52 protein-coding genes, 1 tRNA gene, 1 pseudogene and 1 riboswitch (1 of these 55 cut by a window edge) are annotated in these 55,713 nt (G+C 71.4%); of the genes and pseudogenes, 26 read left to right on the top strand and 28 right to left on the bottom strand.

Features of this window, described 5'->3' with window-relative positions; translation table 11 throughout:
- The 8 genes from ACFU3E_RS02935 to ACFU3E_RS02970 form a co-directional block, all read left to right on the top strand.
- Positions 1-20 carry the 3' portion of a hypothetical protein gene (locus tag ACFU3E_RS02935; protein WP_384151001.1) on the top strand. 2,098 nt of this gene lie to the left of the window's left edge, so only the last 20 of its 2,118 coding nucleotides appear in the window; its start codon lies off the left edge, out of view; the stop codon is at positions 18-20.
- A gap of 221 nt (positions 21-241) precedes the next feature.
- A complete protein-coding gene (locus ACFU3E_RS02940; protein WP_384151004.1) occupies positions 242-550 on the top strand; it encodes a hypothetical protein in 309 nt (102 codons plus the stop codon).
- Between the two features lie 87 nt (positions 551-637).
- Positions 638-1,330, top strand: coding sequence for an SAM-dependent methyltransferase (locus tag ACFU3E_RS02945; RefSeq protein WP_384151007.1), 693 nt, complete (start codon positions 638-640; stop codon positions 1,328-1,330).
- Positions 1,327-2,253: a bifunctional DNA primase/polymerase gene (locus tag ACFU3E_RS02950; RefSeq protein WP_384151010.1), complete on the top strand. Its 927-nt coding sequence runs from the start codon at positions 1,327-1,329 to the stop codon at positions 2,251-2,253. Before ACFU3E_RS02945 ends, ACFU3E_RS02950 begins: the two co-directional genes overlap by 4 nt.
- A gap of 86 nt (positions 2,254-2,339) precedes the next feature.
- Positions 2,340-2,672 (top strand): hypothetical protein, encoded by a 333-nt coding sequence (locus ACFU3E_RS02955; RefSeq protein ID WP_384151013.1) that lies wholly within the window; start codon positions 2,340-2,342, stop codon positions 2,670-2,672.
- Positions 2,669-3,904 (top strand): DUF3631 domain-containing protein, encoded by a 1,236-nt coding sequence (locus ACFU3E_RS02960; RefSeq protein WP_384151016.1) that lies wholly within the window; start codon positions 2,669-2,671, stop codon positions 3,902-3,904. Before ACFU3E_RS02955 ends, ACFU3E_RS02960 begins: the two co-directional genes overlap by 4 nt.
- 162 nt (positions 3,905-4,066) lie before the next feature.
- Entirely contained in the window at positions 4,067-4,255 is a 189-nt protein-coding gene (locus tag ACFU3E_RS02965) for an AlpA family transcriptional regulator (protein WP_234846103.1), read from the top strand.
- Between the two features lie 68 nt (positions 4,256-4,323).
- On the top strand, positions 4,324-5,691 hold the full coding sequence (locus tag ACFU3E_RS02970; protein ID WP_384151020.1) for a tyrosine-type recombinase/integrase: 1,368 nt from the start codon (positions 4,324-4,326) through the stop codon (positions 5,689-5,691).
- A 164-nt stretch (positions 5,692-5,855) separates the two neighbouring features.
- Here the strand turns inward: ACFU3E_RS02970 and ACFU3E_RS02975 are convergent.
- Positions 5,856-5,937: transfer RNA gene (locus ACFU3E_RS02975), tRNA-Tyr, on the bottom strand.
- A 220-nt stretch (positions 5,938-6,157) separates the two neighbouring features.
- Here ACFU3E_RS02975 and ACFU3E_RS02980 point away from each other — a divergent pair.
- Complete coding sequence (locus ACFU3E_RS02980; protein WP_102910742.1) at positions 6,158-6,646, top strand: YajQ family cyclic di-GMP-binding protein; 489 nt, start codon at positions 6,158-6,160, stop codon at positions 6,644-6,646.
- A 97-nt stretch (positions 6,647-6,743) separates the two neighbouring features.
- Here ACFU3E_RS02980 and ACFU3E_RS02985 read toward each other — a convergent pair whose 3' ends face one another.
- A complete protein-coding gene (locus tag ACFU3E_RS02985) occupies positions 6,744-7,010 on the bottom strand; it encodes a GlsB/YeaQ/YmgE family stress response membrane protein (RefSeq protein ID WP_384151024.1) in 267 nt (88 codons plus the stop codon).
- A gap of 194 nt (positions 7,011-7,204) precedes the next feature.
- On the opposite strand from ACFU3E_RS02985, the gene ACFU3E_RS02990 reads away from it, so the two are divergent.
- The gene (locus ACFU3E_RS02990) at positions 7,205-8,461 is read left to right on the top strand and encodes an APC family permease (RefSeq protein ID WP_384151028.1); all 1,257 of its coding nucleotides are present in this window, start codon (positions 7,205-7,207) and stop codon (positions 8,459-8,461) included.
- Between the two features lie 323 nt (positions 8,462-8,784).
- Here ACFU3E_RS02990 and ACFU3E_RS02995 read toward each other — a convergent pair whose 3' ends face one another.
- The 12 genes from ACFU3E_RS02995 to ACFU3E_RS03050 form a co-directional block, all read right to left on the bottom strand.
- Positions 8,785-9,177: a YccF domain-containing protein gene (locus ACFU3E_RS02995; RefSeq protein WP_142160641.1), complete on the bottom strand. Its 393-nt coding sequence runs from the start codon at positions 9,175-9,177 to the stop codon at positions 8,785-8,787.
- On the bottom strand, positions 9,174-10,037 hold the full coding sequence (gene htpX / locus ACFU3E_RS03000; protein ID WP_031141231.1) for a zinc metalloprotease HtpX: 864 nt from the start codon (positions 10,035-10,037) through the stop codon (positions 9,174-9,176). Before htpX ends, ACFU3E_RS02995 begins: the two co-directional genes overlap by 4 nt.
- 252 nt (positions 10,038-10,289) lie before the next feature.
- Positions 10,290-11,813 (bottom strand): NADH-quinone oxidoreductase subunit N, encoded by a 1,524-nt coding sequence (locus tag ACFU3E_RS03005; protein ID WP_384151032.1) that lies wholly within the window; start codon positions 11,811-11,813, stop codon positions 10,290-10,292.
- Positions 11,810-13,384, bottom strand: coding sequence for a NuoM family protein (locus tag ACFU3E_RS03010; protein ID WP_384151035.1), 1,575 nt, complete (start codon positions 13,382-13,384; stop codon positions 11,810-11,812). Before ACFU3E_RS03010 ends, ACFU3E_RS03005 begins: the two co-directional genes overlap by 4 nt.
- Before the next feature lie 6 nt (positions 13,385-13,390).
- The gene (locus tag ACFU3E_RS03015; protein ID WP_384151038.1) at positions 13,391-15,385 is read right to left on the bottom strand and encodes an NADH-quinone oxidoreductase subunit L; all 1,995 of its coding nucleotides are present in this window, start codon (positions 15,383-15,385) and stop codon (positions 13,391-13,393) included.
- On the bottom strand, positions 15,382-15,780 hold the full coding sequence (nuoK, locus tag ACFU3E_RS03020) for an NADH-quinone oxidoreductase subunit NuoK (protein ID WP_384151041.1): 399 nt from the start codon (positions 15,778-15,780) through the stop codon (positions 15,382-15,384). Before nuoK ends, ACFU3E_RS03015 begins: the two co-directional genes overlap by 4 nt.
- Positions 15,780-16,451, bottom strand: coding sequence for an NADH-quinone oxidoreductase subunit J (locus ACFU3E_RS03025; protein WP_384151044.1), 672 nt, complete (start codon positions 16,449-16,451; stop codon positions 15,780-15,782). Before ACFU3E_RS03025 ends, nuoK begins: the two co-directional genes overlap by 1 nt.
- Positions 16,448-17,173: a NuoI/complex I 23 kDa subunit family protein gene (locus tag ACFU3E_RS03030; RefSeq protein ID WP_384151047.1), complete on the bottom strand. Its 726-nt coding sequence runs from the start codon at positions 17,171-17,173 to the stop codon at positions 16,448-16,450. The genes ACFU3E_RS03025 and ACFU3E_RS03030 overlap by 4 nt, the downstream gene beginning before the upstream one ends.
- Positions 17,174-17,175: 2 nt before the next feature.
- Positions 17,176-18,144: an NADH-quinone oxidoreductase subunit H gene (locus ACFU3E_RS03035; RefSeq protein WP_384151050.1), complete on the bottom strand. Its 969-nt coding sequence runs from the start codon at positions 18,142-18,144 to the stop codon at positions 17,176-17,178.
- Positions 18,141-19,784, bottom strand: a complete 1,644-nt coding sequence (locus ACFU3E_RS03040; RefSeq protein ID WP_384151054.1) for an NADH-quinone oxidoreductase subunit C — start codon at positions 19,782-19,784, stop codon at positions 18,141-18,143. The genes ACFU3E_RS03035 and ACFU3E_RS03040 overlap by 4 nt, the downstream gene beginning before the upstream one ends.
- Positions 19,781-20,407 carry an NADH-quinone oxidoreductase subunit B gene (locus tag ACFU3E_RS03045; protein ID WP_384151057.1) on the bottom strand — a complete coding sequence of 209 codons (627 nt, stop codon included), beginning with the start codon at positions 20,405-20,407 and terminating at the stop codon, positions 19,781-19,783. The genes ACFU3E_RS03040 and ACFU3E_RS03045 overlap by 4 nt, the downstream gene beginning before the upstream one ends.
- On the bottom strand, positions 20,398-20,805 hold the full coding sequence (locus tag ACFU3E_RS03050) for an NADH-quinone oxidoreductase subunit A (RefSeq protein ID WP_010041427.1): 408 nt from the start codon (positions 20,803-20,805) through the stop codon (positions 20,398-20,400). The genes ACFU3E_RS03045 and ACFU3E_RS03050 overlap by 10 nt, the downstream gene beginning before the upstream one ends.
- A gap of 225 nt (positions 20,806-21,030) precedes the next feature.
- On the opposite strand from ACFU3E_RS03050, the gene ACFU3E_RS03055 reads away from it, so the two are divergent.
- From ACFU3E_RS03055 to ACFU3E_RS03075, 5 genes are all read left to right on the top strand, one after another.
- Complete coding sequence (locus ACFU3E_RS03055; RefSeq protein ID WP_384151062.1) at positions 21,031-22,245, top strand: sensor histidine kinase; 1,215 nt, start codon at positions 21,031-21,033, stop codon at positions 22,243-22,245.
- A gap of 110 nt (positions 22,246-22,355) precedes the next feature.
- Positions 22,356-23,717, top strand: coding sequence for a sensor histidine kinase (locus tag ACFU3E_RS03060; protein WP_384151065.1), 1,362 nt, complete (start codon positions 22,356-22,358; stop codon positions 23,715-23,717).
- 226 nt (positions 23,718-23,943) lie between these two features.
- The gene (locus ACFU3E_RS03065; protein ID WP_384151068.1) at positions 23,944-24,615 is read left to right on the top strand and encodes a LuxR C-terminal-related transcriptional regulator; all 672 of its coding nucleotides are present in this window, start codon (positions 23,944-23,946) and stop codon (positions 24,613-24,615) included.
- Positions 24,616-24,775: 160 nt separating this feature from the next.
- Positions 24,776-26,704 carry a 2-oxoacid:acceptor oxidoreductase subunit alpha gene (locus tag ACFU3E_RS03070; protein WP_384151071.1) on the top strand — a complete coding sequence of 643 codons (1,929 nt, stop codon included), beginning with the start codon at positions 24,776-24,778 and terminating at the stop codon, positions 26,702-26,704.
- A complete protein-coding gene (locus ACFU3E_RS03075; protein WP_384151074.1) occupies positions 26,697-27,776 on the top strand; it encodes a 2-oxoacid:ferredoxin oxidoreductase subunit beta in 1,080 nt (359 codons plus the stop codon). The genes ACFU3E_RS03070 and ACFU3E_RS03075 overlap by 8 nt, the downstream gene beginning before the upstream one ends.
- A gap of 37 nt (positions 27,777-27,813) precedes the next feature.
- Here the strand turns inward: ACFU3E_RS03075 and ACFU3E_RS03080 are convergent, their stop codons facing one another.
- Positions 27,814-28,194: a winged helix-turn-helix transcriptional regulator gene (locus tag ACFU3E_RS03080; protein WP_384151077.1), complete on the bottom strand. Its 381-nt coding sequence runs from the start codon at positions 28,192-28,194 to the stop codon at positions 27,814-27,816.
- Positions 28,195-28,284: 90 nt separating this feature from the next.
- On the opposite strand from ACFU3E_RS03080, the gene ACFU3E_RS03085 reads away from it, so the two are divergent.
- Both ACFU3E_RS03085 and rarD read left to right on the top strand, forming a co-directional pair.
- The gene (locus ACFU3E_RS03085; protein WP_384151080.1) at positions 28,285-29,139 is read left to right on the top strand and encodes an SDR family oxidoreductase; all 855 of its coding nucleotides are present in this window, start codon (positions 28,285-28,287) and stop codon (positions 29,137-29,139) included.
- Positions 29,140-29,272: 133 nt separating this feature from the next.
- Positions 29,273-30,286: an EamA family transporter RarD gene (gene rarD / locus ACFU3E_RS03090; RefSeq protein WP_384151083.1), complete on the top strand. Its 1,014-nt coding sequence runs from the start codon at positions 29,273-29,275 to the stop codon at positions 30,284-30,286.
- Positions 30,287-30,366: 80 nt separating this feature from the next.
- Here rarD and ACFU3E_RS03095 read toward each other — a convergent pair.
- Both ACFU3E_RS03095 and ACFU3E_RS03100 read right to left on the bottom strand, forming a co-directional pair.
- Positions 30,367-31,521 (bottom strand): annotated as a pseudogene (locus ACFU3E_RS03095) (MFS transporter); the annotation flags it as partial.
- 175 nt (positions 31,522-31,696) lie between these two features.
- Entirely contained in the window at positions 31,697-32,317 is a 621-nt protein-coding gene (locus tag ACFU3E_RS03100) for a CGNR zinc finger domain-containing protein (protein ID WP_384151085.1), read from the bottom strand.
- A gap of 21 nt (positions 32,318-32,338) precedes the next feature.
- Between ACFU3E_RS03100 and ACFU3E_RS03105 the strand changes: the two genes are divergently transcribed.
- Both ACFU3E_RS03105 and ACFU3E_RS03110 read left to right on the top strand, forming a co-directional pair.
- A complete protein-coding gene (locus tag ACFU3E_RS03105) occupies positions 32,339-32,812 on the top strand; it encodes a VOC family protein (protein ID WP_384151088.1) in 474 nt (157 codons plus the stop codon).
- Between the two features lie 152 nt (positions 32,813-32,964).
- Positions 32,965-33,915: a M28 family metallopeptidase gene (locus ACFU3E_RS03110; RefSeq protein ID WP_384151091.1), complete on the top strand. Its 951-nt coding sequence runs from the start codon at positions 32,965-32,967 to the stop codon at positions 33,913-33,915.
- A gap of 580 nt (positions 33,916-34,495) precedes the next feature.
- Here ACFU3E_RS03110 and ACFU3E_RS03115 read toward each other — a convergent pair.
- Complete coding sequence (locus ACFU3E_RS03115) at positions 34,496-35,911, bottom strand: tetratricopeptide repeat protein (RefSeq protein WP_384151094.1); 1,416 nt, start codon at positions 35,909-35,911, stop codon at positions 34,496-34,498.
- Between the two features lie 157 nt (positions 35,912-36,068).
- Here ACFU3E_RS03115 and ACFU3E_RS03120 point away from each other — a divergent pair, with 157 nt between their 5' ends.
- From ACFU3E_RS03120 to ACFU3E_RS03130, 3 genes are all read left to right on the top strand, one after another.
- Positions 36,069-36,572: a DUF6668 family protein gene (locus tag ACFU3E_RS03120; RefSeq protein ID WP_384151097.1), complete on the top strand. Its 504-nt coding sequence runs from the start codon at positions 36,069-36,071 to the stop codon at positions 36,570-36,572.
- Positions 36,573-36,655: 83 nt separating this feature from the next.
- The gene (locus tag ACFU3E_RS03125) at positions 36,656-37,732 is read left to right on the top strand and encodes an amidase (protein WP_384151100.1); all 1,077 of its coding nucleotides are present in this window, start codon (positions 36,656-36,658) and stop codon (positions 37,730-37,732) included.
- An 85-nt stretch (positions 37,733-37,817) separates the two neighbouring features.
- Positions 37,818-38,402, top strand: coding sequence for a flavodoxin family protein (locus tag ACFU3E_RS03130; protein ID WP_384151103.1), 585 nt, complete (start codon positions 37,818-37,820; stop codon positions 38,400-38,402).
- Here the strand turns inward: ACFU3E_RS03130 and ACFU3E_RS03135 are convergent.
- The 4 genes from ACFU3E_RS03135 to ACFU3E_RS03150 all read right to left on the bottom strand — a co-directional run bounded on the left by ACFU3E_RS03135 (position 38,399) and on the right by ACFU3E_RS03150 (position 42,780).
- On the bottom strand, positions 38,399-39,274 hold the full coding sequence (locus ACFU3E_RS03135; RefSeq protein ID WP_384151106.1) for an ABC transporter permease: 876 nt from the start codon (positions 39,272-39,274) through the stop codon (positions 38,399-38,401). The two genes, ACFU3E_RS03130 and ACFU3E_RS03135, sit on opposite strands and share 4 nt — an antisense overlap.
- Positions 39,261-40,247 carry an ATP-binding cassette domain-containing protein gene (locus tag ACFU3E_RS03140; protein ID WP_384151109.1) on the bottom strand — a complete coding sequence of 329 codons (987 nt, stop codon included), beginning with the start codon at positions 40,245-40,247 and terminating at the stop codon, positions 39,261-39,263. Before ACFU3E_RS03140 ends, ACFU3E_RS03135 begins: the two co-directional genes overlap by 14 nt.
- A gap of 41 nt (positions 40,248-40,288) precedes the next feature.
- Entirely contained in the window at positions 40,289-41,539 is a 1,251-nt protein-coding gene (locus ACFU3E_RS03145; RefSeq protein WP_384151112.1) for an outer membrane lipoprotein carrier protein LolA, read from the bottom strand.
- 230 nt (positions 41,540-41,769) lie between these two features.
- A complete protein-coding gene (locus tag ACFU3E_RS03150; RefSeq protein WP_384151115.1) occupies positions 41,770-42,780 on the bottom strand; it encodes a polyprenyl synthetase family protein in 1,011 nt (336 codons plus the stop codon).
- Positions 42,781-43,282: 502 nt separating this feature from the next.
- Positions 43,283-43,456: riboswitch (cyclic di-AMP (ydaO/yuaA leader) on the top strand.
- 5 nt (positions 43,457-43,461) lie between these two features.
- On the opposite strand from ACFU3E_RS03150, the gene ACFU3E_RS03155 reads away from it, so the two are divergent.
- Entirely contained in the window at positions 43,462-44,241 is a 780-nt protein-coding gene (locus ACFU3E_RS03155) for a transglycosylase SLT domain-containing protein (RefSeq protein ID WP_384151118.1), read from the top strand.
- On the opposite strand, the gene ACFU3E_RS03160 is transcribed toward ACFU3E_RS03155, so the two are convergent.
- Positions 44,205-45,053, bottom strand: coding sequence for an HAD family hydrolase (locus tag ACFU3E_RS03160; RefSeq protein ID WP_384151121.1), 849 nt, complete (start codon positions 45,051-45,053; stop codon positions 44,205-44,207). The genes ACFU3E_RS03155 and ACFU3E_RS03160 overlap by 37 nt on opposite strands.
- 186 nt (positions 45,054-45,239) lie before the next feature.
- Between ACFU3E_RS03160 and ACFU3E_RS03165 the strand changes: the two genes are divergently transcribed.
- The 3 genes from ACFU3E_RS03165 to ACFU3E_RS03175 all read left to right on the top strand — a co-directional run bounded on the left by ACFU3E_RS03165 (position 45,240) and on the right by ACFU3E_RS03175 (position 48,477).
- Positions 45,240-46,310, top strand: coding sequence for a GNAT family N-acetyltransferase (locus tag ACFU3E_RS03165; RefSeq protein ID WP_384151594.1), 1,071 nt, complete (start codon positions 45,240-45,242; stop codon positions 46,308-46,310).
- A 20-nt stretch (positions 46,311-46,330) separates the two neighbouring features.
- A complete protein-coding gene (locus ACFU3E_RS03170; protein ID WP_384151124.1) occupies positions 46,331-47,608 on the top strand; it encodes a glycosyltransferase in 1,278 nt (425 codons plus the stop codon).
- A 113-nt stretch (positions 47,609-47,721) separates the two neighbouring features.
- Positions 47,722-48,477: a polysaccharide deacetylase family protein gene (locus tag ACFU3E_RS03175; protein WP_384151127.1), complete on the top strand. Its 756-nt coding sequence runs from the start codon at positions 47,722-47,724 to the stop codon at positions 48,475-48,477.
- Positions 48,478-48,489: 12 nt separating this feature from the next.
- On the opposite strand, the gene ACFU3E_RS03180 is transcribed toward ACFU3E_RS03175, so the two are convergent.
- From ACFU3E_RS03180 to ACFU3E_RS03200, 5 genes are all read right to left on the bottom strand, one after another.
- Entirely contained in the window at positions 48,490-49,668 is a 1,179-nt protein-coding gene (locus ACFU3E_RS03180) for a glycosyl hydrolase (protein ID WP_384151130.1), read from the bottom strand.
- Positions 49,665-50,105 (bottom strand): hypothetical protein, encoded by a 441-nt coding sequence (locus tag ACFU3E_RS03185; protein ID WP_384151133.1) that lies wholly within the window; start codon positions 50,103-50,105, stop codon positions 49,665-49,667. The genes ACFU3E_RS03180 and ACFU3E_RS03185 overlap by 4 nt, the downstream gene beginning before the upstream one ends.
- Positions 50,102-51,919, bottom strand: coding sequence for a glycosyltransferase (locus tag ACFU3E_RS03190; protein ID WP_384151135.1), 1,818 nt, complete (start codon positions 51,917-51,919; stop codon positions 50,102-50,104). Before ACFU3E_RS03190 ends, ACFU3E_RS03185 begins: the two co-directional genes overlap by 4 nt.
- 234 nt (positions 51,920-52,153) lie before the next feature.
- Positions 52,154-54,421: a lipopolysaccharide biosynthesis protein gene (locus tag ACFU3E_RS03195; protein ID WP_384151138.1), complete on the bottom strand. Its 2,268-nt coding sequence runs from the start codon at positions 54,419-54,421 to the stop codon at positions 52,154-52,156.
- The gene (locus ACFU3E_RS03200) at positions 54,414-55,673 is read right to left on the bottom strand and encodes a DegT/DnrJ/EryC1/StrS family aminotransferase (protein WP_384151141.1); all 1,260 of its coding nucleotides are present in this window, start codon (positions 55,671-55,673) and stop codon (positions 54,414-54,416) included. Before ACFU3E_RS03200 ends, ACFU3E_RS03195 begins: the two co-directional genes overlap by 8 nt.
- Positions 55,674-55,713: the final 40 nt, after the last annotated feature.

Consider the following 55,713-nt stretch of genomic DNA (forward strand, 5'->3'; position numbering starts at 1 on the left):
AACAGCCCCCCGAGAGCTGATCACTCGTCGCTTGTCGCCCCGCCGGAGCATGAGCCGCTTACCGCCCCCCAGAGACCCGGAAACGGCTTGTGACCTGCAAGGCGACAAGCGACAAGACAAGACAAGCGACAAGCCACACGACAAGGGAGACGACAAGCAACGCGACAAGCACAGCCAGCCATACGAGCGGGCCTGCACCACCTGTTGGTGCGGGCCCGCGACTCACCCAAGGAGCCCCGAAATGGACCACCACACCCCGCCGGGGAATATCGCCCCGCACATACCCGCCGACGACTGGCAACGCGCACAAGCCACCGGACAGCCCGTCGTCATCGTCGTCCACGACACTCATCCGACCGGCATCCCGTGGCGCCGAGTCCTGATCCCGTTCGCCATTGCCGGTGCCACCGTCGCCGGCGGCTGGGGGCTGGTCGCCGCCTTGTGCCTCCTGCTCGACGCCGCGGCCCACACCGCCACCGTCATCGCCAGCGTGGCCGGACCCATCGGCATCGGCGGCATCACCCTCAAGCTCGCCCGCAGCAAGACCTAGCTACGCCAAGGGCGGCCCCCTCTCGCCAAAGAACCGGGGCCGCCCTTGCCCAACCGTCCTCAACAGACCTGTTGGAGGTCTCCCAGCATGACGCAACCCGCCACCTTCCGGCGAGTGCACGGCCACCGGCCGCGCTTACTGGACCTGTACTGCTGCCAGGGCGGCGCCGGCAAGGGCTATGACGATGCCGGGTTCGACGTGACCGGCGTCGACAAGGACCCGCAGCCGCGCTACCCGTTCCGGTTCGTGCAGGCGGACGCGATCGCGTTCGTGCGCGAGCACGGGGCCGCGTTCGACTTCATCCACGCCTCGTGCCCGTGCCAGCACGACAGCGAGTGCCAGCGCATCCAGGCAAACGACCACCCTGACCTGATCGCTCCCACCCGTGCGGCGCTGGAGGCGACCGGACGTCCGTGGGTGATCGAGAACGTGCGGGGCGCGGTGCCCAAGCTCCGCACCCCGGTGATGCTGTGCGGGCAGATGTTCCGGCTGGCCAACTACCGGCACCGGTACTTCGAGACCGGCGGCGGATTCACCCTCGCCCAACCGGACCACCCCCCGCACCTTGTCCCGCAGGCCAAGATGGGCCGCCCCGTCCCGCCCGGCCACTACGGACAGTTCGTCGGCAACTTCTCCGGCGTCGACCTCGCCCGCCGCGTGCTCGGGGTGCCGTGGATGAACCGCGACGGCATCCGCGAGTGCATCCCCCCGGCCTACGCCGAGCACATCGGCCGCCACGCACTCTCCCAGCTCGCCCCCGTGCTGGGGGTGGCGGCATGAGCAGCATCATGACCGTCGATCTGGCCTGCCTGCCCCTGCTCGCCTCCGCGCTCACCGCGGCGGAACGTGGCTGGCCCGTCATCCCGCTGATCCCGCGGGCCAAGCGCCCGGCAGGGCATGCCGAACGGGACTGCCCCGGCACCGGCCGCTGCGCCAGCGGACACCACACCCCTGAGCAGCGCGCCACCACCAACCCTGAGCTGATCCACCTCACGTGGGCTACGCGCCCGTACAACGTGGGGATTGCGACCGGTCCGGCCGGTCTGCTCGTGGTCGATCTGGACGTGTGCAAGCCCGAAGAGCCGAAAGGAGCGCCTGACGGCGCAGCTTCCCTTGGGGCGCTCTGCGAGCGCACCGGCCAGACCGTCCCCACCACCTACCGGGTGCGGACCGCGCGCGGTGGGGAGCACCTGTACTTCACCGCACCCGCCGGGGTGCGGCTTAAGTGCAGCGCGAACCGGCTCGGGCCGCACATCGACACCCGCGCCTGGGGCGGCTACGTCGTCGCCCCAGGCAGCACCACCCCCGACGGGGACTACGAGGTGACCGACGATGCGCCGGTCGCGCCGCTCCCGGAGTGGCTGGGCGCATTGCTCACCGAGCCCCGCAAGCCCACCGTGGTGGACCTGGCCCCGCTACGGGACGGCACCAAGGCCGCCCGGGCCGCCCTGGAACGGGAGTGCGCGGTTATCGCCGGGACGAGCGAGGGCGGGCCGAACGGCCGCAACAACACCCTCCACAAGAGCGCCTGCAAGGTGGCCCGGTTCGTCGCGTGGGGCGACCTCCCCCGGGATGCGGCGGAGCAGGCAATCCAGGGGGCGGGGGAGGCCAGCGGACTGCCGCCGACGGAGTGCCGCACCACCATCCGCAGTGCCATGGACTGGGTCATCGCCCACGCCACCCCGCGGCAGGCAACCTCATGACCGCCCCCGACTCCCCCCGCCTGGATTGCCCTACATCCCGCCCCACCGGGCCGCGCGTCGCTCCACAAGCTTTGGACGTGGCGTGCGTGGGCGAGCCGAAAGGCGCCGCCCGTCAGGGCGTCGTCACTGCTCTTGGTCGCTCGAACCGCTCCCCGGCCTGGCCGGGAGCCAACCCGGCGCCGGACCAGCCTGGCATCCGCATCTTCGCCCCACCGGTCTACCGCCACCACTACGACGGCGCCCGCTGGTCCACCCGGCCCGGAGTACTGCCCACCGCCGCATACGCCTGCACCTGCGGACTGACCGGCACCGCCACAGGCCCGGAAGCCGTGGCCGCGCTGGTGGCCGAGTACGAGACCCACAAGTCCGCCTGCACCGGGGCGCCCGCCGCGCCCGCCGAAGGGAGGAACGCCGCATGACCCCCATCAACGCCATCAACGGTGCCGCGCTGCTCGACGAGGTGGAAGCTTTCCACCGGCGCTTCAACGTGTTCCCCACCGAACACGCCTACGTCGCCGTCACGTTGTGGGACGCGCACGCGCACCTGCTCGACTGCTTCGACTCCACCCCCCGACTCGCCTTCCTGAGCCCCGAGCCGGGGTCGGGCAAGTCGCGGGCGCTGGAGATCGTGGAGACCCTCACCCCACGAGCCGAGGCCACCGTGAACGCGTCTCCCAATGCCCTGTTCCGGCTGGTGGACGCGGCAGAGGGACGACCGACGCTGCTGTTCGACGAGATCGACACGGTCTTCGGTCCCAAGGCCGGTGACAACGAACCCGTCCGGGGCTTCCTCAACTCCGGATACCGGCGCATCGGCACCATGCTGCGCTGCGTCGGAGACGGCGCCAACCAGAGCGTGCAGCGCTTCTCCTCGTTCTGCGCCGTCGCCATGGCCGGGCTCGGCTCCCTGCCCGACACGATCCTGACCCGCTCCGTCATCATCCGCATGCGCAAGCGCGCCCCCAACGAGAGGATCGAGCCCTACCGCCAGCGGCTCAACGAACACCAGGGCCATGCCCTCCGTGACCAGCTCGCGAAGTGGGCCGACAGCGTCCGCGAGCAGGTCTCCGGGGCCTGGCCCGACCTGCCCGAGGGCGTCACCGACCGACCGGCCGACGTATGGGAGCCCCTCCTCGCCGTCGCGGACGCAGCCGGCGGCGACTGGCCCACACGGGCACGGGCCGCCTGCCTGGAACTCGTCAACGCCGCCCACGACAACGACGAAGCGTCCCTCGGCGTGCGGCTGTTGACCGATCTGCGCGACAAGGTGTTCTGCGGCGCCGACCGCGTACCCACCGCCGTCATCCTGGAAATGCTGCTCGCCCTGGACGACGCCCCTTGGGCCGACGTGGACGACAAGCCGCTCAACTCCCGGATGCTGTCCAAGCTACTCGGCCAGTACGTAACCCCTGCCAACAAGCCCATCAAGCCCCGCGGAATCCGCACCCCCTCGGGCTTCCCCAAGGGCTACTACGCGGAAGACCTCACGGACGCCTGGACGCGGTACTGCCCCCCACCCCCCGAAAAGTCCGCCACGTCCGCCACGTCCGCCACGCCGCAGGTCAGCAGGGGGGAATCCGCGGCGGATACCACCACAGCCATCCGCCACGCGGCCGCGGAAACCGCCACACAGCCCACGCTCGCCAGCTAACTCGCTCGGCAACCGTCAACGCAGCCACACCCGCCGGGTGTGGCTGCACCTATCCGCCACAAAACCGCTATCCGCCACACGACCAAGGTCCTGACCTGCGATGTGGCGGCGTGGCGGACGTGGCGGATTCCCCAGAAGAGAGACCGAGACAAGGAGTGCACCTTGGCCCGCCCCCAGATGCTCAAGCTCCCCGAAGTCCTCACTGAGATCGGCATGAGCCGCGCCGCCTTCTACCGCATGCGTGCCCGTGGGCAGGCGCCGCGACTCGTGAAGCTGCCCAACGGTCACCTGCGCGTCCGCCGCAACGACCTGGACGACTGGCTCAACAACCTCGACTCCCCCGCCTATTGATCGCTCGACTGACCAACCCACCCACGGGGCCCGGCTCATACCGGGCCCCGTTCGCAGGAAGGCCCCCGATGGGGAAGACGTACGACGTTCGAATCTGGTCCGTCCGGCAACGGAAGGACCGAGGGCAGACCTCCGCGGAACTGCGCTGGAAGACGGGGGAGACTCCGCACTCGCAGACGTTCCGCACCAAGACGCTGGCCGAGGGCCGACGTGCTGAGCTGCTGCGGGCGGCACACGCCGGCGAGCCGTTCGACGAGTCCACCGGGGTACCGCTCTCTGAGTTGCGACAGCGCAACGACGTGAGCTGGTACCAGCACGCCCGCGAGTACATCGAAATGAAGTGGCAGCACTCCCCCGGCTCGACTCGCCGGACGCTCGCGGAAGCCATGGCCACCGTGACGCCAGCTCTCGTCAAGGACACCAAGGGCATGGCCGACGCCATGATGGTTCGGACAGCTCTCTATAGCTGGGCATTCAACGTGAGCCGCCGCGACCAGGACCCACCCGACGAGGTGGCCGCCGTACTGGCGTGGTTCGAGCGGAAGTCCCTGCCCACTTCCGCGCTGGCCGACCGCATGAAGGTACGCGCCGCTCTGGACGCCCTGACCAGGAAGCTAGACGGCACCACGGCGGCGGCCTCGACCATCCGCCGGAAGCGGGCCATCTTCCACAACTCACTCGGCTACGCCGTTGAGGCCGGACGCTTGACGGACAACCCCCTGCCACAGGTGCAGTGGAAGGCTCCGGAGCAGGTAGCTGAGGAACTGGACCCCGCTTCAGTGCCAGAGCCCCGGCAGGCTCTCGCCCTGCTCAATGCCGTGCGTACGCAGAGCCCCCGCGGGCGGCGCTTGGTCGCGTTCTTCGGCTGCATGTACTACGCGGCAGCACGGCCGGCGGAAGTCATCGGTCTCCGTCTCCAAGACTGCGACCTGCCCCGCCGGGGATGGGGCACTCTGCGACTGCGGGAGACCCGTCCCCGCTCGGGGTCAGCCTGGACGGACAGCGGCGAAGCGCACGACCGGCGAGGGCTCAAGCACCGGCCCCGGAAAGCAGTCCGCACCGTGCCGATCCCGCCCGACCTCGTGAACCTGCTGCGGTGGCACGTCACGGCGTACGGCGTCGCCCCCGACGGGCGGCTGTTCCGGACGCAACGAGGTGGACTCATCCAGGACACCGGATATGGCGAGGTATGGGCGGAAGCCCGCGCGCGTGCTCTCACACCCGCTCAGTGCGCGTCACTGCTCGCGAAGCGTCCATATGATCTTCGCCACGCGGCTGTATCCACGTGGCTTAGCTCTGGAGTGGAACCGCAGGAGGTAGCCGCGCGCGCCGGCCACAGCGTGGCCGTGCTATTCCGGGTGTACGCGAAGTGCCTAGACGGCGGCGCCGCCACGGCGAACGCCCGGATCGAGCGGGCGTTGAAGAATGGCAGCTAGGAGGGCTGGAAGCTGCCCCACGCCTGCCCCACACGGGCTGGTCAGCACCCGAATCAGGGTGAGACACACTGGGAAAAAGCACACATAGCGACCGATGCGTGTCCGTGAACGCCGAAAGGGTCTGTGACCAGCATTGCTGCTGGTCACAGACCCTTTCGGTCTTGTGGCGGCGCCAGGATTCGAACCTGGGAAGGCTGAGCCGGCAGATTTACAGTCTGCTCCCTTTGGCCGCTCGGGCACACCGCCTGGGTAGCTGCCCGTCGAGCCGCTCTTCCGCGGCGCTCCGTGGCAACGACGTAAACAATACCTGATGTGGAGGGGTGCTCCGCCACCCGATTGATCGGCGCTCGGAGGGCCGGGGGTGGCTAGGCTTGTCCGGATGCGGCCCGGGACCTGAACGGGCCCTGCGACCGCCCCCATACGCCGGTTCGCACGATACGCACCCCGATACAAGGAGCCACAGGACATGGCCGACTCCAGTTTCGACATCGTCTCGAAGGTCGAGCGGCAGGAGGTCGACAACGCACTCAACCAGGCCGCCAAGGAGATCTCGCAGCGCTACGACTTCAAGGGCGTGGGTGCCTCGATCTCGTGGTCCGGTGAGCAGATCCTCATGGAGGCGAACTCCGAGGACCGGGTGAAGGCCATCCTCGACGTCTTCCAGTCCAAGCTGATCAAGCGGGGCATCTCGCTGAAGGCTCTGGACGCGGGCGAGCCCCAGCTCTCCGGCAAGGAGTACAAGATCTTCTCGTCGATCAAGGAGGGCATCTCCCAGGAGAACGCCAAGAAGGTGGCGAAGACCATCCGCGACGAGGGCCCCAAGGGCGTGAAGGCTCAGGTGCAGGGCGAGGAACTGCGTGTCAGCTCCAAGAGCCGTGACGATCTGCAGGCCGTCATCACCCTGCTGAAGGGCAAGGACTTCGACTTCGCGATTCAGTTCGTGAACTACCGGTAGGTCCGGTCTCGCGGGCTCTCTCCCGCACGGATACGAGAAGGGTGGGCACTTCCGGTGCCCACCCTTCTCGTCTGCCGGCTGCCATCGGCGGGCGCGCTCAGTCGCGCGAGTTGCCGAACAGGAGGCGGTAGGCGATCAGAAGGACGAGCGATCCGCCGATCGCCGCTGCCCAGGTCGCACCGTCGTAGAAGTCCTTGGTGATCGGGTGGTCCATCCAGCGGGACGATATCCAGCCGCCGGTGAACGCGCCCGCGATGCCGATCAGGGTCGTGCCGATGAGGCCGCCCGGGTCCCTCCCCGGCAGCAGGAACTTCGCGATGGCTCCGGCCAGCAGTCCCAGGATGATCCAGCTGATGATCGTCATGCGGTGAACCTGCCCTTTCACGCTGTGCCCGCACTGTCCCGGCCATGTGATCTTGCTTTCGTTGAGGCCGAACCCGTGCGTCGTACGTCGGGCGTCCCGCGCACAACCTCCGTGCCACGCATGTTCACGCCCTCTTGGTGGGGAGGACGTCCCGGCCGCATCCGCCGGTTGCACTGATCAGTAGGGTGCGACGCATGACAGCCTCTGGTCCTGGTCTGCGCCGCACCCTCGGCGTGGGCGACGCCGTGGTCATCGGGCTCGGCTCGATGGTGGGAGCCGGGATCTTCGCCGCTCTCGCGCCGGCCGCGCACGCGGCCGGCTCCGGTCTGCTCATCGGGCTGGCCGTCGCCGCTGTGGTCGCGTACTGCAACGCCATGTCTTCGGCTCGCCTCGCCGCCCTCTATCCGGCCTCGGGCGGCACGTATGTGTACGGGCGGGAGCGGCTCGGGGAGTTCTGGGGATACCTCGCGGGCTGGTCGTTCGTGGTCGGGAAGACGGCCTCCTGTGCGGCGATGGCGCTCACCGTGGGCATGTACGTCTGGCCGGGGCAGGCGCACGCGGTGGCGGTCACGGCCGTGGTGGCGCTGACCGCGGTGAACTACGGCGGTGTCCAGAAGTCCGCGTGGCTGACGCGGGTGATCGTGGCGCTGGTCCTGGCTGTCCTCGCTTTCGTGGTGGTCGTGTGTCTGGTGTCCGGTGAGGCCGATGCCGGGCGGCTGGACGTCGGGGCCTCGGGCGGGACGGACGGGGTGCTGCAGGCGGCCGGTCTGCTGTTCTTCGCCTTCGCCGGGTACGCCCGGATCGCCACACTCGGCGAGGAGGTGCGGGATCCGGCGCGCACCATCCCGCGCGCGATCCCGCTGGCGCTGGGTATCACGCTGGTGGTGTACGCGTGTGTGGCGGTGGCTGTCCTTTCGGTACTCGGGTCGGGCGGTCTCGGGAACGCGACGGCGCCGCTGGCCGACGCGGTGCGGGCGGCCGGAGCGCCCTGGCTCGTGCCGGTGGTGCGGATCGGTGCGGCCATGGCCGCGATGGGCTCACTGCTCGCGCTGATCCTGGGGGTGTCGCGGACGGCACTGGCCATGGCCCGGGACCGGCATCTGCCGGGCGCGCTGGCCTCCGTGCATCCGCGCTTCCAGGTGCCGCACCGGGCGGAGCTGGCCGTGGGTGCGGTGGTCGCGGTTCTGGCCGCCACGGTGGACGTCCGGGGCGCGATCGGGTTCTCCTCCTTCGGTGTGCTGGCGTATTACGCCGTGGCCAACGCGTCGGCCTGGACGCTGTCATCGGCGCCGGCGGCGCGGGTGGTGCCGGTGGTGGGGCTGGTCGGGTGCGTCGTGCTCGCGTTCTCGCTGCCCGGGGTGTCGGTGGTTGTGGGCGCGGGGGTGCTGGTGGTGGGGGCGGTTGCGTACGCGGTGCGGCGGCGGTTGAAGGCCGGGGCGGGCAGGGGGTAGGGCAGGGCCTCCGCTGCATCCCGGGCCTTCGGGAGCCTCACGGCTCGGGCCTTCGGGAGCCTCACGGCTCGGGTCGTTCAGAGCCTCTCGGCACGGGTTCTCCATAGCCTCCCGGCAGGAGTCTTTCGGTGCCTCTCATCGGGTCGGGCGGCTCTGGACGCGACGGACCGGTCCCCGGGCAGGTGTTGTGGGTCTCGGACGTCACTCGGGTCGGCAACTGCTCGATCGCGGTCATGGGTCCATCATGCAGGCCGCCGCCGGCAGCCGGGCGGGCCTGTGGATAACCACTGACCTGTGGAAATCAGAGGAGCGTCGCGCCTCCGTCAGCGCACCGCGAAGGGCTCGTCGGTCCGCACGATGTCCCGGCCGAGCGGGAGCAACGACACCGGAATGAGCTTGAAGTTGGCGATGCCCAGCGGGATGCCGATGATCGTGACGCACAGGGCGATGCCGGTGGCGATGTGGCCGAGGGCGAGCCACCAGCCCGCGAGTACCAGCCACAGCACGTTGCCCACGCAGGACGGCGCGCCCGCGTCATGACGCTCGATCGTGGTGTACCCGAAGGGCCACAGGGCGTAGACGCCGATGCGGAAGGCCGCGATGCCGAACGGGATCCCGATGATGGTGATGCAGAGGAGCAGGCCCGCGAGCATGTAGGCGAGGAACAGCCAGAAGCCGCTCAGGACGAGCCATATGACGTTGAGAATGGTCCTCACTGATTCCCACCTGCCATCTTCTCGAGCCGGGCGATGCGTTCCGCCATCGGCGGGTGTGTGGAGAACATCTTGGAGAGGCCCTGGCCGGGCCGAAACGGGTTCGCGATCATCATGTGGCTGGCGGTCTCGATGCGTGGCTCGGGCGGCAGCGGGAGCTGCTTCGTGCCGAGTTCGAGCTTGCGCAGGGCGCTGGCCAGGGCGAGCGGATCGCCGGTGAGCTGGGCGCCGGAGGCGTCCGCCTGATACTCCCGGGAGCGGCTGACGGCCAGTTGGATGAGCGAGGCGGCGAGCGGGCCCAGGAGCATGATCAGCAGCATGCCGAGCAGGCCGGGGCCGTCATCGTCGTCCGAGCGTCCGATGGGGATCAGCCAGGCGAAGTTGACCAGGAACATGATGACGGAGGCCAGGGCGCCGGCGACCGACGAGATGAGGATGTCGCGGTTGTAGACGTGGCTGAGTTCGTGGCCGATGACGCCGCGGAGCTCGCGCTCGTCCAGCAGGCGCAGGATGCCGTCGGTGCAGCACACGGCGGCGTTGCGCGGGTTGCGGCCCGTGGCGAAGGCGTTGGGTGCCTCCGTCGGTGAGATGTACAGGCGCGGCATGGGCTGGCGGGCCTGGGTGGAGAGCTCGCGGACCATGCGGTAGAGCGCCGGCGCCTCGAACTCGCTCACCGGGCGGGCGCGCATCGCGCGTAGCGCCAGTTTGTCGCTGTTCCAGTACGCGTACGCGTTGGTGGCCAGTGCTACCAGGACGGCGATGACGAGCCCCATGCGGCCGAAGAAGCTGCCGATGACGATGATGAGTGCGGACAGTCCTCCCAGGAGGATCGCTGTCCTGAGCCCGTTGTGCCGGCGGTGCACGGTACGCCCTCCAAGTGGTGCGGCAGGGGACCCTTGCTTGCTGAATCTGCGGTGCCACTGGTGCCGCGATCTCACGTCCAGTGGACCCTCCCGTACTGGTCAACGCCAGGCGGGAGGCTCAAGTTCCCTTGTGTGCGCAGCGGCGGGTGTGGACCGTCCGGGTGACGGCGACGGGAAGCGGCACGCGCGCGTGGGAGCGAGTGCCCCACGCGCGCGGTGCAAGCGGCCGGTCTTCTGGCAGGCCCGGTCTGTTCAGAAGAGCCCGGTGTCTGTGAAGCGCAGGACCAGCTGGGGCGCGCCGGACAGGACGATGCCGAGGACGCCGGTCAGGGCGATCGCGGCGGTGACCGGGCCGGGAACGCGGTGCTTCTCGGGTTCGCCCTCGGGGGCGCGGAAGAGCAGGGCCGTCCACTGGAGGTAGTAGAAGAGCGCGATGACGACGTTGACGGCCATGACCACGGCCAGCCAGCCGAGGCCGGCGTCGACGGCCGCCGCGAAGACGGTGACCTTGGCGAAGAGGCCGATGATGCCCGGCGGCAGCCCTGCGAGGCACAGCAGGAAGAAGGCCAGGAGCAGCGCCGACAAGGGGCTGGAGGCGTACAGGCCGCGGTAGTCGGCGACACGGTTGAGGGACTTCGTCCGGCCCACAAGGGCGGCCACGGCGAAGGCGCCGAGGTTCACGGCGCCGTACATCAGGGCGTAGGCGACCGTGGAGCCGATCGACTTCTCGGCGTCCCCGGAGTAGGCAGCGGCGGCGATCGGCACCAGGAGGTAGCCGGCCTGGCCGACGGAGGACCAGGCGAGCAGGCGTACCGCGCTGTACGCGCGCGTGGCCTGCTGGCGCAGGGCTCCGGCGTTGCCCACGGTCATGGTGAGCACGGCCAGGGCAGCCAGAGCCGGGCCCCATACGTCGGCGTACGACGGGAGTGCCACGACGGTGATGAGGATCAGGCCGCTGAAGCCGACCGCCTTGCCGATGACCGACAGGTAGGCCGCGATCGGCAGGGGCGCTCCCACGTAGGTGTCGGGCACCCAGAAGTGGAAGGGCACGGCGGCCGTCTTGAAGGCGAAGCCGACGAGGGTGAGGACGACGCCGGTCTGGGCGAGTGTGTGGAACTGCCCGCCGACATCCTGGATACGGTCGGCGATCTGGGTGAGGTAGAGGGTGCCCGTGGTGGCGTACACGAAGCTGACGCCCATCAGGCTGACCGCGGTCGCCGTGACCGAGGACAGAAAGAACTTCAGGGCCGCTTCGGAGGACTTCCGGTCGCCGTACCGCAGGCCGACCAGCGCGAAGGCGGGCAGGGAGGCGACCTCCAGGGCGACGATCAGCGTCGCGAGGTCGCGGGAGGCGGGCAGGAGAGCGGCGCCGGCGGCGGAGGACAGCAGCAGGAACCAGTACTCGCCTTCGGGGAGCTCCTTGCGGGAGTCCTTCAGGGCGGTGACCGACAGGAGGGCGGAGAGCAGGGCGCCACCCAGTACCAGGAACTGGATGACCAGGGTGAAGCGGTCGGCCGTATAGCTGCACACAGCGGCGTCGCCGGTCAGGCAGAAGGTACTGCGGTCGCCGTTCAGCAGGGGCAGCAGCATCACCGTGGCGGCGGCCAGGCCTGCCACCGACGCCCAGCCGAGCAGGGCCTTGCGGTGCTCGGCGACGAACAGGTCGGCGACCAGGACCACGAGTGCGACGACCGCCGCGATGGTGGGGGGCGCGATCGCCAGCCAGTCGACGGACTGGACCAGCGACGCGGCCAGGGGCTGGGCCGGGGAGCTCATCGGGTGCCTCCTGCGAGGAGCTGCTGGACGGCCGGGTCGCTCAGGCCGAGGAGAGCCTTGGGCCACAGACCCGCGACGACGGTGAGGACGACGAGCGGGGTCCACGCCGCGAACTCGTACGAGCGGACGTCGGTGAGCCGGGGGGCGTCCTGAGACAGAGCGCCCATGCAGACGCGCCGGACCACGACGAGCAGGTACGCGGCCGTCAGCAGCGTGCCGAACGCGCCGATCGCCATGAAGGTGAGGAAGGCGGCGCGGTTGAGGCCCTCGGCGGGCTGGAACGCGCCGAACAGGGCCAGCATCTCGCCCCAGAAGCCGGCCAGTCCCGGCAGGCCGAGCGAGGCGACCGCGGCGAAGGCGAGCAGGCCGCCGAGACGCGGGGCCCTGCCGTAGAGCGCGGCTCCGGTCTCCTCGGCGAGGGTGTCGAGGTCGGTGGTTCCGGTGCGGTCCTTCAGCGCCCCGACCAGGAAGAAGAGCAGGCCGGTGATGAGGCCGTGGGCGATGTTGGCGAAGAGGGCGCCGTTCACGCCGGTCGGGGTCATCGTCGAGATGCCGAGCAGCACGAAGCCCATGTGGCCGACGGAGGAGTAGGCGATGAGGCGCTTGAGGTCGCCCTTCGCTCCCTGCTTGGCGAGGGCCAGGCAGGCCAGCGATCCGTAGATGATGCCGACGACGGCGAGGGCGGCGAGGTAGGGCGCGAAGGTGCGGAACCCGTCCGGTGCGATGGGAAGCAGAATCCGGACGAACCCGTATGTACCCATCTTCAGCAGGACGCCGGCCAGGAGGACGGAGCCGACGGTCGGCGCGGCGGTGTGGGCGTCGGGCAGCCAGCTGTGCAGCGGCCACATCGGCGTCTTCACAGCGAGCCCGATCCCGATCGCCAGAACGGCGATGAGCTGCACGGATGTGGTCAGAGACCGGCCGTTGTCAGTGGCGAGTGCCATCATGTCGAACGTGCCCGCCTTGATCCCGATCAGGAGCAGGCCGAGCAGCATGACCACGGAGCCGAGCAGCGTGTAGAGGATGAACCGCCAGGCGGCCTGGCTCCGGCCCTCGCCGCCCCAGCGGGCGATGAGGAAGTACATCGGGATGAGGACCATCTCGAAGGCCAGGAAGAACAGCACCAGGTCGAGGACGGCGAAGGTCGCGAGTGTGCCGGACTCGAGGACGAGCAGCAGGGCCACGAAGGCCTTCGGGGTCGGGCCCGCGGGCATCTTGAAGTACGAGTAGAGCGCGCAGAGGAAGGTCAGCAGCGCCGTCAGGACCAGAAGGGGGAGAGAGATGCCGTCGATGCCGAGGTGGACACGTACGTCGAGTGCGGGGATCCAGCTGATGTCGGTGCTGGCCTGCATCTTCGACGGCTGGTCGTGGTCGAAGCCGAGCGCGAGGACGATCGCCGCGACGAGGACGGCACCGGTGACGGTGACCCCGTGCCGGAGCACCGCCTGCTCGGGTGACTTCCCCTTCAGCCCGGGCGGGGCCGGCAGAAGAGCCGCGGCGGCGCCGAGGAGCGGGCCGACTACGACGAACGCCAGAACGAACTGCATCACGGACTCGCTGATATCGATCACGCCTGCTCACGCTCCCGTGGCGACGAGGACGGCGGCGACCGCGAGGACGACGGTGCCGGCGAGCAGCGCGCTCACATAGGTCTGGACGTTGCCGGTCTGGGCACGCCGTACGGCGGCGCCGAGCCAGCGGGGCAGTGCACCCGCACCGCGTACGTAGGTCTCGACGACCTCGCGGTCGAGGAACCGGACGAGGCTCGCTCCGGCCTGGACGGGCCGCACGAAGAGAGCCGTGTACACGGCGTCCAGGTGGAAGCCGGCCGCCGCGTGCCGGTGCAGGGGGCCGAGCAGCAGTTGCCCCGGATCGGCCGGGTCCGGCGCGTACGCGATGTCCCCGTAGGCGGGCTTGTGGCTGGCGATGGCCTCGGCCTCGACCTGAGCGGCGTCGCCCTCGGGGTGGGCCGCGACCGCACCCAGGGGGGCTCCGGCGGTGAGCGCGGTGGTGTGCCGCCAAGCGGCGTAGGTGACGATGCCGCCGACCAGAGCCACACCCGTACCGAGCACGGAGGTGGTGAGGGTCGGGGTGAGGTCACGGCCGTCGAACCAGTCGGGCAGCAGGCGGAACGCGAACCCGCCGAGGGCCAGGGACGGGACGGCGAGCACCCACAGCACGACGGTCATCGTCAGCGGCTGCCTGCCGTGGTCCGGGGCTTCGATGCCGCGACCCCGGAAGGCCAGCAGCCACAGGCGCATCGCGTAGGCGGCGGTGAGCACGGCCGTGACGAGACCGGCGACGAGGACGACCCAGCCCGCGGCGGCGGGGGCGTGCTCGGTGTGTCCGGTGACGACGTGCTCGGCCACGCCGAGAACGGCCTCCTTGGTGAAGAAGCCGCTGAACGGCGGAATCGCGGCGAGCGCGAGCAGCGCCACGGTCATCGTCCAGTAGGCGTCGGGGATGCGTTCGCGCAGGTTCCGCATGCGGGACATCGCGGCGAGCGAGTTGGTGCCGACGGCGTGGATGATCACGCCCGCGGCGAGGAACAGCAGCGCCTTGAAGGCGCCGTGGGACAGGAGGTGGAACACGGCGGCACCGCGGTCGCCGACGGCGAGTGCACCGGTCATGTAGCCGAGCTGGCCGATCGTCGAGTAGGCGAGGACGCGCTTGATGTCGTCCTGGGCGAGCGCGGCGAGCGCCGAGCCGGTCATCGTGACGGCGGCCATGACGGCCAGGACGACCATCGCGGCCTGGGACGCCTCGAAGACCGGGAGGAGACGGGCGATGAAGTAGACACCGGCGGCGACCATCGTCGCGGCGTGGATCAGCGCGGAGACGGGAGTCGGGCCCGCCATCGCGTCGGGGAGCCAGGTGTGCAGCGGGAACTGCGCCGACTTGCCCGCCACGCCCGCCAGGAGCAGCAGGGCGACCAGCGTCGGGTGGTCGAGCCCGCCGCTCGCGACGGTGCCGAGGATCCGGGTGATGCGGAACGAACCGGCGTCGGTGGCCAGGGCGAACAGGCCGATGAGGAAGGGGACGTCGCCGAGCTTGGTGACCAGGAAGGCCTTGAGGGAGGCGGCCCGGGCCTCCGGTGTCTCCCAGTAGTGGCCGACGAGGAAGTAGGAGCAGATGCCCATGACTTCCCAGCCGACCAGCAGCACGATCAGGTCGCCGGAGTAGACGACCAGGAGCATCGCGGAGGTGAACAGCGAGACGAGGGCGGCGTAGGAGGGGTAGCGCGGGTCGTGCCGCAGATAGCCCGTCGAGTAGATCTGCACGCAGGAGGCGACCAGGCCGACCAGGACCGCGACGAGGGCGGCGAAGCCGTCGATGTGCAGGGCGAGCTCGATCGGGACCGAGCCGGTGGGGGTGAGTTCCGTGGCCGAGTCGACGGCCGCGTCGCCGCCCTGGCGTACGGCGACGAGTGCGGCGAGCACCAGGGAGGTGAGCGTCGGCAGGACGGCGAGCGGGCGGACGAAGCCCGGTGCCGTGCGGCCGAGGAGCAGACCGGCGGCGGCGCCGAGGAACGGAAGGAGGGGGACGAGGACGGCGAGGGTGGTCGTGGTCACGCGGTGGCCTCAGCCTTCTGGGCCTCGTCGGACTGCTCGGCCGTGCGGGCGTCGTGGTCGGGGTCGTCGGGGTCGTGCCGTTCGGCGGTGTCGCGGAGCTTGTCGATGTCCGAGGTGCCGCGGTTGCGGTGCACGGCGAGGACGATCGCCAGGCCGATGCCGATCTCGGCGGCGGCGATGGCGATGGTGAACAAGGTCAGGGCCTGGCCGGAGTGGAGGGTTTCCTCGGCGCTCCTGCTGAGCCAGACGTCGAAGGCGACGAGGTTGAGGTTGACGGCGTTGAGCATCAGCTCGACCGACATCAGGACCAGGATCGCGTTGCGGCGGGCGAGGACGCCGTACAGGCCCGTGCAGAAGAGGAGGGCGGAGAGCACGACGGGATAGGCGAGGTGCATCAACGGGCCCCTTCCCGCTCGGAACTCTCTGTGACCATTCGAGAACTCCTGGTGGCGTCCGGGGCGTTCACGGGGGGAGAGCTCGACTCCGCCTTCGCCTTGCGGGACAGGACGATCGCGCCGACGAGGGCGGCGAGGAGGAGGACGGAGAGGGCCTCGAAGGGCAGGACCCAGTTCTGGAAGAGGCTCGCGCCGGTGGCCTCGGTGGAGCCGGCGGCGGGGCCGTCGAGGTCGATCCAAGTCGTGCGGACCGCGTCGACGACGACCCAGACCAGGGCGACGGCAGCGGCGACCGCGACGGCGAGGGCGGCCCAGCGGTTGCCGGAGTCGGCTTCCGGGGAGCGGCCGATGGGGGCCCTGGTGAGCATCAGACCGAACAGGAGGAGGACGACGACGGATCCGACATAGATGAGGACCTGTACCCAGGCGATGAACTCGGCGGTGAGCAGGAGGTATTCGACGGCGAGGCCGCCGAGGGTGACCACCAGCCACAGGGCGGCGTGGACCAGCTGCCGGGTGGTGACCGTGACGAGGGCGGCGCCGAAGGTGACCAGGCCGACCAGCAGGAAGGCGACCTCGACGCCGGTCGGGGAGAGAAAGCCGTGGGTTTCGGCGGCGGCCCCGGTGCTCGGACCCGTCGCGAGGAGGGCGGCGGTTGCGGCGAGGGTCATTCCGATCCCTCCTGCCCCGGCTCGGGGTGATCCGCCGGCGGGTGACCCGGCGTCGGGTAACCCGGCCTCGGGGGATCCGGCCTCGGGGGATCCGGCTCTGGCTGGTCGGTCTGCTGCTTGGAGTCGCCCTGCGGCCGCGTGGGCTGTTCGGCGGCGCGGGCCTGCTCGTCGGCGTGGGGTTCGGTGGCCGGCGGGGCCTGCTGGGCGGCCAGCTTGTCGGCGGTCTTGCGGGCCGTGACGAGTTCCTTCGGTTCCTCCGCGCCGGGGTCGAGGGCCGGCGGGGCCGGGACGGTCCACATCCACTCGCGGAGCTTGTCGCGCTCGTGGGTGAGGTCGCGGATGTCGGTCTCGGCGTACTCGAACTCAGGGGACCAGAACAGCGCGTCGAAAGGACAGACCTCGATGCAGATACCGCAGTACATGCACAGGGAGAAGTCGATGGCGAAGCGGTCGAGGACGTTGCGGCTGCGCTCCCGGCCGCCCGGGGCCGCCGCCGGGACCGTCTCCTTGTGGGAGTCGATGTAGATGCACCAGTCCGGACATTCGCGGGCGCACAGCATGCAGACCGTGCAGTTCTCCTCGAACAGGCCGATCACACCGCGGGTGCGGGGCGGGAGGTCGGGCTGGGCGTCCGGGTACTGCGCGGTGACGGACTTCTTCGTCATCGTGCGGAGGGTGACGGCCAGGCCCTTGGCGAGGCCACTGCCAGGAATGGGGGCCATGGTTACTGGATCACCACCTTGACGATGCCGGTGAGGGCGATCTGGGCGAGGGAGAGGGGGACGAGGAGGGTCCAGGAGAGCTTCTGGAGCTGGTCCTCGCGCAGGCGGGGGTAGGTCACGCGCAGCCAGATCACGAGGAAGGCGAGGACCGCGGCCTTCAGCAGGGTCCAGACCCAGCCGAGGCCGTCGGCGCCCCAGGGGCCGTGCCAGCCGCCCAGGAAGAGGACGGTGGTCAAGCCGCACAGAACGACGATTCCGGCGTACTCGGCGAGGAGGAAGAGAGCGAAACGGAGGCCGGTGTACTCGGTGTAGGCACCGAAGATGATCTCCGAGTCGGCGACGGGCATGTCGAAGGGCGGGCGCTGGAGTTCGGCGAGGCCGGCCACGAAGAAGACGATCGCGCCGACGATCTGCCAGGGCAGCCACCACCACTCGAAGGCGTCGAGGATGCCGGGGAGGGAGACGGTGCCGGCCGCCATCGCCACGGAGGCGGCGGTCAGGAGCATCGGCAGTTCGTAGGCGAGGAGCTGGGCGGCCGTGCGCAGGCCTCCGAGCAGGGAGAACTTGTTCGCGGACGCCCAGCCGGCCATGAGTGAGCCGAGGACGCCGACGCCCATGACGGCCAGGACGAAGAAGACGCCCGCGTCGATGACCTGGCCGACGGCTCCCTCGCCGGGGCCGATGGGAATGGCGAGCAGGACGAGGAGGTACGGCAGAAGGGCGACGGCGGGGGCCAGTTGGAAGATCCGGCGGTCGGCTCCCGCGGGGACGACGTCCTCCTTCTGCGCGAACTTCACGCCGTCGGCGATCAGCTGGGCCCAGCCGTGGAAGCCGCCGGCGTACATGGGACCGAGGCGGCCCTGCATGTGGGCCATCACCTTGTGTTCGGTCTGGCCAATGATCAGGGGGAAGGTGAGGAAGACGACGAAGACGACCAGGAGTCGCAGGGCGACGTCGAGCACGTCGTTCACTGCGGGCCTCCTGCGGGATCCTCGGGGCTGTCAGTCGACTCGGCGTTGTCGTCCGTGGGCTTCGCTTTGTCGTCCGTGGACTCGGCGTTGTCGTCCGTGGGCTTCGCGTTGTCGTCCGTGGACTCGGCGTTGTCGTCCGTGTGTTTCGGATTGTTCGCCGTGTCTGGCGGGGCCGGGGTGTCGGAGCTCTCGGAGGTGTCCGGGCTCCCGGAGGTATGTGAGGACTCCGGGCTGTCCGCGGGCTCGGGGGTCTCCGGCCCACCCTGCGTCCCTGGTGCCGGCAACTGCGCTGCCTCCGGTGACGGTTCGGGTGCCGGTTCGTCGAAGGCCGGGCGGGCGTGGTGCCAGGGGGCGTCCGAGCTGCGAGGGCTGCTCGAAGTCCCGCCCGGCCGGCTGCCGCCACGGTCGGCCCCGGTCCTCTGGCTCGCGCTGCCCTCCGATGCGCTGCGCGCCCGGCGCGGCCCAGCCGAGGCAGTCGATGAGCCGGCCCCGGTGGCCGGCGGCTCGGAACCGGTCGTCGGCGTCCCGGAGTCGGGGGTCGCGTCCCCGGAGCCGGTCGCCGGCGTCGCTGGTCCGGTCGCCGCTGCTCCCGAACCAGGGGTGGCGGACTCGGAGTCCGGTTCCGGGGACGCCGGGCCGCTGGGCTGCTGACTGGCCGACCCCTGCGACGCCGAGCGGTTGCGCCGCGGCCCGGCCGATGCCGGTGTGGTCGGCCCGCCTGGGGTGGACTGGCTCGCCGAACCCTCTGTGGCAGAGCGCAGACGCCGCTCCGCAGCCGGAGCCTTCGCACCAGCGGCAGACTGACTCGCAGCACCCTCCTCCGCCGAACGCGCATGCCCTGGAGCAGCCGGCGCCTCCGCACCAGTCGCCGGACCCGCCGTACCGGCAGCCGGGGTCCCCGAACCAGCAGCCGGAGTCTCCGAACCGGCAGCTGACTGGCTCGCGGAGCCCTCCGATGCCGAGCGGGTCCGGCGTACCGGGCGTTCTCCCGCAGGGCGTGCCGCACCTCGGGCGGGGCGTTCGCCGGCGGCGCGGCCCGCGCCACGGGCAGGTCGGGCGGGGGCCGGAGGGAGCTGGCCCTTGAGAGGACCCCATTCGTTGGGGTCGGGGACGCCGGGCGGCAGCATCTGGCGGCGCTTGGGGCCGCCGTGTTCCGACTCGCCCGGCTCCTTCGCGCCGGGCCAGGCCTTGGCGACGCGGGCGGCCAGGACGAAGTCCTTGCGCAGGGGGTGGCCTTCGAAGTTCTCGGGCAGGAGCAGGTGGTCCAGCGCCGGGTGGCCCTCGAAGGTGATGCCGAACATCTCGTACGTCTCGCGTTCGTGCCAGGCGGCGCCCGCGTAGACGTCGACCGCCGAGGGCAGGGCGGCGGCCTCGTGCGGGACGGTCGTACGCAGGAGGAGGCGTCGTACGGGCGAGAGGGCGGCGACGTGTGCCATGACGCGGAAGCCCGTGCCCGGTTCGTCGACCGCGCTCAGCCAGTCGAAGTACGTGCAGCCGAGCCGGTCGCGGGCGGTCTCCAGGGCGGTGATCCAGGTGGCGGGAGGTACGTCGACCGTCAGGACCTCGTAGGACTCCTCGGCCGTTGCGTCCGTGCCGAAGAGCTCCTCGGCGCCGGCGGGCAGCCAGCCGACGGCGGTCATCGTGCCTCCCCCGGCGTCGGGCCGGAGCCCGGGGCGGGGACCGGAGGCTGCACCAGGCCGCTCTGCAGCGCCGCCGCCGAAGGACGCCCCGCCCCGCTGCCGTACCGCTCCCCCAGTGATTCGCGGGCGATCTTCTCCTGGAGCTTGAGAATGCCCTGGAGCAGCGCCTCGGGCCGGGGCGGGCAGCCGGGGACGTAGACGTCGACGGGGATGATCTGGTCGACGCCCTTGGTGACGGAGTACGAGTCCCAGTAGGGGCCGCCGCAGTTGCTGCACGCGCCGAAGGAGATGACGTACTTCGGCTCCGGCATCTGCTCGTAGAGGCGTTTGACGGCCGGGGCCATCTTGTCCGTGACGGTGCCGGAGACCACCATCAGGTCGGCCTGGCGCGGGCCCGGGGCGAACGGGATCACGCCGAGCCGGATGAAGTCGTGGCGGGCCATCGACGCGGCGATGAACTCGATCGCGCAGCAGGCGAGGCCGAAGTTGAAGACCCAGAGCGAGTAACGGCGACCCCAGTTGAGGATCACCTTCATCGGCTCGGGGGCCAGGCGGGCCAGGGCGCCGAGCCGCTTGGGCTCGGGCAGCAGAACAGGCTCGGACACCGAGGGGTTCACGTCCATGCCAGGACGCCCTTCTTGTATGCGTAGAGCAGGCCGACGGCCAGGAAGCCGAGGAAGATGAACATCTCGACCAGGGTCGTCGCGCCGTAGCCGGGGGCGGCGAAGACGGTCGCCCAGGGGAACAGGAAGATCGAGTCGACGGCGAAGATCACGTAGAGGAAGGCGTACACGTAGTAGCGGACCTGGGTGTGGGCCCAGCCCTCGCCGACGGGGTCGACGCCGCACTCGTACGTCAGGAGCTTCTCGGGGGTGGGGACCACGGGCCGGAGCAGGCGGCCGGCCCCGAAGGCGACGGCGACGAACAGCACACCGACCACGGCGAGCAGTCCGACGACCGAATAGGACTGGAAGTAGTCCGCCGCGACGACGGTCGTGGTGACGACGGTCGGTTCCGGCACGTCCGTCCCTCGCTCCCTGAAACTCGGACCTGGATCCTGCGACGATGCTGCGGCTCTCTGGGATGCCGCCGTTCGACGATCTGTACGCACGGGAGTCTAGGCCCTGATAAAGGCAGGGTAAGCAGCCCGTCACGACCCGGCATGCGGGGGGGTGGGGTTTTCCTCAGTCGATCCTGGCGGTCCACCTCATGGCGCCGTCGCCCGCCGCCGGGCACGCTAGCGCATATGACCCAACGCATCCCGTCCTCGGGGACGACGGCGGCCCGGGCGGCCGCCGGGCCGGACGACCGTCCGCCACCGGCCCGGCTCGCCTATGGCCGGCACACCTGGAAGGAGATCGCGCACCTGCTGGCCAACCTGCCGGTGGCGCTGCTCGGTTTCACCTATGTCGTGACGGTGCTGTCCATCGGTTTCGGGCTGACCGTCACAGTGATCGGGTTCCCGCTGCTCGCGGCCGGACTCGTGGGCGCGCGGCAGTTGGGCAGGATGGAGCGGGCGCGGGCCAGGGCGTTGCTCGGGGTGTGGATCGAGGAGCCGAGCCGGCTGCGGCTGCGCGGCGGGGGCGGCTTCTTCCAGCGGCTGTGGATGCAGCTGAAGGACCCGGTGGGCTGGCGCACGGCGCTGTACGAGTTCATCCGGCTGCCGTGGGGCGTGCTCACCTTCACCGTCACGCTGGCCTCGCTGTTCGTGCTGTGGCCGGTGCTGCCGTTCATAGCCCGGGGGCTGGCCAACGCCGACCGGGCCATGGTGCGGGCGCTGCTGTCCCCCTCCGACGAACTGGAGCGGCGGATCGCGGAGCTGGAGTCGGACCGGGGGGTCGTGGTGGACACGGCCGCGGCCGACCTGCGGCGCATCGAGCGGGATCTGCACGACGGGGCGCAGGCGCGGCTGGTCAATCTGGCGATGGGGCTCGGCCTGGCCAAGGAGAAGGTGCTGGAGGATCCCGACGCGGCGGCGGCGATGGTCGAGGAGGCGCACGGCGAGGTGAAGCTGGCGTTGCAGGAGTTGCGGGATCTGGCGCGCGGCATCCACCCGGCGGTCCTGACCGACCGCGGTCTGGACGCGGCCCTGTCCTCGGTCGCCTCGCGCTGCACGGTCCCGGTGAAGGTGACGGTCGATCTGCCGCAGCGGCCGGCCGCGGCCATCGAGGGCATCGCCTACTTCACGGTCTCGGAGCTGCTGCAGAACGTCAGCAAGCACAGCGGGGCGAGGTCGGCCTCCGTGGATGTGTGGCGGAACAGCACCCGGCTGCTCATTCAGGTGTGGGACGACGGGGGCGGGGGCGCGAGCCTCGACGGCGGTACGGGGATGAAGGGCCTGGCGGACCGGCTGGACGCCGTCGACGGGCTGTTCGTCCTGGAGTCGCCCGCGGGCGGCCCGACGACGGTCACGGCGGAACTGCCGTGGCGCGAGCGTGACCGGTCCGGGGCCCCGGGGTAGGGAAAACCCCCCGGCCAAGACGCCGACGGACTCCATGGTCCGCCGACCTGCGGCGGAGCAGGGTGGAGGTACGAGAGCACAGCCGCGGGACGAGGAGAAGGACGGCGCCGATGGCCACGGAGTACGGACAGGGGTACGGGCTGGACAGCGGGCCCGGGTTCCCGGGGAGCACCGAACGGCGGCACCGGCTGCCGGCCGCGCTGCGGGCGCCGGTCGAGCTCCGCACCTGGCTCGAGCTCGCCCATGTGCTGCTGAGCCTGCCGATCAGCATCCTGCTGTTCACGTACGCGGTCACCATGGTGTCGCTGGGGGCGGGACTGCTGGTCACGTTCCTCGGCATACCGGTGCTGGCGGCGGCGCTCGCCGGGTGCCGCGGCTTCGGGGCGCTGGAGCGGATGCGGGCGCGGGGGCTGCTGGGCATGGAGGTGGCCGAGCCGGAGCCGCTGCGGAGGAACAAGCCGGGCGCGATGGCGTGGATGGGGGCCGTTCTCAAGAGCGGCGCCTCGTGGCGGGCCCTGCTGTACGCGGTGCTGCATCTGCCGTGGGCGGTGTTCTCGTTCGTCGTCGCCGTGAACGTGTGGGTGCTGGGCTGGGCGCTGCTGACGTATCCGCTGTGGTGCTGGGTGTTCCCGGTGTACGCCGGTCAGGAAGGGATCCAGCTCTACGGCGACGAGACGCACCGGATCTACCTCGACAACCCCTTCGAGATCACGGTGACCGCGCTGGTGGGTCTGCTGTTCACGATCGCCACGCCGTGGATCGTGCGGGCGCTGACGATGGTGGACCGGCTGCTGGTGCACGGGCTGCTCGGGCCGTCGCGGCTGGCCTCGAGGGTGGTGGAGCTGGAGTCGGGCCGGGGGGTCGTGGTGGACACGGCGGCTGCCGACCTGCGGCGCATCGAGCGGGATCTGCACGACGGGGCGCAGGCCCGGCTGGTGGCGCTGGCCATGGACCTGGGTCTGGCGAAGGAGAAGCTGCAGGAGGACCCGCGGGCGGCCGCGCGGATGGTGGACGAGGCGCACGGCGAGGTGAAGACGGCGCTGCAGGAGCTGCGGGACCTGGCCCGGGGGATCCACCCGGCGGTCCTGACGGACCGGGGGCTGGACGCGGCGCTGTCGGCGGTGGCGTCGCGGTGCACGGTGCCGGTGCAGGTCGAGGTCGACCTGGCGCAGCGGCCGGCGCCGGCCATCGAGGGGATCGCGTACTTCACGGTGTCGGAGCTGCTGCAGAACGTCAGCAAGCACGCGCGGGCCACGTGGGCGGGCGTCGAGGTGTGGCGGACGGCTAACCGGCTGATGCTGCAGGTCGTGGACAACGGCAGGGGCGGGGCCGACGTGTCCCAGGGGTCCGGTCTCGCGGGGCTGGCGGACCGGCTGGACGCGGTGGACGGGATCCTGGTGGTGGACTCGCCGGCGGGCGGGCCGACCCGGGTGACCGCGGAGTTGCCGTGGCGGGGGGAGCACGTGCGCTGACCTTCGCGGGGGCTCGGCTCCCGCGAGCTGTGACGGGGCCAGGGGTCTTCGCCTCTGGCCTCAGGGCTTCCCTCCACCACCCGATCGCACCCGATCGGCCAGTCAAGAAGCCGGTCCCGTCCCCATGGAACCCCGGACCCTGAAATGCTGGACCCGTCGCACGGGTGGGCGCGGAGCCGTTGTGGGCCGCGGACGGGCGGCATCGGGCTGTGGGGGGCCGGACATCGTGGAGGACAGGGTGCGGGTGGTCATCGCCGAGGATTCAGTGCTGCTCAGGGAGGGCCTGACCCGGCTGCTGACCGACCGCGGGCACGACGTCGTCGCCGGTGTCGGTGACGGCGAGGCACTGATCAAGACCATCACGGAGCTGGACGAGCAGGGCGAGCTGCCGGACGTGGTCGTGGCGGACGTGCGGATGCCGCCGACGCACACCGACGAGGGGGTGCGGGCGGCGGTGCGGTTGCGCAAGGCGCACCCGGGGCTCGGGGTGCTGGTGCTGTCGCAGTACGTGGAGGAGCGTTACGCCACGGAGCTGCTCGCGGGGTCCAGCCGGGGTGTCGGCTATCTGCTGAAGGACCGGGTGGCCGAGGTGCGGGAGTTCGTGGACGCGGTGGTGCGGGTGGCCGGGGGCGGTACGGCGCTCGACCCGGAGGTGGTCGCCCAGTTGCTGGGCCGCAGCCGCAAGCAGGACGTGCTGGCGGGGCTCACCCCGCGGGAGCGGGAGGTGCTGGGGCTGATGGCCGAGGGGCGGACGAACTCGGCGATCGCGCGGCAGCTCGTGGTCAGCGACGGGGCGGTCGAGAAGCACGTCAGCAACATCTTCCTGAAGCTGGGGCTGTCCCCGAGCGAGGGGGACCACCGCAGGGTGCTGGCCGTGCTGACGTACCTCAATTCCTGACGTTCGTAAATCCGGACAAGTCCGAACGCGTGATCATCCCCAAGTCGTGTCCAAGATGCGAATGACACAAAGATGGCGAGCGTTGCGGTCGTAGGGTTGATTTTGGGAGGGCCTACGGGAAGGCCCATCCCGGACAGCCGCCTCGAGGAGGTCCAGTTCAGTGACCAGCCAGGTCAGTAGCCCAGCGGAGCAGGCCGACGGAGCAGTCGTAGGAGAGCAGCGCAAAGCGGCGGGTGCGAAGGACGTCCGTCGCCTCGACCGGGTGATCATCAGGTTCGCGGGGGACTCGGGTGACGGTATGCAGCTCACCGGTGACCGTTTCACCTCGGAGACCGCGTCGTTCGGCAACGACCTGTCGACGCTGCCGAACTTCCCGGCCGAGATCAGGGCTCCCGCCGGGACCCTGCCGGGTGTGTCGTCCTTCCAGTTGCACTTCGCCGACCACGACATCCTCACGCCCGGTGACGCGCCGAACGTGCTGGTGGCGATGAACCCGGCGGCACTGAAGGCGAACATCGGCGACCTGCCGCGCGGCGCCGAGGTGATCGTCAACACGGACGAGTTCACCAAGCGGGCGATGCAGAAGGTCGGCTACGAGACCAGTCCTTTGGAGGACGGGTCGCTGGACGGCTACCACCTGCACCCCGTGCCGTTGACCACGCTCACGGTCGAGGCACTCAAGGAGTTCGACCTCAGCCGCAAGGAGGCCGAGCGCAGCAAGAACATGTTCGCGCTGGGCCTGCTGAGCTGGATGTACCACCGGCCCACCGAGGGTACGGAGAAGTTCCTCAGGTCGAAGTTCGCGAAGAAGCCCGACATCGCGGCGGCGAACATCGCCGCGTTCCGGGCCGGGTGGAACTTCGGCGAGACCACCGAGGACTTCGCCGTCTCCTACGAGGTCGCCCCGGCGGCGACGGCGTTCCCGCCGGGCATCTACCGCAACATCTCCGGCAACCTCGCCCTGTCGTACGGGCTGGTCGCGGCGAGCCGGCAGGCGGATCTGCCGCTGTACCTGGGGTCGTACCCGATCACTCCGGCCTCGGACATCCTGCACGAGCTGAGCAGGCACAAGAACTTCGGGGTGCGGACCTTCCAGGCGGAGGACGAGATCGCCGGCATCGGGGCGGCGCTGGGCGCGGCCTTCGGCGGTTCGCTGGCCGTGACCACGACGAGCGGCCCGGGTGTGGCGCTGAAGTCCGAGACCATCGGTCTCGCCGTCTCCCTGGAGCTGCCGCTGCTGATCGTGGACATCCAGCGCGGCGGGCCGTCGACGGGTCTGCCCACCAAGACCGAGCAGGCGGATCTGCTGCAGGCGATGTACGGGCGCAACGGTGAGGCCCCGGTTCCGGTGGTCGCGCCGCGCACGCCGGCGGACTGCTTCGACGCCGCGCTGGAGGCGGCGCGGATCGCGCTGACCTACCGCACGCCGGTGTTCCTGCTGTCCGACGGCTACCTGGCCAACGGCTCCGAGCCCTGGCGGATCCCGGACATCGAGGAGCTGCCGGACCTGCGGGTGCAGTTCGCGCAGGGACCGAACCACACGCTGGACGACGGCTCCGAGGTGTTCTGGCCGTACAAGCGGGACCCGCAGACGCTGGCCCGCCCGTGGGCGATCCCGGGCACGCCGGGTCTGGAGCACCGGATCGGCGGCATCGAGAAGGAGGACGGCACGGGCAACATCTCCTACGCCCCGGCCAACCACGACTTCATGGTGCGCACCCGGCAGGCGAAGGTGGACGGCATCGACGTCCCGGACCTCGAGGTCGACGATCCGCACGAGGCCAGGACGCTGGTCCTCGGCTGGGGGTCGACGTACGGGCCGATCACGGCGGCGGTGCGGCGGCTGCGCAGAGCCGGGGAGTCCGTCGCGCAGGCGCATCTGCGCCATCTCAACCCCTTCCCGCGGAATCTGGGCTCTGTGCTGGAGCGTTACGACAAGGTGGTGATCCCCGAGATGAACCTCGGGCAGCTCGCCACGCTCATCCGGGCGAAGTACCTGGTCGACGCCCGCTCGTACAACCAGGTCAACGGCATGCCGTTCAAGGCGGAGCAGCTCGCCGCGGCTCTGAAGGAGGCCATCGATGGCTGAGACGTCCACGACAGGCACCCGCACCGTCGAGGCGCTGTCCCTGGTCCCCAAGGCCGAGGGCAGACAGTCGATGAAGGACTTCAAGTCCGACCAGGAAGTGCGCTGGTGCCCCGGCTGCGGCGACTACGCCATCCTCGCGGCGGTGCAGGGCTTCATGCCCGAGCTGGGGCTGGCGAAGGAGAACATCGTCTTCGTCTCGGGCATCGGCTGTTCCTCCCGCTTCCCGTACTACATGAACACGTACGGGATGCACTCCATCCACGGCCGCGCTCCCGCCATCGCCACCGGGCTGGCCAGCTCCCGCCGGGACCTGTCGGTGTGGGTCGTCACCGGGGACGGCGACGCGCTCTCCATCGGCGGCAACCACCTGATCCACGCGCTGCGCCGGAACGTCAACCTCAAGATTCTGCTGTTCAACAACCGGATCTACGGTCTGACCAAGGGCCAGTACTCGCCGACCTCCGAGGTCGGGAAGATCACGAAGTCGACGCCGATGGGCTCGCTGGACGCGCCGTTCAACCCGGTGTCGCTGGCGATCGGCGCGGAGGCGTCGTTCGTGGCGCGGACGGTGGACTCCGACCGCAAGCATCTGACGGAGGTGCTGCGCCAGGCCTCCGCCCATCAGGGCACGGCTCTGATCGAGATCTACCAGAACTGCAACATCTTCAACGACGGCGCCTTCGACGCCCTGAAGGACAAGCAGCAGGCCGAGGAGGCCGTGATCCGGCTGGAGCACGGCAAGCCGATCCGTTTCGGCAGCGATCTGGCCAAGGGCGTCGTCCGGGATCCGCTGACCGGTGACCTGAAGGTGGTCGCGGTGACGCCGGACAACGAGGACCAGGTGCTCGTCCACGACGCGCACTCCCCGTCCCCGACCACGGCGTTCGCGCTGTCCCGGCTCGCCGACCCGGACACCCTGCACCACACGCCGATCGGAATCCTGCGCTCGGTCGGCCGGCCCGTCTACGACACGCAGATGTCCGACCAGCTGGACACCGCGATCGAGCAGCACGGCAAGGGCGACCTGGGCGCGCTGCTGGCGGGCGGCGACACCTGGACCGTCGTCGGCTGAGCTGCGGCAGACGTCTCCCGAGGCCCGGGACCGCCCTTCACGAGGCGGCCCGGGCCTCGTCGTACGCGCGGCGCGCCCGCTCCACGTCGTCCATGCGCCGGTGCGTCCACCGCGCGAGGGCCCGGACCTGCTCGGCGGCCTCGCGTCCCAGGCCGGTGAGGGAGTAGTCGACGCGCGGCGGGATGACCGGCTGGGCGTCACGGTGGACGAGCCCGTCCCGCTCCAGGGTCTGGAGCGTCTGCGTGAGCATCTTCTCGCTGACCGCCCGGCCTCCCGATCCGCTGATGGCCCGGCGCAGCTCGCTGAACCGGAGGGGGTGGTCCAGGAGCTCGATGAGGACGAGCACGCCCCAGCGGCTGGTCATGTGCTCCAGGACCAGCCGGTGCGGGCAGAGGGCTTCCTTCGCACTTACCGCCATGCCAGTACCTTACTTCAAAGTGGGTACTATCCAAAAGTTAGCGCTCGCCTTAGGGTTAGTGTCAACGCACCCCACAAGGAGAGTCTCACCATGAGCATCGTCGTCACCGGAGCCACCGGACACCTCGGCCGTCACGTCGTGGAACAGCTGCTGGAGAAGGTCCCCGCCGAGCAGATCACCGCGGTCGTGCGCAACGCGGAGAAGGCCGCCGACTTCGCCGACCGCGGTGTGAAGATCGCCCTCGCCGACTACAACACCCCCGCCTCCTTCGACGGCCTCTTCTCCGCCGGCGACAGAGTGCTGCTGGTCTCCGGCAACGAGTTCGACAAGGGCCGTGTGCAGCAGCACAAGGTCGTCATCGACGCCGCCAAGGCCGCCGGCGTCGCCCTGCTCGCCTACACCAGCGCCCCCGGCACCCTGACCGCCGCACTCGCCGACGACCACCGCGGCACCGAGGAGATCCTGCTGGACTCCGGCGTTCCCTACGCACTGCTGCGCAACGGCTGGTACCACGAGAACTACACCGAGAACCTCGCCCCGGTACTGGAGCACAACGCGGTCGTCGCCGCCGCCGGCGAGGGCAAGCTCTCCTCCGCCTCCCGCGCCGACTACGCCGCTGCCGCCGTCGCCGTGCTGACGGGCGAGGGGCACGAGAACAAGACGTACGAGCTGGGTGGCGACACCGCGTTCGGCTTCGCCGAGTACGCGGCCGAGCTGAGCCGGCAGACCGGCAGGGAGATCGTCTACAACGCCGTCTCCCCCGAAGTCCTCGTCGGCATCCTGACCGGCGCGGGCCTGCCCGAGCCGTTCGCCCAGATCCTCGCGGGCGTGGACGTCTCCATCGAGAAGGGCGAGCTGGTCGTCTCCACGGGCGACCTGTCCCGCCTGACCGGCCGCCCGACCACTCCGTTCCCCGAGGCCATCGCCGCCGCGCTCAAGGGCTGAACTCCCCCGTCGGGTCCTTGAGTGCCACGCCCCCGGACTGTCATGACCGTATGCCGATACGGGCATGACATCCGGGGGCGCCCGGCGTTACCGTCGTGCACGCGGACACACGCCAGGCGCGAAGGAGGGGCCCGTGACCGGCAAGCCGAGGGGTGAGCGGCACATAGGACTGCTGAACGGCTTCGCGGCCTACGGGATGTGGGGGCTCGTCCCCCTGTTCTGGCCCCTGCTGAAACCGGCCGGCGCGGTGGAGATCCTGGCCCACCGGATGGTGTGGTCGCTGGTCTTCGTGGGCGCCGCCCTGCTGGTGCTGCGCCGCTGGGCCTGGGCCGGTGAGCTGCTGCGGCAGCCCCGCAAGCTGGCGCTGATCACGGTCGCCGCGGCGGTCATCACCGTCAACTGGGGCCTGTACATCTGGTCCGTGAACTCCGGGCACGTCGTCGAGGCCTCGCTCGGGTACTTCATCAACCCGCTGGTCACCATCGCGATGGGCGTGCTGCTGCTGAAGGAGCGGCTGCGGCCGGTGCAGTGGGCGGCGGTCGGGACCGGCTGCGCCGCGGTCGTCGTACTGACCATCGGTTACGGCCGGCCCCCGTGGATCTCGCTGAGCCTCGCCCTCACCTTCGCCACCTACGGGCTGGTGAAGAAGAAGGTGGGCCTCGGCGGCGTCGAGTCGCTGGCCGCGGAGACCGCGATCCAGTTCCTGCCCGCGCTGGCCTTCCTGGTGTGGCTTTCCGCGCGGGGCGACTCCACCTTCGCCGCCGAGGGCGCGGGGCACGCGGCGCTGCTCGCCTCGGCCGGCATCGTCACCGCGCTCCCCCTGGTCTGCTTCGGCGCGGCCGCCATCCGCGTGCCCCTGTCCACCATCGGCCTGCTGCAGTACTCGACGCCGGTCATCCAGTTCCTGCTCGGCGTCCTCTACTTCCACGAGGAGATGCCGCCGGAGCGCTGGGCCGGCTTCGCGTTGGTGTGGCTGGCGTTGACGTTGCTCACCTGGGACGCGTTGCGCACCGCCCGCCGGGCCTCCCGGACGCTCACCAGCGAGATCAGTGTGCCCAGCACCACCAGGGCGACCGGCACGGTCAGTGCCGCGCGGAACGCCGACAGCGTGGCCTCGGGGCCGGACCCGGTGGACGCCAGGCCGTAGACCGCGGTCACCGCCGAGATGCCGATCGCGGAGCCGAACTGGGTGGCGGTCGCCAGCAGCCCGCCTGCCAGGCCCTGCTCCGAGCCGGCCACCCCGTCCGTCGCCGCGATCGTCAACGGCCCGTAGGCCAGGGCGAACGCGAGGCCGGAGAGCAGCAGGGTCGGGAACATCATGGCGTAGGACCAGTCCATGCCGACCGGCAGGAACAGCGCGTACGCGGCCACGGCCAGGAGGAAACCGCCGGTGATCACCCGGGCGTTGCCGAAGCGGGTGACCAGTCTGGGTGTGAGCGTCGGAGCGAGGACGGCGTCGACGCCCATGACGACCAGGGCCACCGCCGTCTGCAGGGACGACCAGCCCCGCAGTTCCTGCAAGTAGAGCGTGACGACGAACTGGAAGCCGAAGAAGGCGCCGAGGAAGAGCAGCGCCCCCAGGTCGGCGCGCACGACCGGGCCCTGACGCAGCAGGCCGAGCCGGACGAGCGGGTCGGGGCAGCGGCGCTCGGCCGCGACGAAGGCGCCGGCCAGGAGCACGGCCGCGAGGCCCGAGGCCAGGGTGAGCGGCCAGTGGTGCAGGCCGTGCTCCAGGCGCACGACGGTGTAGGCGGCCAGCAGCATGGCGCCGGCGGCGGTGATCGCGCCGGGCAGGTCGAAGGTGCGCCGGCGCTTCGCCGGGGCGTCGCGCCGGGGGATCAGGCGTACGGCGGCGACGAGCAGGGCGGCGGCCATCAGGACGGGGGCGAAGAACACCCAGCGCCAGCCGATCTCGGTGAGCAGACCACCGATCACCAGGCCCAGGGAGAAGCCGGCCGCGCCCGTCCCGGCGAAGACCAGCAGGGCCTTGTTGCGCTGCGGGCCCTCCTCGTACGACGTGGTGATCAGGGAGAGCGCGGCCGGGGTCATGAACGCGGCGGCGATGCCCGTGACGAACCGGGCGACGATCAGCATCCAGCCGTCCGTCGCGAAGCCGCCGAGCCCCGAGAAGGCGAGGAAGACCGTCAGCCAGAGCAGCAACATCCGCCGCCGCCCGAGCAGGTCCGCGGCCCGGCCGCCCAGCAGGGTGAAGCCCGCGTAGCCGAGCACGTAGGCGCTCATCACCCAGGCCGCGGTGCCGGTGGCAAGGCCGAGATCGGCGCGGATGGCCGGGATCGCCACCGCCATCATCGCGACGTCGATGCCTTCGAGGAAGATCGTTCCGCACAGAACGAGCAGCAGCGCCCAGGCACGGGTGCCCATGAGTCAACAGTCCTCCGGTATCAGACGGATACGCAAGTGAGGGTCGGTTCCAGTGGGACACCCTGACATGGTCGCCGCTGGTCATCGCGCTGCTGGAGAACCGGCGGCCGGCACCGGGAGGAGATCGCGCGGGCCCGGACCGCGTACGACACCCGTGAGGCACAGGCGGCGGAGGCTACGGCTTCGCAGGTGCGTTACGGGCCCGGTGTGCCCGGACCTTCTCGCGGTTTCCGCAGTGCTCCATCACGCACCAGCGGCGGCCCGGGCGGGAGGTGTCGACGAAGACCAGGTGGCAGTTGCGGGCGCCGCACTCGCGGACGCGGTCGGCGCCGGGCCCGGTGAACAGGTCGATCGCGTCGCGGGCGACCGTGGAGAGCAGGTGGGTGCCGGTGGCGCCCGGGGCCCAGGCGCGGACGCCGTCGGGTTCGACGCGGGCGATCAACGGGGGCTCGGCCGCGGCGGCGTTCACGACGTCCAGGTGGGCGGCCTGCAGGGGGCGGCCGTGGGCGCGGTCGGCCGCGATCAGGAAGACGGCGTCGCGCAGGGTGCGTGCCCGCTCCAGTTCGACGGCGGAGACGGTGAGGTCCAGCCCCTCCGGCAGCCGGCTGCGCCCGGCCCAGGCGACCAGGTCGGACGGTTCGTGCAGCACCTCCCAGCGGGCCAAGGCCCCGGGGCCTCCCGTCACCGTCAGCTCCAGGCACAGGGTGCCGGGGTCGAAGCGGTACGGCCTGCCCTCGCCCGAGACCAGCGTCAGGCCGGGCGTCCGGTCCGGCGTTTCCCCTGCGCGTCCACTCACCTCACCAGTATCAGTGGTTACATGACGCAGCCATCCGCATCACCCGCTCCCGTGCACTGGAAACTGGTCATCGACGCGAACGACCCGCACGCGCAGGCCGGCTTCTGGGCCGCCGCCCTCCGGTACGAGGTCGAGGACAACAGCGCCCTCATCGGGAAGCTGCTCGGCTTCGGCGCCCTGCCGGAGGAGGCCACGGTCGACTTCCACGGCCGCCGCGCCTTCCGGGACCTGGTCGCCGTACGGCACCCCGAGGACCCGTTCGAGGAGGAGAGCGGGACCGGGCTGGGGCGCCGGCTGCTGTTCCAGCGGGTTCCGGAGGCGAAGACGGTCAAGAACCGGCTGCACCTCGATCTGCACCCGGGCGAGGGACGGCGCGACGAGGAGGTCGCACGACTGGAGGGGCTCGGGGCGAGCGCGCTGCGGCGGGTGAAGGAGCGGGGCGGCGAATGGGTCGTGATGGCGGACCCGGAGGGGAACGAGTTCTGCGTCCATTGACACGGCCGCCGGAGGGCCGCGTTCCGTAACGCCCTGGCCGAATCGGCACCTTGACGGAAAGTCAGTACCAGCTTCACCATCCAGGCACCCCATTCACTGTGGGCGGCCCGTGGACACCCCACGGGCTTCCCGACGGAATCCGGAGCCCCCACATGAAGCTCTCCGTTTCCGCGCGCGCCGTCGCCGCAGGCGGCATGGCAACAGCCATGCTCCTGACCGGCGGTGCCGTGGCCGACGCCGCGTCATCCGCTCCCTCCAGATCCGCCGCCGCGCCGGACATACCCGTGGCGAACGTCAAGACCCACCTGTCGCAGCTGCAGTCCATAGCCACCGCCAACGGCGGCAACCGGGCGCACGGCCGGGCCGGATACAAGGCCTCGCTCGACTACCTGAAGGCCAAGCTGGACGCGGCCGGATACACCACCACGATCCAGCAGTTCACCGCCTCCGGCCGCACCGGCTACAACCTGATCGCCGACTGGCCGGGCGGCGACGCGAACCAGGTCGTGATGGCCGGCTCGCACCTCGACAGCGTCTCCTCCGGGCCCGGCATCAACGACAACGGCTCCGGCTCGGCCGCCGTCCTGGAGACCGCCCTGGCCGTGTCCCGGGCGCAGTACAAGCCCGCCAAGCACCTGCGGTTCGCCTGGTGGGGCGCGGAGGAGCTCGGCCTGGTCGGCTCCCGCTACTACGTCAACCGGCTGACCACCGGCGACCGTTCGAGGATCAGCGCCTATCTGAACTTCGACATGATCGGCTCCCCGAACCCCGGCTACTTCGTCTACGACGACGACCCGGCGATCGAGAAGACCTTCAAGGACTACTTCGGCGGCATCGGCGTGCCGACCGAGATCGAGACCGAGGGCGACGGCCGCTCCGACCACGCGCCCTTCAAGAGCGCGGGCGTTCCGGTGGGCGGTCTGTTCACCGGGGCGAGCCGGACGATGACGTCGGCGCAGGCGGCCAAGTGGGGCGGGACGGCGGGGCGGGCCTTCGACCGCTGCTATCACTCGTCCTGCGACACCACCGCCAACATCAACGACACCGCCCTGAACCGCAACAGCGACGCCCTCGCCCACGCTGTGTGGGAGCTGTCGGATTGACATGCTCCTCGGGCTGAAGCCCGAGGATTCTGGCCTTCCCTGACTGGTTGCCGTGCCGCTACGCGGCACGGTTCCCGGCGGGGAGTCCGTGGCTTCCTGTTGCTTCGCGCTGGGCCGGGATTGCTCTGGGTTTGGGTCCGTCCACGGCGCGGCAGGTGGAGCAGGTCTGGGAGGTCGGTTCGAACCGGCCGATCTTCCCCCACTAGTGCCGCGGCAGGCAACGTTTGCCCGTCCAGGAGCGGCGTCCGGTGCGTGCTCTCGGCGTGCCGGCCGGAAGTCCTCGTACCGGTTGTACCCGGGCTTTCGGCCGGTGCGGCGAGTGGGGGTCCCCCCTGCTCGAAGAGCTTGGGGGAGCGTGCCGGGCGTCGCGACGGGGCGAACGTTGCCTGTCGCGGCACTAGGCACGTCGAACCCACGTCCCCACCGGGAACGTGCGAACGATCCATCACCGTCACGAAGCAGGGTCCGACTCCGCCGGAACGACACCGCGACGCTCCGCGTCGCGGCCACACGATCCGCTTCATGTCCGGCCTGAAAGCCGGATCACTGCGAATGATGTCCGGTAGCCCCCGGGCAGCGCCTACCCCTTACGGGCGCGTTCGGCCAGGCGGCCCATGCGGGCGCGGGCCGACTCCAGTTGCTCGACCTCCTCGGCGGCCGGCCCGCCCTCGGCGGCGAGCTCCGTCCACAGGCCGATCAGGTCGCGCCCCAGCTCCAGTCCCAGCGCCGGGTCGCGCACCGCACGCCAGGCGGTGGCCGCGCTCTCCACGTTGCCGTACGCGGCCTCCGGGTCGCCGGTCCGGCGGCGGGCACCGGCCAGGTCGAGCGACAGCCGGCAGGCGCGGAGCGGGTCGCCTGCCAAGTAGGCGATGTACGCGATGAGTTCGCGCAGCCGAAGCACCTCGGGGTGCTCCGGCCCCAGCGTTCCCGACGCCTGGGTGACGGTCTGCTCCGCCAGCCCGGCCGCGGCCTCGATCCTGCCCTCCTTCACCGCCTCGTTGATCCGCGCGACCGGCTCCGCGAGGAGCGCGGGCGCGGCGGGATCGCCCGGGGCGGTGAGGGGTTCGTCCCCGAGCACGGCCTCCGCGACGGCGTCGAAGCCGCGGACGGGGGTGGGCTTGGGGTCGGGGTCGGCGGCGATCAGGGCATCTTCGGGGACCGGTGCGGGTCGCGGAACCGGGCGGGCCTCGGGGACGGGGAGCGGCCGCGCGTCCATGGGCGGGGGCGGGCCGAACTCGCCCGTGGGCGGTGCGACGGTGCCGGGCGGCCTCGCCGTACCCGGGGCCGGTGGCGCGTCTTCCGGCGCGGGCTCCGCCGACTCCGGTGCGGCACGCAGCCCGAACCTCGGTACGGGTTCATCGGCCGGCTGCGGTTCGGGCACGGCCCGCAGCGGGAACGTCGGGGCCGAGCCACGGCCGGCCTCACGCACGGGACGCAGCAGGTGCGTGGCGCTGTCGCTCCGCGGGTGCTGCGGCTCGGGTGCCGCCGTGGCGTCACTCCGGGTGGGCTGCGGCTGCGGCTGCGGCGGGGCCGACGCTCCGCCGCTCCGGGCGTGCTGCGGCTCTGGGGGCCTCATGGCGTCCGCACCTCGGGCCTGCGATGGCTCCGGGGGCGTCATGGCGTCCGCACCTCGGGCCTGCGATGGCTCCGGCGGGTTCGTGGCGACCGGCTCGGCCGTGAAGTGGCTGGAGCCGTCCGGGTCGACCCGGAGCGGGACGACGTAGCCGATACGCTCGTCGCGGATCGTGGCGAGGACGGGATGGCCGGTGGCGAGGGCGATGTGGTGGAGGCGGTTCAGGACGGCCCGCTGGATCTCCTCGCCGGGAGCCGCGAAGACAGGGACGCCACCGACGGAGGCGCCGTCGGACACCCCACCGGCTCCCCCTCCCACGTCCGTGCCGGCCACGGGGACATGGACGTCGATCGGCGCCGCCGGGGTCGCCGCGCGTGCGGCCTGATTCTGTTCCCGCTTCTTCTCGCGGCTGAGTCGCGACATCGTCCCCTCACTCGGCGTCGTACACCTACTGTCGAGTGTGTCCGCTCGCCCCCGTTTCTCACGTCACCACGGTGTCACAGGCTCGTCCCAAGGGCCGCCGGCCCGCATGGTCGTCCCGGAGTGCATGAACACCGGGCGTACGAGGGAGGAGAGGGGCATGCACACAGGCATGCGTCAGGGACCGGAGATCTGGCTGCGCGGCCCGGTGACCACCCCGGAGCCGGGGCCGCCGGAGCCCGCGCACGCCCATGCCGCGGCACGGCGTTTCTCCTGGGTCGGCACGCACGGCGGCGCGGGCGTCTCCACGCTCGCCGCGGTCTACGGCGGCCATGACAGCGGCCGGTCCTGGCCCGGCCCCGGCGATCCCCCGTCGGTGTTGCTGGTCGCGCGGACGCACGCGGCCGGGCTGGACACGGTCGCCGGGGCGGTGGAGATCTTCCGGCGCGGCCAGGCTCCGCCGGGGCTCGACCTGGACGCGATCGTCCTGGTGGCGGACGCCCCGGGCCGGCTGCCGCGTCCGCTCGCCCAGCGGGTCAGGTCGCTGGAGGCGGTCATCGACGTGTACCGCGTGCCGTGGGTGCCGTCCTGGCGGCTCGGCGAACCGGGCCGTCCGCCGCGCGAGACGGAGGCCCTGGCCCGGCTGACGGGAGCGGCACGCTGACGGCCCCTCCCCTGTCGCCCGCGCCCCTGACGGCCGGGGAGATCGCGGCGGGTGTACGGACCCGGGAGCTGCGCGCGACGGACGTGGTCGCGGCGGCCCTGGCCCGGATCGAGCGGGCCGATCCGCAGCTGTGCGCGTTCGTCGAGGTGTGGGGCGAGGAGGCGTTGCGGCGGGCCGGTGAGCTGGACACACGACTCGACCGGCGGGGCGCGGATCGGTCCCTGCCGCTGGCCGGCGTACCGGTCGCCGTGAAGGGGCGGCGCGGGCTGCACGCGGTGGGGCCGCTGCTCGCGGCCGGTGGCGTGGCCGTGGGAGCGACGTCCGTGCCCGGGCCGGGAACGCCCTGGCAGACGTGGGGGCTCGGGGCCCGGGGCCGGACCGTCAACCCGTGGCGGGCCGACCGCACGCCGGGCGGCTCGTCGGCCGGGGCCGCGGCGGCCGTCGCGGCCGGGCTGGTGCCGCTGGCGACGGGCGGCGACGGGGCCGGGTCGGTCCGGATCCCGGCGGCCTGGTGCGGGGTGGCCGGCCTGAAGACGACGCGCGGACGGCTGCCGTCGGGCGACCGTACGGGTCTTGCCGTTCCGGGGGTGCTCGCCCGCTCGGCGGCGGACGCCGGGCTGTGGTGGCGCGTGGTGTCCGAGGAGCCGGTGCCCGCCGAAGCGGCCCTCCCCGTCACCGCCGTCTGGTCCCCCGACCTCGGTTTCGCCGGGCCCGACCCGGAGCCCGTCGCACTGGCCCGGGCGGCCGTGGAGCGGCTCGTGGCGGCGGGGGTCGTACGGCTCGTACGGCCCCGGACACCGTTGCGGCTGACGGACCCCGGGCCGGCCTGGCTCGCCCTGCGCACTCCCGGCGTGGACCCGGCCGGGGCGAAGCGCGTCCGGGCGGAGAACGACCGGCGGCTCGCCGTGCTGTTCGCCGATGCCGAGCTGCTGCTGACCCCGACGGCACCCACCGCCCCGCACGGCCACGAGGGACCCGGGAACCGCTACTCCACCTCTCTCACCTGGGCGTTCAACCTCAGCGGACACCCTGCGCTGAGCCTGCCCGCGGGGTTCGGCGGCGACGGCTGCCCGGCCGGGCTCCAGCTGGTGGCGCCGCACGGGCGGGAGTCGCTGCTGCTGGCCGTGGCAGGCGAGGCGGAGGCGCGCATCGGGAACTGACGGACGGCCCTGGCGGATTTACTTGCGTACGCATATGATGCACACGCGTGTAATTGACGTACGCCGAGCTTCTGGAGGGGCACCCATGACCCGTCGATTCCTTTTCGTCCTGGGCAGCGCTCGCGCCGAGGGCAACTCCGAGCTGCTGGCCCGCCGGGCCGCCGAGCAACTGCCCCCGGACGTCGAGCAGGAGTGGATCGACCTCACCGGGCTTCCGGTGCCGGACTTCGAGGACCTGCGGCACGACAGCGACCATGTCCGCCCGACCGAGGGCAACGTGGCCCGGCTGCTCGACGCCACGCTCGCGGCGACGGACATCGTGATCGTCTCGCCCCTGTACTGGTACTCGGTCTCCGCGCAGACCAAGCGCTACCTGGACTACTGGTCGGGCTGGCTGCGCACGCCCGGCCTCGACTTCAAGGCGGCCCTGGCCGGCCGCACCCTGTGGGGCGTCACCGCCCTCGCGCACCCGCAGGAGGTGGTCGCCGACCCGCTCGTCGGAACGCTCCACAACTCCGCCGCGTACATGGGGATGCGCTTCGGCGGGGTGCTGCTCGGCAACGGCAGCAAGCCCGGTGACGTGCTGACCGACGACGCGGCACTGACCCGCGCCAAGACCTTCTTCGAGCAGGAGGCACCGCCCGCCCGGTTCCTGTACGAGCGTGGCTAGGAGGTGATGTCCTTCGCCGTGAAGCGCGCCCACGCCGCCGACCCGAACACCACCGCGTACAGGGCCTGGAGCCCGAGGTTCCTGGCCAGCTCGTCCCAGTAGACCGGCTCGCGCATGAGGTCGGCGAAGGACAGCCAGTAGTGGGAGAAGAGGTACGGCTGGAGGGCGTGCAGTTGCGGGATCTGGTCGAGGATCTGGACCGTGATCAGCAGGCCGACCGTCGTCGCCATCGCCGCGATGCCGCTGGCCGTCAGGGTGGACACGAACAGGCCGAGCGCGGCGACGCCGATCAGTGACGCGGCGACGGCCAGGGCGATCAGCAGGGCTCTGCCCAGGCCCTCGGCGAAGCCGATCCGCGTACCGGAGATGGTGGTCAGGTCCCCGAGCGGGAAGAGCAGCGCGCCGACCGTCAGCGCCGAGACGGCGACCACGAGCGTGGCGGCCAGGCAGAAGATCACGACCGTCGCGTACTTGGTGAGCAGCAGACGGCTGCGGCCGGCCGGGGCGACCAGGAGATAGCGCAGCGTGCCGGAGCCTGCCTCGCCGGCGATCGCGTCGCCCGCGACGACCCCGACCGCCATGGGCAGGAAGAACGGGAGCGTGGCGGCCAGGGCGGTGAAGACCAGGAACAGGCCGTTGTTGGTGATCTGCGAGATGAAGGCCGGCCCGCCGCCCCCGCCGCCGGGCGACGCACCGTCACCCGTCTCGATCCTGACGGCGATGCCGACGAGGACGGGCACGGCCGCCAGCACGGCCAGCAGCGCGAGCGTGCGCCAGCGCCGGAAGGTGGTGACGAGCTCGTTGCGCAGCAGCCCGAAGGTCCACAGCGGGCTCGCCGGCCGTACGGATTCCGCGACTTCAGCCCGCGACATCGAAGCCCTCCCCGGTCAGCGCCACGAACGCGTCCTCCAGCGAGGCCCGTTCGACCGTGAAGCCGCGGACCCGGACCCCGGCCGTCACCAGCGCGGCGTTCACCTCCGCGAGGTCGCACTCCGGTGGTTCGCCGGTCACGTGGCCTTCGGTGACGACCACGTCGGCGACGCCCTGCGCCTTCAGCACCCGGGCCGCCTCCGCCGGGTCCGGCGTGGTCACCACCAGCCGGCCGCGCACACCGGCGGACAGCTCGGCGACCGGGCCCTGCGTGATCAGCCGGCCCTGCGCCATCACGGCCGCGTGCGTGCAGACCTGCTCGATCTCGTCGAGGAGGTGGGAGGAGAGGAAGACGGTCGTGCCGTCCGAGGCCAGCTCCCTCACCAGGGTGCGGATCTCGCGCATGCCCTGCGGGTCCAGGCCGTTGGTCGGCTCGTCGAGCACGAGCAGCCGGCGCGGCTGGAGCAGCGCGGCCGCGAGAGCCAGGCGCTGCTTCATGCCCAGCGAGTACGCCTTGGCCTTCTTGCCCGCGGCGGCCGTCAGGCCCACCCGATCCAGGGCCGAGGCGACCCGGGCCCGCCGGGTGCGCGGGTCGGCGGCCGGGTCGGCGCTGTCGTAGCGGATCAGATTGTCGCGGCCGGAGAGGAAGCCGTAAAGGGCCGGGCCCTCGATGAGGGCGCCGACGTGCGGCAGCACGGCTCGGGCGGCCCGGGGCATGGGCTGCCCCAGGACCCGGGCCGTGCCGGAGGTGGGCTCGATGAGGCCCATCAGCATGCGGATGGTGGTGGTCTTGCCGGATCCGTTGGGGCCGAGGAAGCCGAAGACGCTGCCCGCCGGAACGGTCAGGTCGAGGCCGTCGACGGCGAGCTGCCCGCCGCGGTAGCGCTTGGTGAGCGCGCGGGTGGCGATGACCGGTTCCCCGGCTTCGGCCCGCGCGTCCCGCTGCTCCGGTCTGGTGGCGGACGGCTCGCCCATCGGCTTCCTCGTTCTCTCGACGCCCCGTACGCCTGCCGGACTCACTTCCCGGCGTCGGCCGCCTTCACGAGCGCGTCCTTGGTGACCAGACCCGCGTATACCTTGCCGTCGTCGGTGATGAGGGCGTTGACCAGGCGGGTCGAGAAGACCGTGCCCGAGCCGAACTTTCCGTGGACCTTGTCGCCGAGCGAGTCCATGAAGCCGCCGAGGTCGCCGCCGGCCCCGCCGGAGGGCACGCCCTCGCCGCCGGTGTCGAAGGTGGCGATGGCGTTCCAGCCCTCGCCGATGGTCTTCATGCCGTCGGGGCCGCCGAGTCCCTTGCCGAAGTGGCCCCCTGCCTTCGGGGCGTGGCCTGGTGCCTCACCCTTGCCGGAGTCCTTGCCGGGCGCCGTGCCGAAGTCCGTGCCGGAATCCTTCTCCTCGGTGACCTTCGCGCCCTTGGGCGGGGTGAAGTCGAAGGTGGAGGCGGCCGGTTTGGCGAAGCTCACCTTCGTGAAGCCCGCGTCGACGACGGCCGTGCCGCCGCTCGCCGGGGTCAGCGTGAACTTCAGCGGCATGCCGGTCCTCGCGTCCACGGCCACGGTGATCGCGCCGACCGTCGAGCCGGACTGCTTCGGCTTGATGAGCAGCTTGTAGGCGTCCCGGCCGGCGACCTGGGCGGTGCCGTCGACGGTCACGGAGGTCGTGTCGTCGACCGCCTTCAGGGCCTCCTCGGCGAAGTCCTTCGGCGTGGCGGGCGGCTGCTGGTCCTTGCCGCGCTCCGGGCTCTCGGAGGAGGTGCCGTGGTAGACCTCGTTGGACTTGCTGTCGTAGCCCCAGACGTCCTTGCCGTTGTGGATGAGGCTGTACTCGGCGGCGTTCTCCAGCAGCGACAGCTTCTGCCGGTCGGGGCCGTCGGCGGCGACGCGCAGGGTGTGGGTGCCGGAGGCCAGTTCGGTGAGCTTGGCCGTCGGTTCGGCGGAGGAGCCGCCCTCGCCCCGGCTCGCGGCGCCGGACAGCAGGCCGGACTCCAGGCCGCCGAGGTTCGGCAGGCCGAGGTCCGTGCTGATCTTCACCGTGCCGGACAGCTGCTGGACGTCCGACTCGGCGATCTTCTCGATGAGCTGCTGGGCGGTGATCTCCGGGAGGTCGGGGTCGCCGGAGTCGGCGAGTGCGGGGACCAGCCCGATCGTCGCGGCCGCCACCCCCACCACCGTGACCGGGACGAGGTACCGCGCGGCTGTGCGCCGCCCGGAGCGCTGCTCGTCGGCTTCCCCGGCGGTCGTGCTGTCGTCGGATGCGTACGGTGCCATGTGTGCCCTACCTCCGTGGTCGGCGGCGGCCGTCCTTGTCGTCCACGCACTCGTCCCTGAGCCGCCATTCTCACCCGAACAGGTGAGGAGTGGTGTTTCCGTGGTGTCCATCTGACCAAATCGGCCAGGGAGATACGTCAGACCCCGGACTCAACTCCGTGTACTGCTGGGGTATGACACGGGAGGTCGGCTTCTCCCCCGACCCGTAGGGGTCGTACGGGAAGAGCGTGCTAGCCGGCCCGGTGCACCACCGCGTCGCACAGCTCCAGGAGAGCCGTCTTCGCGGTGCACTCCGGCAGGGGTGCCAGCGCCGAGCGGGCGTCCTGGGCGTAGCGGACGGTGTCCCGCCGGGCCTGTTCCAGGGCCGGGTGGGCCCTCAGCAGACGGAGGGCCTCGGCGTGCCGGGCGTCGTCGGTGAGGTCGGAGTCGAGCAGCGCGCACAGCGCGACGTCCTCGGCGAGCCCGAGCCGGGCCGCCCGCTCGCGCAGCCGCAGCACGGGCAGGGTGGGGATGCCCTCGCGCAGGTCGGTGCCGGGCGTCTTGCCGGACTCGTGGGAGTCGGAGGCGATGTCCAGGACGTCGTCCGCGAGCTGGAAGGCGACGCCGAGCCGCTCGCCGTACTGGGTCAGGACGTCCACGGTCGTCTCGTCGGCGCCGGACATCATCGCGCCGAACCGGCACGACACGGCGACCAGCGAGCCGGTCTTGCCGCCCAGCACGTCCAGGTAGTGCTCGACGGGGTCCCGGCCGTCCTGTGGTCCGGCCGTCTCCAGGATCTGGCCGGTCACCAGGCGTTCGAACGCCTCGGCCTGCACCCGCACGGCCTCCGGGCCGAGGTCGGCCAGGATGTGCGAGGCGCGGGCGAAGAGGAAGTCTCCGGTGAGGACCGCGACGGAGTTGCCCCAGCGGGTGTTCGCGCTCGCGACGCCGCGGCGCACGGCGGCCTCGTCCATGACGTCGTCGTGGTACAGCGTGGCGAGGTGCGTCAGCTCCACGACGACGGCCGACGGGACGATCCCGGGCGCGTACCGGTCACCGAACTGGGCGGAGAGCATCACGAGCAGCGGGCGGAACCGCTTGCCGCCGGCCCGCACCAGGTGCTGGGCGGCCTCCGTGATGAAGGGCACCTCGCTCTTGGTGGCCTCGAGCAAGCCTTCTTCGACAGCCGCCAGTCCGGCCTGGACATCGGCTTCCAGAGCCTGGTCCCGCACGCTCAGCCCGAACGGCCCGACGTCGGTCACGAGGGGTCTCCTGTCTGCTGTGTCTGCCGGTGATTACGCGGATTGTCGATAGGTCGCTGCCCTCACTCGAGTCAGCGTATCCGGTCACGTTTCGATCACCGCCAGCACCCGTGGTTACAGGCCGGGTGGTATCCGATCACGACCGTTATGTTTTCGATCAACCTATAAGAACAGATATTTATCGACTTACCCATAGGTGGCGAACTATGCACGATTTGCCGTGATGGGTAAGTCAATTCCATTTGGCCGAAATTGCCCCACGGGCTCGTGATCAGTGAGTTGAATCACTTGCTCCCCTTTTCCGCCGCACCTCGGCCCCGGCCCGTACCGCCTTCCCCCGAACGCCAGTTGAGCCTTGGCTCCGGCAAAGGATCAAGCGGTTCAAACACTCCCGACCAAGGTCAACCGCGCGATATGTGACTGAGGTGCTTGTTCCCGACATGTGCTCTCGCATACGTTCCCGGCCTGTCCGGCGGACGCCTAATCCTGCCGCCGCCCGGACTCCCCACAGGAACCGACTCACTCACGCAGGGCAGGAGCGGGGGACCCAGGTAAGTCGCCGGTCCGCACAGCGGCACGGCTCGGGGTGAAGCCGCGCACGGCACAGCGCCGTACGCGGCCGGGCACCTCCCGGCCCGAACCCGACAGCTCACCTCGCAGGCGCCGGAGAGGAACATCGCCATGGCCGCACGAGGCAAGCACCGCCGCCCCCGGACCAACCCGCTGACCCGAGGCTTCATCGCCGCCGGCACCGGCGGAGCCGCACTCACCCTTCCGCTCCTCGGCGCCACCCACGCGAGCGCCGCCGAGCCCCAGAGCGCACCCGCCGCCGCACAGTCCGTGCCGCAGGCGGCCCAGCCCGCCACGTCCCGTACGCACACCGTGGCCAAGGGCGACTCGCTCTACCGCATCGCGGACAAGTACGACGTCCAGGGCGGCTGGAAGCAGCTCTACAAGGACAACCGCGCCGCCGTCGGCGACGACCCGAAGCTGATCCACCCGGGTCTGAAGCTGACCGTGAAGACCACCAAGACGGACGCCGCGAAGAAGACGGCGACCAAGTCGTCCGCCCCCGCCAAGCCGGCCGCGAAGCCCGCCGGCGGCGTCGCCAAGGCCACCCAGGCCTCCGCGAAGACCTACACGAACAACCTGGACGGCTGGATCCGCGAGGCGCTGGACATCATGGCGCAGAAGGGGATCCCGGGCTCCTACGACGGCATCCACCGCAACATCATGCGCGAGTCGTCCGGCAACCCCCAGGCGATCAACAACTGGGACTCCAACGCCGCCAAGGGCACCCCGTCGAAGGGCCTGCTCCAGACCATCGACCCGACCTTCCAGGCCTACCACGTGGACGGCACGTCGTGGGACCCGTACGACCCGGTCGCCAACATCACCGCGGCCTGCAACTACGCGGCCGACCGCTACGGCTCGATCGACAACGTCAACGGCCCGTACTGAGCCCTCCCGCCCAGCAGTCGCTCGAGGACGACGGCGATGCCGTCGTCCTCGTTCGACAGGGTGACCTCGTCGGCCACGGCCTTGAGTTCGGGATGGGCGTTGGCCATCGCGACGCCGTGGCCGGCCCAGTCGAACATCGGGATGTCGTTGGGCATGTCGCCGAAGGCGATGGTGTCCGCCGGCCACAAACCCAGATGCTCGGCGGCCAGCGCCAGGCCCGTCGCCTTGGTGATCCCGCACGGCTGGAGCTCGACCGTGCCGGGCCCCGACATCGTCACCGTCGCCAGCGAGCCGACCACCGAGCGCGCCGTCGCCGCCAACTCGTCGTCCGACAGGTGAGGATGGCGCAGCAGCACCTTGCTGATGGGTTCGCCCCACAGCTCGTCACGCCGGTCGACCCGTACGGCGGGCAGGGTCGGGTGCGGCATCAGATAGCCCGGCTCGATCAGCGTGAGCCCGTCGACCCCGTCCTGGTCGACCGCCGCGTACACCTGCCCCACCTCGGCCTCGATCTTGCCGAGCGCGGTCTCGGCCAGTTCCCGGTCCAGCGTGATGGACCACAGCAACCGGTCCGCGCCGGCGTCGTACACCTGCGCGCCCTGCCCGCACACCGCGAGCCCCGTGGCGCCGAGGTCGTCCAGGAGCGGCCGCACTCTCGGCGCCGGCCGGCCCGTCACCACGAGATGCTGGGCGCCGGCGTCCGCCACCCGCGCGAGCACGGCGAGAGACCGGTCGGACAGGGTGTCGTCGCCGCGCAGCAGCGTCCCGTCCAGATCGGTGGCGATGAGTGAATATGCGATGGGTGCGGCCATGATCAGAGAATACGGACAGCGCGGCCCTTCGTTTCATCGCACGACGGACACCGATTGCCCGGTTGAAGGCCTCTGCACCAGTTGGCAACAACATGCTCCGCTACCTACCCGTGAGGCCGCATCGAGCGGTACCTTCCAAGTGTCCAGGGGGGACTTGATCGGGGGGTCAGGTTGAGCAGTGGGCGCATTCGCGTGGCGGGGCCCGGGGAGCTCGGCGAAGGGGAGAGGGAGCGCTGGCGTGCCCTGCGCGCGGCCTCCGCGACACCGCGCAACCCCTTCATGGAGCCGGAGTTCACCGAAGCCGTCGGCCGGGTCAGGCCGGGAGCCCGGGTCGCGGTGGTGTACGAGGGGCCGGAGCCGGCCGGCTTCCTGCCCTATGAGCGGGGCCGGTTGGGGCAGGGCCGGGCGATCGGGCTCGGCGTCTCGGACGCACAGGGCGCGATCCTGCGGCCGGGCCTGGACCTTCGGACGGGCGAACTGCTCAAGGCCTGCTCGGTGTCGAGCTTCGTCTTCGACAACCTGGAGGCCGGGCAGCGGCTGTTCGTCCGGTACGCGGCCGAGGAGCACGCCACCTACGTCATCGACGTGGAGAAGGGCTACGAGACGTACGAGTCGGTGCTGCGTGCGCAGTCACCGAAGTTCCTGAGGACCACCCTGGCCAAGGAGCGCAGGCTGGGCCGGCAGGCCGGGGAACTGCGGTTCGTGTTCGACGAACGCGACCCGGGCGCGCTGCGCACGCTCATGGAGTGGAAGTCCGCGCAGTACCGCAGGACCGGCCGCCGGGACCGGTTCGCACAGGAGTGGATCACGCGGCTCGTCGGGCAGCTGGCCCGGACCCGGGCGTCGGAGTGCAGCGGCACGCTGTCCGTGCTGTACGCCGGTGAGCGGCCCGTCGCCGCGCACTTCGGGTTGCGTTCTGCCTCGGTGCTGGCCTGCTGGTTCCCGGCCTACGACCCGGAGTTCGCGAAGTTCTCACCGGGTCTGGTGCTGCACCTGCGCATGGCCGAGGCGGCGGCCGCCGACGGCATCGGCATGCTCGACCTGGGGCGCGGCGCGGCCGAGTACAAGGACGCGCTGAAGACGGGCGAACTGCCCGTGTACGAGGGTGCGGTGACCCGGCCGGGGGCGGGCGCGGCACTGCACTGGCTGAGCCGCGAACCGGCCCGCCGCGCGCACAGTTTCGTCCGCAGCAGGCCGCGGCTCGCGTCGCTGGCCGCGCGGACGCTGAAGAGCGCGGCGCGGCTGCGCCGTGCCTGACACACAAGGGGGGTGGGCGCATGGCCCGTTCGGCGCGTGCGCGGGAGGAGATACGGCGGTTCCTGGACATCGGGGCGGTGCAGGTCGCCGAGCTGGACCTCGACGGTGACGAGGCGGTGCTCAGACCCGGCCCGGGGAGTCCGCCCGTGACGCACGGAGAGGTGTTCGTACTGGTCAGGAGCGGCGGTCGGCCCGTGGGCACGCTGCTCGGTCGGGTGCCGGAGGGTGCGGATCCCAGGGCCGTGCTGGCGGAGCGTGCCCGGGCGGAGTGCGGGCCGGCGGTCTTCGGCGAACCCGGGACGCCGCCGTACGCGAGTGTCGTCGTCGCGACCCGGGAGCGGGCCGGGCAGCTGGCCCGGGCACTGGACTCGCTGCTGGCGCAGGACCATCCGCGGTTCGAGATCGTCGTCGTCGACAACGCGCCCGTCACGGACGAGACGCGGGAGCTGATCGAACGGAAGTACGCCGAGCGCGTGCGGTACGTCTGTGAGCCTGTTCCGGGGCTCGCAGCCGCGCACAACGCCGGTCTGGACGCCGTGCGCGGCGAGGTGGTCGCCTTCACCGACGACGACGTGGTCGCCGATCCGCGCTGGCTGACCGAGCTGACCGCGCCCTTCGCCGCCGACTCCGGGCTCGGGTGCAGCACCGGGCTGATCCTGCCGGCGCGGCTGACCACCCCGGCCCAGGTGCTGCTGGAGAGCCACGGCGGCTTCGCGAAGGGCTTCACTCCAAGGACGTACGACCCTGCGCGTCCGCCGGGCGACGAGCCGCTGTTCCCGTTCACGGCCGGGCGGTTCGGCTCCGGCGCGAACATGGCGTTCCGGACGGCGGTGCTGCGTTCCGTCGGCGGTTTCGACCCGGCCACCGGCGCCGGTACGGCCGCCCGGGGTGGTGACGACCTCTACGGCTTCGTGCGCGTCCTGGCCCAGGGCCACCGGCTGCGCTACACGCCGTACGCCCTGGTGTGGCACCACCACCGGGAGACCTGGCGGGACCTGGAGACCCAGGCGTACGGCTACGGCGCCGGGCTCACCGCCTATCTCACCGCGGTGCTCGTGAACCGGCCCGCGCTGCTGCCGGCGTTCCTCGCCCGGCTGCCGCGGGGTTTGGCCCACGCCCGCACGCTGACCGCCGTTCGCGAGACGGAGAGCGGGGGGACGCCGGGGGATCACGACGTGCGGACGCATCCCTGGCCGCGGCGACTGTCCCGGTTGCAGCGCAGGGGGATGCTGTACGGGCCGGTCGGCTATGTGAAGGCGCGGCGGGCGCGGCGCGCGACTGCTCGGGGGGCGGGATGAAGACGGACGGCAGAGGCGGCGCGGAACGCGGTGCACAGGACGGTGAAGGGCCGATATCCCCTGCGGGTGCTGTCGGCTCCCCCGCGATCCCGGTCTTCCTGTACCACTCCGTGATGGACGATCCTCCGGACTGGATCGCCGAGTTCACGGTGACGCCGAAGCAGTTCGCCGCGCATCTCGATGCCGTGGTCCGCAGCGGGCGTACGCCCGTCACGATCAGCGCGATCGCCGATCATCTGGCCGGGCGGGCGCCGCTGCCGCCCCGGCCCGTACTGCTCACCTTCGACGACGGGTTCGCCGATCTGCCCGGCCCCACCGCCGAGGCCCTGGCCGAACGCGCGCTGCCCGCCACCGCCTACCTCACCACCGGCGCCCTCGCCCCGGGCGGCCGCAGTCTGCTGCCGCCCGCCCCGATGATGCCCCTGGCCCGGGCGGCGGGGCTGGAACGTTCCGGCATGGAGATCGGCAGCCACACCGTCACGCACGCCCAGCTCGACACCCTGTCCGCCAAGGCCCTGGCCTACGAACTACGCACCTCCAAGGCCGTGCTGGAGGACACCCTCGGGCACGAGATCCGGCACCTCGCCTACCCGCACGGCTACAACAGCCCCCGGGTACGGGCCATGTCGGCCCGGGCCGGGTACGAGACGGCGACCGCCGTGCGGCACGCGCTCAGCTCCGACCGCGACGAGCGGTACCGCATCGCCCGGCTCATCGTCCGGCGCACCCACACCGTCGCCGATGTCGAGAGGTGGCTGGCGGGGACGGGCGCACGGGTCGCGCCGTACCGCGACGGGCCGAAGACGATCGCGTGGCGGTGGTACCGGCGGGCCCGTGCGGTGGTGCACGGGCCCGAGTTCGCGGGCTGATCCCGGCGGGGGCTACTTCAACGGCTGGTTGAGGTACGGGTCGGCGACCGCCTTGCGCAGGCTGTCCCAGGCCGCGTCGTTGGCCAGCGCCAGGTTGCAGTGCGGTCCGGGGTCGCGGTAGTTCCACTGGAGGGCTGCCTTGACGCCCTCCAGGCCCTTCAGCACCCCGGGCACCTGCGCGTACCACTCGGCCTGCCGCTGCGGGCGGGCCGAGTCCGCGGCGGTGCCGAACTCGGAGAGCATCAGCGGCTTGTCGTCGGAGATGTTCGCGCGGATCCAGTCGTGCGTGGCGTGCTGGGTCTGCGCGAAGGTCAGCCAGTCCGCGTCGTGGCAGCGGTAGTAGTTGTACTGGTTGTAGCCGACCCAGTCGACGTAGTCGTCGCCCGGGTACATCTTCTTGATCTCCTCGGCGTGGTCGAGGTACCCGGTGGTGATCCACGTCCACACCACGTTGTCGACGCCCAGGTCGCGGAACCGGTCGTGGATGTGCCGGTATGCCTTCACGTAGTCGGCCGGGGTGCCGTTGTCCGGGGTGCGGGTGTCCATCTCCAGGTCGAAGGAGAGGAACACCTTCTTGCCGTAGTCCTTGATGCGCCGGGCCTGGACGTCGATGACCTTGTCGTCCAGCTCGCCCGCCGCGATCTGCTTCCAGGTCGGCTGCTGCTGCTTCGTGCCGCCCCACCACTTGCTCTCCCAGGAGAGCAGCAGCAGGTGATCCTCGCCCACGCGCTGCTCCTCCGGGGTGAGCAGCCGGCCCTCGCGCCGGGTGCCCGAGGCCAGGGACATGTCGTGGTACGTGTACACGATGTCGAGCTTGCGGCCCACGCGCTTCTCGTAGGCGCGCACCTTCTCCGGCAGGTCGTCGCGCTCGTGCGGCACGAACGCCCCGAACCATGCGCCGCAGGGCGGTTCCAGGAGGGCCGTGGGACGGCAGTCCTCCCTGGAGCCCGCTGCTCCCTGCTCCTGCGGTCCGGAGGCCTCCCGCAGGGCGAGTACGGCGACCAGGACCGCGCTGACGACCGTGGCGGACGTGATCAGCAGACGGCGCCGGCTCGATGCCAGCGGGCCGGCGGCCTGCTGCTCCTGCGGGTCGGCCTCGTGCGGGTCGGCCGCGTGCGGTTTCCTGCGGTGCTGGCCTCCGGTCGTGTCCGGCGTGCGGCGAAAGGGACGGTGGGGACGGTTGAACCTCACGGAGCGGAACCCTTCGGTGTCCTCGGCGTCGTCCTGGGCGGCGGGGAGGCGCGCAGCGGCGGACAGAACGCGGTGAGTGTGGTCAGCAGCGTCAGAGTCAGCAGCATCCGCTGCGCGCTGAAGGCGTGCGTGGCGATCAGCACGGTCGCGACGAGCATCACGGCACCGATGCTCAGGAACAGCGTCAGCATCAGCCGCTCCAGCAGGTCGGAGTGGCGGGCGAAGTCCGGGTCCCGGCACTCCACGGGCCCTTCGGCGGGGCGCGCCCCCAGGGCGGGGGCGCAGACTCTGACCACGGCCGCGCCCGGGCCCGCCGCCAGGAAGAGCACGACCGCGGCGCCCCGCAGCGGCGACCCGCCGGGCAGGGCGAGCGCGGCCAGCGCCAGCCAGCCGCCGAACGGGGGCAGCATCCGGACCACGAGTTCCTGCGGTGTCATCGCTCCGCTCCCCCTGACTGCCTCAGTACGTAGAGCCATCCGGCGCTGTTCTCCGCCACCAGCCGGAACCGTGGCGAGGCCGCGACGGACTTCCGGACGCGGTCCAGCTGCGCCTTGTCGAGCTGTCCGTTCATCTCGGAGTTGGCCAGCTGCCCCTGGGTGAGCAGGAAGTAGGCCCGGGCCGGCCGCTCCACCCCGGCCATGTCGTCGGCGAGGGTGGCGGCCGGGTTCCGGACGATCCGGTCGACGTGGCTGCGGGCGTCGTCGAGGAACCAGTAGTGGTCGACGCTCCAGTAGGAGGCGTACGCGTCCGGGTAGTTGCGGTTGGCGGCCACGACCAGCGAGCCTTCGGGCGCCTGGTCGAAGAGCTGCCGTACGAGGGCCACTTCCTGCGGCGGGAAGTAGTTGATCCGGTCCTTGCCCGAGTAGGCGGGGACGAACGCCAGGGTTCCGCCGAGCAGCGCGGCCAGCGGCACCCAGGTGCCGGTGCCCCACCGGCGGGCCCTGGCGGGGCCGGTGGCCTGCCGGTTGCCGGCCTCCTGCGCGGCGGCGCCGGCGGCCGGGGTGCGGACCTTGGGCAGCAGCGCCGCCGCGGCGAAGAACGCGGCGCCGGGCAGCATGAACAGCAGCACCCGGAAGATCATCTCGCTGCCGTAACTGCTCGCCGCGAACATCGGCAGCGGGGCCGCCCCGACCAGCAGCAGAGGCCAGGCGCGGTGGCGCAGCACCCGCTGGCGCAGCACCCCGACGGCCGCGAGCAGCAGGACGGAGCCGGACAGCAGCCGGGCCGCCCAGGAGGTCGCGATCGCCCCGGCGCCTGTCGGTGTGGCGCCGTAGCCCGTCTCGACGTTGGCGCCGACGTCGCCGATGGAGCGGATCATCTCGGGCATCGCCGCGGACAGGAAGGGCAGCGCGGCCGTGAGGCACCAGGCGAGGAAGATCACGACGGTCGTGACCACCGGGACCCAGTCGCGGTAACGGCGGCTCAGACACAAGGCGAGCAGGCAGACGGCCAGCATGCCCGGGGTGAGCTGGTGGGAGATGACGATCGCCACGATCATGGCGGTGATCACCACCGTCCACACGGCCTGCCGTGGCTGCCCGCGCCGCTCGGCGGACCGGCCGAAGCGGCGCAGAACGACGGCGAGGACACCGACGTGCAGCGCGTACGCCACGGACTGGGGTGAGAAGTAGTCCTGCCCGACCCAGTTGGCGACGTAGAAGAGCCAGACCGCGGTCCAGATCAGCCGTCGGTCCTCGGTGAAGGTGCGGTAGATCAGCAGCAGTGGGAGCAGCAGCATCAGGCTGGAGGCCAGGGGCCACCAGGCCATGAACATCGCCGCCGAGTCCACGCCCAGCAGCCGCTGCAGGGCGGCCTGGGCGGCGAAGAAGCCCGGCCACTGGTCGTACACCGCCATGTCGCCGACCTGGTCGGCCGTCTGCAGACCGCCGGCCGTCAGCAGATGGTCGATGACCGCCTCGTGCTTCCACCCCCAGGCGTACAGCGGCGTCGGGTAGAGCACGGCCTGCGTGGCCCGCTCCATCACCAGCAGGCCGAGCACGTAGGACGCCGGCCAGGCTCCCGGCCGGCGCGCGTCGCGGACCGTGAAGCAGAAGCCGGTGGTGAGCACCGCGAGCCCGGCCCAGAAGGCCGGGTGCAGCGCGGTGACCAGACCGTAGTCGTCGAGCCGCGAGACGTCGGTGTGCCGCATGGCGTACGCCCAGAGCGCGAGCGCGACCAGCAGCGCGGCGCCGGACCAGGCGAGCGCGCGGCGCCCGGACCGGGCGGGGGGCAGGTCGGACAGATCCGTCACGGGCTCATGGGCGGGGCTCGACGATTCCGAGGAGGGGCTGGAGGACTGGCCGGCCGTCTCGGGGCCGTTGCCGGGGGTGCTCGCGCCGTCCCGTGCGGGTGTGGGTTCCGGCGTGGATCTCTCCCTCGGTGTGACTGGCGGACGCACGGTGGTTCCCCCCTGGCGGTTGCTCTCTGCGGCTCTGTTCGGCTCTGTTCGGCCCGGAGTCCGGATCCATCTCGGCTTCGGGTGTGATCAGTCGCGGGGCCGGACGCCCGGTGCTTCACCGGCCGTTCGGTTGGCTATGGGACCTGTCGGGGCGGTGGTGCGCGAGCGCGCCCACGCCGACGCGGCGCGGTGGAGCACCAGGAACAGCGTGAGGGCGACGAGCAGGGGCGGCGCGACCGGCGCGAGCGCATCGCGCCACACCCAGCCGCCGACCGCGACGAGATACAGAACCCCCCAGCGCCCCGGCCACGACAGCCGGCCGCCCGCGCTCGCGAGCAGCAGGCCCAGCGGTACGAGACACAGCAGCTGACAGACCGGCGGCGCCCAGCGCAGCAGCGGCTCGGGCCCGTCGAGCCCCACCACGTCCGCCAGGAAGCCGGCCGTCCTCTCGTACAACGCCCCGTCCACCGGCTGCGGTTCCCGCCCGAGGGCGACCGGTGCGGCGTACAGGGTGAGCAGGGCGGCGCCCAGCGCCGTGCCGGGCAGCCACGGGTCGCGCCGGGTGCTCAGCGTGACGGCGGCGACGAACACCACGAGCAGCAGGCCGCCCGCCGTGAGCGACGGCAGGGGCAGGCCCTCCAGCAGCCGGCGTCCGGTCAGAGCAGCTCGGGAGGCGCCGTCGAGCCACGGCAGGTCCCGCAGCGGAGCGAAGAAGAACACCGTGGCCACCGCGAGCAGGCTCCACAGGGCGCCTCTCAGCCGCCGCTCCTGCGGTTCCCGGTCCGGTTCCCCCGGGCTGTGGGGAAGTGGTTCTCCGGTCGGCCCCTCCTGCCGCACGATCAGCGCCAGCGTGTCCGCCTGCAGCGCCTCGCGCTCGTATCCGGGGCGCCCTATGAACAGCGTGACCGTGTCCTGGTCGCCGTCCTTGGGCTGGTAGGCGGCCCGGCGGGCCCAGGTCGTGCCGTACCCGGCGGTGGCGTTGAGTTTCGCCCAGCGAGTGCCGTAGGAGGGGTCGGCGGGCGCACGGACGGCGGGCGCGCTGTCGTCGTGGCGCAGGGCCGCGCGCAGCCCGGCCACGGAGACGACGGCGATCAGCGTCATGCTCAGCAGCACCGCCCAGCCGGCGCCCGCGATCCCGGACGGGGTGAACAGCACGGCCGCGCTGCCCAGCACCAGGACGCACATGGTCCCTTGGAGCGCTGCCAGCACACCGGTGCGCCCCTGCACGCGCAGCACGCCGATGTAGAGCTCCACCACCACCCGCGGCAGGGCACCGAGGGCGAGCAGCCGCAGCACGGTCGAGCCGTGCTCGGCGTAGTCCGGGCTGAAGGGCGTGAGGATGTAGGGGGCGAAGAGGACCAGGACCAGCACGACCGGGACCAGCAGCAGCGTCATGCGCCGCAGGGCGCCCCGGACGCCGTCGGCGAGCTGGCGGGGGTCGTGCGAGGCGTGCGCGGTGAGGGACGAGGCCATGTTGATGGCCATGAACTCCATCGTGCCGCCGACGGTGTAGGCCACGTAGAAGTAGCCGTTCTCGGCGGCGCTGAAGCGGACCGCGACCATCACCGGCAGCAGGTTGATCATCGCCAGGCTGAACAGGGCCCCCAGCGAGTCCCCGGCCAGGAAGCGGCCCATGTCCTTGATTCTCGGGGTGTCTTTGTCGCGGTCGGCCTCCGCCTGGCGCGGGATGAGCCGGCGGAAGATCAGCCAGCCCAGCGGCAGGGTGGAGAAGGCGATCGCCACCGCCCAGGAGACGAAGATGCCGAGGACGGGCAGCGTGCCGGCGAAAACGGCCAGGAGGACCAGCTTCCCGACCGAGAACACCGCGTTCCCGGCGGGGACCCATTCCGCCTTGCGCAGTCCGGTGAGCACCCCGTCCTGCAGCGTGAGCAGCGCCCAGGCCACGCAGGCCGCGACGAACACCGCTCCCGTCAGGGGCGTGCCAAGGGGCGCGTAGGACGCTCCCCACGCGTCGAGCGTGAGCAGGAAGACGGCGGCGGCGAGCGCCACGACCAGCGAACTGGCCACGTACGTGCCCCACACCAGGCGCCCGGTCTCCCGCCCCGCCCTGGGGACGAAGCGGACGACGGCGCCGATCATCGTCGTCGCCGTGATGCTGGCGAGCAGCCGCATCGCGGCGATCGCGGCCGAGCCCTGGCCGACGGCCTCCTCGGTGTAGTAGCGGGCGGCCACCAGCCAGAATCCGAGGCCCAGTACGGCGGAGACGCCGGTGCTGAGCATGAGGAAGTAGGCGTTCTTGAACAGCGAGTCGTGGGTGTGGCCGCTGCCGGCAGGTTCCGGTCCGCCGCCGCCGGTGCGCGCGGCGGCGGGCTCGTGCACCTGGATCTCAGTCACGGGGCTGTCCCAGCCCTCCCGGTGTCGGCGTGCTCCCGGGCAGCTCACCCGGCGCCCGGACCGCTCGCGCCCCGGACCGCTCCAGCACCTCGACGACCGTCCGCGCCCGCAGCGGGTCCACGGGCAGCGCGTGCCGCGCGAACCAGCGGGCCGCCTCGGGGGCGGGTGAGAGGTCGGTGAACTCCGCACCCGCGTAGTCGTCCAGGGGCGGATCGTAGAGGTAACCGACGACGACGCCCTGGCGCGCCAGCGCCGCGATCGCCGCGTCCCGGTCGGCCACGAACAGCGGGACACGGAACAGCGGCTGTGTCCCGTGGCCGTCGCGCGGCTTGGCCCAGGGCGAGGACAGCAGCAGCTCCGTGCCGGCCCGGCAGGCCTCCAGCACGTCGTCCAGCCCGCCGAGTCTGTGCCCGATGCGCCGAAGCCGCAGCGGGCCGGGCTCCAGGCGGTAGTCGTGCATGTCGACGCGCACCCACGGGTGGTGGGCGTCGAGCCCTGGCGTCTCGCGGGCGGCGAGGGCGAGTTCGTCCGGGCGCAGCGGCATCCTGATCTCCTCGCGGTCCGCCAGCCCCAGCAGCCGGATCGCGGCCCAGGCGGCACGCCGCAGCCGCAGCCCGCGCACCGCCGCCTCCGCGTACGGCCGCACCAGGTAGGCGAGTTCGGCGCTCGCCCGGCGCGGCGCGAGCAGCCCCGCGCAGGTCTTCTCCACCGCCTCCCGTAACCCCGGGTCGGCGAGCGAGAGCATGCCTCCGGCCTTGGCCCCGACGTGCTTGGACAGGCTGAACACGGAGGCCTCGCCCCACGCCCCGACCGGCCGGCCCCCGGCCCGACTGCCGATCGCGTGCGCCGCGTCCTCGAACAGCGGGATCCCCAGTGCGTCGCACTTCCGTCTCAGGCGCGGTGCCGGGTCCGGGTTCCCGTACAGGTTCGTCGTGAGCACGGCCGACACCGAGCCCCACACCTCGTCCGGCACGGCATCGATGTCGATGGACGCGTCGAGCGGGTTCAACGGCGCCTGCACCGGGCGCAGTCCGGCCGCGAGCACGACGAAGAAGATCACGTCGTCGTTGACCGGCGACATCAATACCCGTCCGCCGGGCGGGCACCAGTGGCGCAGCGCCACGTACAGCCCGAAGCGGCACGACGGTACGTACACACATTCCCGGCCGAGCCGGTCGCGCATGGTCTCTTCCAGCCACTTCGGCTGTGCACCACGCCGCACCGAACCCGGACCGGCCTCCCCTATGGCCATCCGCCCCCCAGATGTGCCGTGGGAAAGCCCCCTCCCCGAG

Origin of the sequence: Streptomyces sp. NPDC057424 (genome assembly GCF_042803315.1) — a bacterium.
Lineage (GTDB): Bacteria > Actinomycetota > Actinomycetes > Streptomycetales > Streptomycetaceae > Streptomyces.

Excerpts from the sequence above, each read along its gene's own strand:
- ACFU3E_RS02945 (WP_384151007.1), top strand. The coding sequence starts at position 638 with ATGACGCAACCCGCCACCTTCCGGCGAGTGCACGGCCACCGGCCGCGC.
- ACFU3E_RS03030 (WP_384151047.1), bottom strand. The coding sequence starts at position 17,173 with ATGGCCCCCATTCCTGGCAGTGGCCTCGCCAAGGGCCTGGCCGTCACC.
- ACFU3E_RS03040 (WP_384151054.1), bottom strand. The coding sequence starts at position 19,784 with ATGACCGCCGTCGGCTGGCTGCCCGCCGGCGCCGAGGAGCTCTTCGGC.
- ACFU3E_RS03140 (WP_384151109.1), bottom strand. The coding sequence starts at position 40,247 with ATGGGCGAGCCGTCCGCCACCAGACCGGAGCAGCGGGACGCGCGGGCC.
- ACFU3E_RS03130 (WP_384151103.1), top strand. The coding sequence starts at position 37,818 with ATGACCCGTCGATTCCTTTTCGTCCTGGGCAGCGCTCGCGCCGAGGGC.
- ACFU3E_RS03025 (WP_384151044.1), bottom strand. The coding sequence starts at position 16,451 with ATGACCCTCGCCGCAACCGCCGCCCTCCTCGCGACGGGTCCGAGCACC.
- ACFU3E_RS03185 (WP_384151133.1), bottom strand. The coding sequence starts at position 50,105 with ATGACACCGCAGGAACTCGTGGTCCGGATGCTGCCCCCGTTCGGCGGC.
- ACFU3E_RS03120 (WP_384151097.1), top strand. The coding sequence starts at position 36,069 with ATGCACACAGGCATGCGTCAGGGACCGGAGATCTGGCTGCGCGGCCCG.
- ACFU3E_RS03200 (WP_384151141.1), bottom strand. The coding sequence starts at position 55,673 with ATGGCCATAGGGGAGGCCGGTCCGGGTTCGGTGCGGCGTGGTGCACAG.
- ACFU3E_RS03045 (WP_384151057.1), bottom strand. The coding sequence starts at position 20,407 with ATGGACGTGAACCCCTCGGTGTCCGAGCCTGTTCTGCTGCCCGAGCCC.
- nuoK (WP_384151041.1), bottom strand. The coding sequence starts at position 15,780 with ATGCACCTCGCCTATCCCGTCGTGCTCTCCGCCCTCCTCTTCTGCACG.
- ACFU3E_RS03005 (WP_384151032.1), bottom strand. The coding sequence starts at position 11,813 with ATGAGCTCCCCGGCCCAGCCCCTGGCCGCGTCGCTGGTCCAGTCCGTC.
- ACFU3E_RS02985 (WP_384151024.1), bottom strand. The coding sequence starts at position 7,010 with ATGACGATCATCAGCTGGATCATCCTGGGACTGCTGGCCGGAGCCATC.
- ACFU3E_RS03110 (WP_384151091.1), top strand. The coding sequence starts at position 32,965 with ATGAAGCTCTCCGTTTCCGCGCGCGCCGTCGCCGCAGGCGGCATGGCA.
- ACFU3E_RS02950 (WP_384151010.1), top strand. The coding sequence starts at position 1,327 with ATGAGCAGCATCATGACCGTCGATCTGGCCTGCCTGCCCCTGCTCGCC.
- ACFU3E_RS03145 (WP_384151112.1), bottom strand. The coding sequence starts at position 41,539 with ATGGCACCGTACGCATCCGACGACAGCACGACCGCCGGGGAAGCCGAC.
- ACFU3E_RS02980 (WP_102910742.1), top strand. The coding sequence starts at position 6,158 with ATGGCCGACTCCAGTTTCGACATCGTCTCGAAGGTCGAGCGGCAGGAG.
- ACFU3E_RS03115 (WP_384151094.1), bottom strand. The coding sequence starts at position 35,911 with ATGTCGCGACTCAGCCGCGAGAAGAAGCGGGAACAGAATCAGGCCGCA.
- ACFU3E_RS02960 (WP_384151016.1), top strand. The coding sequence starts at position 2,669 with ATGACCCCCATCAACGCCATCAACGGTGCCGCGCTGCTCGACGAGGTG.
- ACFU3E_RS03075 (WP_384151074.1), top strand. The coding sequence starts at position 26,697 with ATGGCTGAGACGTCCACGACAGGCACCCGCACCGTCGAGGCGCTGTCC.
- ACFU3E_RS03055 (WP_384151062.1), top strand. The coding sequence starts at position 21,031 with ATGACCCAACGCATCCCGTCCTCGGGGACGACGGCGGCCCGGGCGGCC.
- ACFU3E_RS02990 (WP_384151028.1), top strand. The coding sequence starts at position 7,205 with ATGACAGCCTCTGGTCCTGGTCTGCGCCGCACCCTCGGCGTGGGCGAC.
- ACFU3E_RS03160 (WP_384151121.1), bottom strand. The coding sequence starts at position 45,053 with ATGGCCGCACCCATCGCATATTCACTCATCGCCACCGATCTGGACGGG.
- ACFU3E_RS03170 (WP_384151124.1), top strand. The coding sequence starts at position 46,331 with ATGGCCCGTTCGGCGCGTGCGCGGGAGGAGATACGGCGGTTCCTGGAC.
- ACFU3E_RS02940 (WP_384151004.1), top strand. The coding sequence starts at position 242 with ATGGACCACCACACCCCGCCGGGGAATATCGCCCCGCACATACCCGCC.
- ACFU3E_RS03060 (WP_384151065.1), top strand. The coding sequence starts at position 22,356 with ATGGCCACGGAGTACGGACAGGGGTACGGGCTGGACAGCGGGCCCGGG.
- ACFU3E_RS03105 (WP_384151088.1), top strand. The coding sequence starts at position 32,339 with ATGACGCAGCCATCCGCATCACCCGCTCCCGTGCACTGGAAACTGGTC.
- ACFU3E_RS02970 (WP_384151020.1), top strand. The coding sequence starts at position 4,324 with ATGGGGAAGACGTACGACGTTCGAATCTGGTCCGTCCGGCAACGGAAG.
- ACFU3E_RS03085 (WP_384151080.1), top strand. The coding sequence starts at position 28,285 with ATGAGCATCGTCGTCACCGGAGCCACCGGACACCTCGGCCGTCACGTC.
- ACFU3E_RS03080 (WP_384151077.1), bottom strand. The coding sequence starts at position 28,194 with ATGGCGGTAAGTGCGAAGGAAGCCCTCTGCCCGCACCGGCTGGTCCTG.
- ACFU3E_RS03135 (WP_384151106.1), bottom strand. The coding sequence starts at position 39,274 with ATGTCGCGGGCTGAAGTCGCGGAATCCGTACGGCCGGCGAGCCCGCTG.
- ACFU3E_RS03155 (WP_384151118.1), top strand. The coding sequence starts at position 43,462 with ATGGCCGCACGAGGCAAGCACCGCCGCCCCCGGACCAACCCGCTGACC.
- ACFU3E_RS03175 (WP_384151127.1), top strand. The coding sequence starts at position 47,722 with ATGGACGATCCTCCGGACTGGATCGCCGAGTTCACGGTGACGCCGAAG.